The organism is Bifidobacterium primatium (genome assembly GCF_002802875.1).
Lineage (GTDB): Bacteria > Actinomycetota > Actinomycetes > Actinomycetales > Bifidobacteriaceae > Galliscardovia > Galliscardovia primatium.
Genome location: NZ_PEBI01000001.1, coordinates 203173 through 260843 on the forward strand (window position 1 = coordinate 203173; position 57671 = coordinate 260843).

Here is a 57671-nt window from a genome sequence, read left to right on the forward strand (position 1 = left end):
CCTTCCACGTCGACATGGACCGCTGAACCGGCAGCAGCAAGCAATAGATAACCAACAAAGACTTTTCAATCAAGGAGAAACAACAATGAACATCAAGAGCGCTCTTCGCGGACTCGCCGCCTACGCCGCCGACAACATGACCATCGTCCCGGCCTCCCCCAAGGAAATCGCTTCCTTCCACGTCGACATGGACCGCTGAACCGCGGACCGAATCCCGACACCGAAACACTGAGACAAACCTTCCGTCCCGCACTTCGGGTACGGTACATCCCCGGCCGACAATCGCCGGCCGGTTGATTAATACGAATAGATAACTCAAGGAGTACACCATGAACATCAAGAAGAACCTGCTGCGCGGCCTCGCTCTCTACGGCGCCTCCACCATGACCACCACCCCGTCGATGAGCAAGCAGATGCTCGACACCATCCGCACCATCGAGAACGACGCCCGCTGAATCGCGGACTGAGCTTCCGACAGTTAGTCATTAATCGCAAACCATAAGCCACAAGGAGTAATCATGGGCTTCAAGAACAGCATGAAGAAGACCTTCGCCCTCATGGGTGCCGCTTCGCTCACCGCATACAACGGCCGCACCTACCAGCAGATCGCCGATTCCGTTCTGGAAGAAGACGCCCGCTGAGCTGAGGTCGAGACAGACAGGGTCTGCCGCAAGGCATGACCACGGGAACCCTTCGGGAATCCCAACAGAGAAGAAGATAAGAGGATATGCGGCCAACGGCGTCCGCGTATCGCATGTATTCGTTACATAATTTCATATGATTCAGGCGGCGTGAAGCCGCTTTTTTGTTATGTGCCCGGCAATCCCCCGGCATGGAAACTCCCAAGGAGTTGATTTTGCTTTGAGGTCAGAGGGGCGCGGCCGGCAGGGAACGGACTCTCACCCACGATTGCGAATTCCGTGGCAAAACCCGTGGCACGGAATGCTTTCTCGCAGCAATTACACGTTCCATATCGGAAAATCATGGCAGGGAACGACGGCGAAGCATGATTTACGCGTTCCGTGACGGACATTCCGCTTAATGGCCAACCAGAAACCTTGCAATCATGCGGTTTCTCATTCGCCAGTCACACCAATTATTGTCACGGAACGCCGAAATCGCAGATTCGACACTTCCGTGGCGGAATATCGTGTCACGGACTGCCGAATATCCGACGAATCGCATTTCGTGACGATATCGCAGTCCGTCACAATCCATGCCACGGAATCAGTCGCGGACCACGCTGCACGTCCATACGCGACCGACCAGCGATTCCCGTCAATCCGCGCGCAGACCACGCAGCAGGGCGATCTCCTCGCGGTGCGTGGTTTCGGTGAGCTCCTTCGTCTCGAGGATCATCGGCAGCTTCGCCATGCGAGGGTCATTGACCATCGTACGGAAGAACCCGAGGCCGAGCCTGCCTTCGCCGATGTTGGCGTGACGGTCCTTGTGCGACTCGAAACCGAACTGCGAATCATTGGCGTGGATGGCCTTGAGCCGTTCCAGACCGATGACGTCGTCGAATCGCCTCAGCACGCCGTCGAGGTCGTTCACGATGTCGTAGCCGGCGTCGTACACATGGCATGTGTCGAACGTGACGCCGATCATCGCCTTGTTCTCCACACCGTCGATGATGGAGGCGAGCTCCTCGAAGCTGCGGCCGCATTCGGTGCCCTTGCCGGCCATGGTCTCGAGCAGGATCATGATGCCGGAATCCGGGTCGGTGCCGGCAGCGCCGTCGGCGGCATCGCCATCGTCGGCGGCGAGCGCATCGAACACACGGTTGAGACCATCGGCGATGAGACGGCAGCCGGCCTCGCTCCCCTGCCCCACATGCGAACCGGGATGGATGTTGATGTATGTGCGTTGGCCGGCCGCGGCGATGGGCGCGAGCAGTTGGATGTCCTGGGCGAGCGCGTCGACGGCGAAGGCGCGTTTGGAGGCGTCCTTGCCGGCGAAGTTGTAGACGTAGGGAGCGTGCACGACCAGCGGGCCGTAGTGTTCGGCCGCCAGCTGCTCGCCGAACGCGGCGGCGCCTTCGGGCGTCAGCGCCTTCGACCGCTTGCCGTACGGCGAACGCGGGAAGAAGGCGAATGCGGTGCCGTTCTCGTCGTGAGAGCGTTCCAGCAGCTTCTTCCAGCCGCCCGAGGTCGACAGATGCGATCCGATGAAGAGCTTATCCATGTGCGGCTTCCTTCCCTGCGATATGGCAATCGTGTTCGAGACTACACCTCGTCCGAGCCCGAATCGTACACGCACCTCTGCAATCAGCGAATGGGTCTCTCGTCGTTTCCAGCCCAGCCCATCATGACCATGCGAGTTTTGTGGTTTTTCCGACGTCATATCACACCAAACAGTCTGATTTTTTAGCGAATGCCAAGCGATACCGGCCTATAAAACCACAAAACACACGAGATCAATTCAATAGGTCCTACTTCACCCGCCCGCTCATTTTCCTACCACACGATTCCAAGGCACCCATATCGCGTTAGCCACGACAACCATCATCGTAGGTAAACCCCGCGTGACAAATCGTGGCACGACTTGCTGAAACCGGTTTCAAGAGCTATATTGAGAATCGTTGGGAAGGAAAACAACGAAAGCAATACACGAGATCGTTGATTTCCGAAGGATTATTTTGAATTCATCGATAGCGTGCATCACGATTCGGGTTTTCGTTCTTAACGAAGTCAATTGATGAAGAAACACTATGAAAGGTAGCAATCATGTCTCTCAAGGATTCGATGCTTCGCGGTATGGCTCTTTACGGCAGCGCCAAGATGGCCGGAACGATGGGCTACTCCAACCACGAGATGAACGACACGATCATCAAGATCGCCCAGAATCGCTAATTCACAATCGGTGATTCATCGCGGTTCTTCCGGCGCGAGGGTTGATTCGGCGCCTTTTACGCGGTTGCAGCAGCAGTCACGCCGAATATGCGAGGGAAAGCGGACAACGGGGTCCGTCTTTTTCTTTATGGGGTTTTCCTTGACGCGTCCAACCATGGAATCCGCACTTCCAACCAATAGGATCCGTACCGATTCAGTGCACGCCCACACACCTCGCCGTAAGGCAAATGCAAGTTGTGAGGCCGTATATGCCAAAAGCATGGTTTTAGTCAGAAAACCATGACGTAATCGCAACGATTTGCGACGGTAAGCCATTTCGACCTTAACAGTAAAGCCTCACAACTCGCGTTTTCGGGATACGCGGCGATGAAAGGCAACGAAACCATTGGTATTTTAGGTCGTTCTTCGGCAGGATTCCAGTGTTTCCCCTCTGCGGCGCATAGAACGATTGACGGGTGGAAATCCACGCGAGGCCTTCTACCATAGGAGCCATGAGCATTCCAAATGAGTATCCAATGAAGCAATATCTCGGCGGCATTGTTGAAGCACTGAAGGCTGCTCCCACCAACGGCGCCAATCCGAACGACGTGGAGACGATTCGTTTCTACGGTGAGCTGGGCAACGACGCTCCCGATTCGCAGCTGCCGAACGTGCTGGTCGCCATCGCCCGCGTGACGCGCGCCGTCACCGAGGACGAGGCCGCCAAGAAGGAGTTCACGAAGGCCGGTGGATTCGGCTACGTGAAGGACGCGCAGCACGCCATCATGGCCACGCTGGACAAGGATTCCGAGGACCTCGTCAAGAAGCGCGGCTGAGCATCCGTCCGCTTCTCCGCGATTTCGCGATTCTTATTAGCAAAACCGTCGTACTGACTTCGTTGCCGGTGCGGCGGTTTTTGCGTACGCATGCGTTATAACCGACGCTGAGAGACGCTATGTGGAGGGTTTTGCGCACCAATGCGTTATAACCGACGCTACGGAACCGTATGCGGTGGTTATAACGCACACATCCGTTATAACCACCACCAAGAAGCGACAAGAGGCAGGTCTTGCGTACGCATGCGTTATAACCGACGTTGAATAACGGTGGAATGAGAATACAAGGCCGTTCCTGTTCATTGGCCCATGAACGACGAACGGGAACCAAAACGATGCCACCGCTTCCGGCTCATTCGGCACCATCCAACCGGCAGGAATCGGAACCGCACCACGAGTTGGGCGGCAGGCAACGGACGGGAACGGAAGTCGCACCACGGTTCCGGTTTGTCTGACATCGTGCGGCAAACAGGACGCAATGCAAAGCCCCGGTTCCCGTAGGTCGCACGATGGCGACGAACGGGAACCGGGGCGAAACGGCGAATCGGACACGACTCCGGGAATTCCCGTGGGAGCCCCGACCAGCTTCATCGGCTCGACGTTCCCGGAGAATCCCTCCCATGGGAGAACCCAGTCATGGCAGCCTGGCGCTCCTGCGGAGAATCTGAACTACTCCCAACGGCTCCCAGGACTACTTCAGATCGTCCCAGACGCCGGTGGCCTCAAGCTCGGCCACGGTCTTCGCGGTGTCGTCGGTGAGCACGGTGATGTGGCCCATCTTGCGGTTGTGACGCACCTGCGCCTTGCCGTAGTCGTGCACGTTCCATTCGGGATGCTCGCCGATGAGCGCGCGGCTGGGCGCCACATGCTGGCCGAGCACGTTCACCATGACGGCGGGGCTGAGCAGCTTCGGCTCGGGCAGCGGCCATCCGGCGATGCCTCGGATGTGCGCGTCGAACTGGTCGATGGAGCACGCCTCGATGGTGTAGTGGCCGGAGTTGTGCGGACGCGGCGCCAGCTCGTTGACGACCACGCGGCCGTCCTTGGTGATGAACAGCTCGATGGCGAGCGTGCCCGCCAGCTCGAAGCCTTTCGCCAGTCGCAGCGCAAGGTCGTGGGCCTGCTGATGCAGTTCGTCGCTCACCTCGGCCGGGGCTACGGTGATGTGCAGGATGTTGTTGCGATGGTCGTTGCGCACCATCGGGAACGTCACGTAGTCCTCGCCGTTGCCGGAGACCAGGATCGACGCCTCGAACGCGAAGTCGACGAAGCCCTCGAGGATGCTCGGCGGGAAGCCGCCGCCGCGGTCACCGCGGGCGCGGATCTTCTCGAGGTCGGCGTCGTTCTTCAGCACATGCTGGCCGTGGCCGTCGTAGCCGCCGGAGCGGGTCTTCAGGACGCACGGGTAATGCAGGTCGTCGATGGCGGCCTCGAGCTCGTCGAAGTCGTTGACCTCGCGCCACGGGGCGGTCTCGATGCCGTGCTTATTGATGAACGTCTTCTCGTTGATGCGGTCCTGCGTCACGCGCAGCAGGTCGGTGCCCTGCGGGGCGGCGACCAGGTGGCGCACCTCGTCGATGGAGTCGGCGTCGACGTTCTCGAACTCGTAGGTGAGCACATCGGACTTCTCGGCCAGGTCGTGGATGGCGGTCTTGTCGTCGTATTCGCCGACGACCTGGAAGTCGGCCACCTGCGCGGTCGGGCAGTCGGGGGTCGGATCGAGCACGCCGATGCGGAAGCCACGGTACTTGGCCACGATGGCCATCATACGGCCGAGCTGACCGCCGCCGACGATGCCGATGGTGGCGCCGGGCTGCAGCATCTTGACGGCGCCGTTGGTTTCCTCAGACAAGCTGGGCATTGGATTCCTCCACCTTCTTCTTCAGTTCGTCGCGGTACTCCTGCAGCTCCTTGGCCAGACGCTCGTCGGTGGTCGAGAGGATCTGCACGGCCAGCAGGCCGGCGTTCGTGGCGCCGGAGTTGCCGACGGCGGTGGTGGCGACGGGGATGCCGCCGGGCATCTGCACGATGGAGAGCAGCGAATCCCAGCCGGAGAGGGCATGGGAGCGCACCGGCACGCCAATCACGGGCAGCGTGGTCTGTGCGGCGATCATGCCGGGAAGGTGGGCGGCGCCGCCGGCACCGGCGATGATTACGTGGATGCCCTTGCTGCGCGCGGAATGGGCGAAGTCGGCCATGAGTTCCGGCGTGCGGTGGGCGGAGACCACCTGCTTGGAATACGGTACTGCGAACTTGTCGAGCATCTCGCATGCGTGCTTCATCGTCTCCCAGTCGCTGGAAGAGCCCATTACCACGGCTACGAGCGGTGCGTTTTCAGCCATCATTAACCTCCGTTGATCCGAACAGATACAACTGTACGCAACAGCGGGGAAAACGCCGGCCGCGACGAGCGGACGGCCATCAGTTCTCGGCGAGCACCTCGACCCGCACCTTCTTGGAGCGCAGGAACGCGACGGCGTCGCGGATGTTGCGCTCGGGCCCCTCAAACACACCGACGATGCCGCCGATCGGGTACTTGCCCACAATCTGCACGTCGGCGAGCATGATGTTCACGTCGATGCCGAACTTGCGGGTGATCAGCGACACCAGGGGCTCGGAGACGTCCTCGTGCACATAACGCAGACGGATGAGCTTCTGTCCGGGCCGCAGGTCGACCACGGGATCGTGGCCGGCGAGCAGCGCGTCGACCTTGCCGAGACTGGAGACCGCCTCCATGAACACGCGGGTCTGGTCGGTCTGCGGGTCGGCGAGCACGGAGAACGTGCTACCCTCCTCCACCACGAGGCCTCGGTCGAGCACGATGATATGGTCGCAGATCTCCTTCACCGTGGCGATCTCGTGGGTGGCGAGCACCACCGTGGCCCCGGATTCACGGGCGAACTGCTGGATGAGGCGAAGAATCTCACGCCCTTCGATATGGTCCTGGGCGGCGGTGACCTCGTCGAACAGCAGGATCTTCGGGCTTGATGCGAACGCGCGAGCCACGGCGGCACGCTGCAGTTCACCGCCAGAAAGCTGGGAGGGATGCGCGTCCTTCTGCGAGCGCAGGCTCACCTCGCGCAGCAGGCGCAGGGCCTTGGCGCGCGCGGCCTCGTCGGGCCGGTCGGCGTCCTCTGCCTCGCCGGCGGCGATGGCCACGGATTCGAGCACGGTGCGTTCCTCGTCGAAGGCGGGGAACACGCCGGCCCGCGAGATCTGCGTGCGGAATCGGGCGAGTGCCGGCTTGTCGAGTTTCGCGAGGTTCTCGCCGAGCACGGTGACGGTGCCGGATGTTGGCGTCAGACGGCCGTCGATGAGTTTGAGCAGGGTGCTTTTGCCGGCGCCGCCGAGTCCGATGACGCCGTAGATGCCGCCCTGTTCGAAATGCAGGGTGACGTCCTTGAGCAGGGATTTCGGCCCGTCGGCCGTCAGCACCGTTTTGGTGACGTTGGAAAGGGTTATCGCGTCGTTCTCGACTGCATCGTGTTCTTCGGCCATCGGTCGTTACCTCCCCGCCGGGCCCGTCGTCGTGCTTCGCACCGGCCGACGGGCATACGCTGTTCCATACTGAATCCCAAGGGTATTGCACTTTTCCGACCGTTTCCAGCGTGGCGGCCGGAATATCGGCGGGAAGCGTCGTGGGCGATGACCGGCCGAAAGCCGTCGACGCCTACAACCGCAACGTTTTATCGACATGATATCGATGCCGATATAAACGCGGGTTGTAGACGCCGATCAGATAATGCGAATCACACGTGGAGGACGACCTTGCCGAAGACGTCGCCGTCGAGCATCTTGCGGAATGCGACGGGCGCGTCGGCGAGCGCGTACGTGGAGTCGATGACGGGATGGATGTCGGCGTGCTCCACGAATCGCAGCAGTCGGGCGAAGTCGTCGCGCGAACCCATGGTGACGCCCTGCACACGGATGTCCTGGAAGAACACGCGCGTCAGTTCGGCGCCGGGTTGGTCGCCGGTGGTGGCGCCGCAAATGGCGATGGTGCCGCCGGGCCGCACGGACTTGACGGAATGCGACCATGTGGCCGCGCCTACGGATTCGATGACGGCGTCGACCTTGCGCGGCAGGCGCTCGCCCGGCCCGAACACGGCGTCGGCGCCGATCTCGAGGGCCTTGGCGCGCTTCTCCTCGCTGCGGGAGGTGGCGAATACTTCGAGTCCGGCCGCGTGGGCGAGCATGATGGCCGCGGTGGAGACGCCGCCGCCCGCGCCCTGCACGAGGATGGTGTCGCCGGGCTTGACGCCGGCGGCGGAGAACACAAGCGAGTAGGCGGTCAGCCAGCTGGTGCCGAGCGCCGCGGCCTCGTCCATGGTGAGGTTGGCGGGCTTGGCGAACACGTTGGCGCTGGGGACGGCGGTCTTCTCGGCCATGGTGCCGGCGTATTTTTCGGAGAGGATGGTGCGGCGCTCGCCGGGGGCCACGCCGTTGCCGTCGGTGCCGACGAACGTGTAGAGCACGACCTCCGTGCCGGCCTTGAGGCCCTTGCGCACGGGGATGTCGTCGTCGAGGATGCCGGCGGCGTCGGTGCCGAGAATCATCGGCGTCTGCTTGTCGGAGAGGCCGACGCCCTGCAGCGACCACAGGTCGTGGTGGTTCACGGTGGCTGACCTCACGGATATCGTGGACCAGTATTCACGCGGCTGCGGTTCGGGCCGCTCCCCCACGGCCAGTACGGACATCGGATCGTCATGGTTCACGTTGCTTGCGTATACGGCCCTCATCGGCTCTCCTTTCGATTACGGCGGCACGGACACGGCCGGCCGCCGGTCCTATTGTGCGGCGAAGTCGTGCGACGACACGAACGGACACGCGCGTCGTACGAATCTATACGAAGATGTTGGGGGTATTCACGGCAACCTGAATCATTCCGACGTGTTATCCGCTATGATTTCGCGGTTGGAACCTTCCCGCAGCGAGGATGACTATCGCAAAGGAGCACGATGAGCGATCTTCTGGCACATATCGACGGACCTGACGATCTGAAACGTCTGTACGTGGTGCAGTTGCCTGCTCTCGCCGACGAGATCCGCGCCGCATTGCTGAGGTATTGCGCGGCGAAGGGCGGTCATATCGGTTCCAATCTCGGCATGGTCGAGGCGACCATCGCCCTGCATTACGTGTTCGATTCGCCGCGCGACCGCATCATCTTCGACGTCTCGCACCAAAGTTACGTGCATAAGATGCTGACCGGCCGTCGCCGCGCCTTCACCGACGAGACGCGGTTCGGCTCGGCGACGGGCTTCACGAATCCCGACGAAAGCGACCATGATTCGTTCGTGCTGGGGCACACGGGCACGTCGGTCTCGCTGGCGTGCGGCATGGCGAAGGCGCGCGATCTTACGGGCGGCACGAACAACGTCGTCGCGGTGATCGGCGACGGTTCGCTGTCGAGCGCGGTGGCGTTCGAGGGGCTGAACGAGGCCGCGGAGCTGAACGGCAATCTCATCATCGTGTTCAACGACAACGAGATGTCGATCGCCGAGAACCATGGCGGCATGTATGCGGGACTGGCGGAATTGCGGAAGACGAACGGGACGTCGCCGCATAATCTGTTCCGCGATATGGGACTGGATTACCGTTATGTGGCGGACGGCAACGATACGTCCGCGCTGGTCGAGGCGTTCGAGGATGTGAAGGACTGCGACCATGCGACGGTCGTGCATATCCATACGGTGAAGGGACTGGGTCTTGACGCCGCCGAGGAGGGGCGCGTGGAGAGCAACCACTGGCATAATCCCATGCCTGCGCCCGATGCCGCGCCGGCGAAGCCGAACGCGAGGAAGACATACGGCGGCATGGCGATGGACGCGCTGGCCGCACGGTTCGATGCGGAACCCGGTCTGGTGGTCATCTCGCCGGCGACGCCCGGTTCGAACGGCATCACGCGTCAGTGGCGGGCAGCGGCCGGACGACACTACATCGACACCGGCATCACCGAGGAGCATGCGGTGACGTTCGCGGCGGGCATCGCCCGTGCGGGCGGTACGCCGGTGCTGGCGACGAGCGCCACGTTCTTCCAGCGCGCCTACGACGAGATTCATCAGGAGTTCGCGCTGAACAACGTGCCGGGCACGCTGCTGGTGTTCTCGGGTGGCATCTCCGGTGCCGACAACACGCATTCGGGCGCCGGCGACGTGATGATGTTCGGCAATGTGCCGGGGCTGACGTGTCTGGCGCCGACGAGCGGCGAGGAGATGCTGCGGATGCTGGCGTGGGCGACCGGCGACGCGCGGAGGCCGGTGGCGATTCGCATGCCTGGCGAGGCGGTGCTCGCCGGCGAGCGCGGAGGGTCGTATCCGCGGTTCGTTGCGGCCACTGCGGAATCTACCGACGTGCAGGCCGATGACGGCGTTGCGGCGAAGGCCGATAATGGGAAGGCCGGTGAGGCTGCTGCCGCGGCCGTCGAAATGACCGGCAGGTCGCGTGGGGTCGGCGAGGTGTCGGTCGACGATATCGCGGCGACGTCGGTCGACGGCGACCCGTGGGCGCGGTATACGATTACGCGATCCGGCTCGCAGGTGGCGATTCTTGGTCTCGGCAATGCGTATCCGTTGGCTGAGGAGGCCGCAGCGGCGTTGGATGACGCGGGCGTGCGGGCCACGGTCATCGACCCGCATCAGTATTCGACGATTGACGCCGCCACGTTGGACTCCCTGCGCGAACGGCATACGGTGGTCGTCACCGTCGAGGACGGCCAGCTGGAAGGCGGCTGGGGCGGCAAGATCGCCTCGTATTACGGTGATTCCCCGATGCGCGTACTCAATTTCGGCGCGCGCAAGGAGGTCACGGACCGTATTCCGTTGGACGTGCTGCGGAAGCGCTACCGACTCACCGCCGGCGACATCGCCGACGCGGTACTGTCGGCGTTACGCGGCTGACATCCAGTTCCGGCAATCCCGAAATTCTCGATTTATGGTGCCAAATGGCCGTTTTTCGGCGGAAAAACGACCATTTGGCACCGTAAATTATCGAAACGGGTTTTGTGCCGGATTACGGCTCGCCAGCGGCGAGCATGTGAACAAACGGTCAGCGGCCGAGCAGGCCGGAGATCTGGCCGACGATGTCGACGGGCAGGCCCACCTGTTCGGCGATGGCGCCCAGGTCGACCCCGCCCGCAGCATCGCTCACGGCCTGGCCGACGCCTTCGGCGAGGCCGGCGCCCTGCTCCTGAATCATGCCGGCGACGTCGGCGATCTGGTCGGCGGGGATGTTCTCCGTGGCCAGTGTCTGCAGTTCGCCCAGCTGGTCGGCGTTCAGCGTGTCGCCGACGACGTTCTGGATTTCGCCGAGCTGGTCGGCGTTGAAATGCTCGCCGATCACGGCCGGCAGGTCGGCAATCGAACCGAGGTCGAATGTCTGGCCGCCGAGCGCGTCGCCGATGGCGCCCTGCACTCCGTTGGCGGCGTCGCCGAGCACGTTGCCGGCCGCATCGCCGAGCACTCCGGAGGCAAGGTCGCGAATGCTATCGAACAATCCCATGATGTTTCCCTTCTATGAACGGCGAACCGGCCGCCCATCCGTTCCTCCACTGTAACGGATGGGCGGCCGGTTCGCCGAGAGATGATGCGGATGGCCCGCGACGGGAATCACGCGCCGATACGCATCCTGCGCCGTCGGACAATCACAATCCCCTCGGGCGATCACTCGCCGGCGTCGATGGCGCGCAGCACGTTGATCATCTCGATGGCGCCGAGCGCGCAGTCGAAGCCCTTGTTGCCGGCCTTGGTGCCGGCGCGTTCGATGGCCTGCTCGATGTTCTCGGTGGTGATGACGCCGAACAGCACCGGGGTGTCGGTGCCGAGCGACACCTGCGCGATGCCCTTGGCGGTCTCGTTGCACACGAGGTCGTAGTGGGAGGTGCTGCCGCGGATGATGGCGCCGAGGCAGATCACGGCGTCGTAGCGGCCGGTGGCGGTCATGCGCTTGGCGGCGATGGGGATCTCGAACGAGCCGGGCACCCACGCCACGTCGATGTTCGCGTCGTCGACGCCGTGGCGGCGCAGGCCGTCCTGCGCGCCGGAGAGCAGCTTCGAGGTGATGAACTCGTTGAATCGGGCGACGACGATGCCCACACGAATCGGCTTGGCGGCGTCGGTTCCGGCCGGCGTGGCGCCGGCGACGAGCTGTCCTTCGAATACGGTCATGTCAGTTCTCCTTTGCGGTGTTGGCGAGGGCGCCGAGCAGGTGCCCCATGCGGTGTTGTTTGGTGGAAAGATAGTTCGCGTCGTATTCGTTCGGCGCGATGATCAGCGGCACGCGGGCGTCGATGGTGATGCCGGCGGCTTCAAGCTGACTGATCTTGTCGGGGTTGTTGGTCATGAGGTCGATGGAGCCGATGCCGAGGTCGTCGAGGATCGCGGCGGCGGTCTCGTATTCGCGGGCGTCGGCGGGGAATCCGAGCTCGAGGTTGGCGTCGAGCGTGTCGAATCCCTGTTCCTGCAGCTCATACGTACGCAGCTTGTTGAGCAGCCCGATGCCACGCCCCTCCTGGCTGAGGTAGAGCAGCGCGCCTCGGCCGCGTTCGGCGATGCGGTGCATGGCCTCGTGCAGCTGGGGACCGCAGTCGCAGCGTTCGGAGCCGAACACGTCGCCGGTCAGGCACTGCGAATGGATGCGGCAGAGCACCGGTTCCGCGACCGTGCCGGCACCGCCCGATGCGGCGGCGAGGATGTCGTCGCCCATGACCAGTGCCACGTGTTCGCCGCCGTCCTCGGATTCGTAGCCGAACATGGTGAAGCGGCCGTGCTCGGTGGGCAGCGTCACCTGCGCCACGCGACGGACCGTGTGCGGGAACTCGTGTTCGCGGCGGTACTGCTGCAGCTGGGCGATGGTGATGTATGTCAGTCCGTGCTCGTCGGCGAACGCCTTGAGGTCGCCGCGTCGCATCATGGTGCCGTCGGCCTTCATCATCTCGCAGCACAGGCCGCACGGCTCGAGTCCGGCGAGGCGGGCCAGGTCCACGGTGGCTTCGGTGTGGCCGTTGCGTTCGAGCACGCCGCCCGGCCGGGCGACCAGCGGGAACATGTGGCCGGGCCTGCGGAAGTCGGCGGGCTTGGCGTCCGGGTCGATGCAGGCCATGGCGGTCACGGAACGGTCGCGGGCGCTGATGCCGGTGGACGTGGTCACATGGTCGATGGAGACGGTGAACGCGGTGTGGTGGTTGTCGGTGTTGTCGGCGCACATGGGCGGCAGGTCGAGACGCCGCGCCAGTTCGGCGGTCATCGGCGTGCAGATGAGGCCGCGGCCGTGCGTGGCCATGAACGCGATGTTCTTCGGCGTGGCGAAGCGTGCCGCGCAGATGAGGTCGCCCTCGTTCTCGCGGCCCTCGTCGTCGGCCACGACGACGATGCGGCCGGCGGCGATGTCGCGCACCGCCTGAGCGACGGGGTCGAGCGCGGTGGATTCGGTGCCCTTGTTGATGTCGGTCATGATGGTTTTCCTTTGCTCTAGAACCCGTGTTGGGCGAGGAATGATTCGGTGATGGTCGCGGGATGGGAGCCGCCGCCGGAAGCGGCCGATCCGGCATCGCCGGCCGCCGTGCCGCCGCCCATGCCGAGCAGCCGGGCCACGTATTTGGCGATGGGGTCGGTTTCGAGGTTCACCACGTCTCCGACCTTGCGTTCGGGCAGCACGGTGTTCGCGGCCGTATGCGGGATGATGGCCACGCCGAACGTGCGCTCGTCGGCGAAGGTGACCGTCAGGCTGATGCCCTCGATGGCGATGGATCCCTTTTCGGCGATGAACCGCATGAGCTCGCGCGGCGCGCGAATCGTGTATACGGTGGCGATGCCGTCGGGGCGTATCGATTCGATGACGCCGGTGCCGTCGATGTGGCCGGAGACGATGTGGCCGTCGAACCGTCCGTCGGCCGGCATGGCGCGTTCCACGTCCACACGGCTGCCGCGGCGCAGGCCGCCGAGACTCGAACGGCGCAGCGTCTCGTGCATCACGTCGGCGGTGAACGACGTGCCGTGCAACGCCGTGACGGTGAGGCATACGCCGTTGACGGCGATGCTGTCGCCGATGCGCGTGTGGTCGTCGACCACGACATCCGACGATACGGTGAGCTTGGCGAAATCCGCGCCCTGGACCACCGACTCCACGACGCCGAGGTCCTCAACGATTCCCGTGAACATGGTCTTCCCCCTCTTCGGCACTGTCATCGGCGTCGGACGGCTCGCTGCCGTCGTTGTCGTCGTTGTCGTATCGGACGAGGCCTTCGATGAGCAGGTCGTCGCCCAACGTTTCGACCGTCGTGTTCGTCAGGCGGAAGCAGTCGGCGGGCGTTTCGACGCCGTCGCCGCCGACCGGCGTCGGCGCGCTTGCCCCGCCGAAGATCTTCGGCGCCACATAGGCGTCGATTTTCGTGACGATGCGCGCGCGCAGTGCAGCCCATGCCAGCGACGCGCCGCCTTCGACGATCACGCTGTCGATGCCGCGCGAGCCGAGCACGGTGGCCAACGCGTTCACGTCGACGTGCCCGGCGGCGTCGGCGTCAATGGTGAGCACCTCGCAGCCGGCGTCGGCGTAGGGTTTCGCGGCCGGCTCGTTCCACGGCACGCAGGTGGCGATGATGGTCGGCACGTCGTGCGCGGTGCGCACGAGGGCCGAGTCGAGCGGCGTGCGCAGGCGGCTGTCGCAGACGATGCGGAGGGGATTGTGGCCGGTGGTCTCGCGGCCGTCGCCGGCATCGCCGTCGCCAAGTCGGCAGGTGAGCTGTGGGTCGTCGGCGATCACGGTGCCGACGCCGACCATGATGGCGGCGAACCTGCCGCGGTCCTCGTGCACGCGATGGCGGGCCGCCTCGCCGGTGATCCACCGCGAGGCGCCGGTCCGCGTGGCGATCTTGCCGTCGGCGGTCATGGCGTACTTGAGCAGCACGAACGGTTTGTGGGAAACGATGTAGTGCATGAAGATCTCGTTGAGCGCGTCGCATTCGTCACGCAGCACGTCTTCGGTGACCTCGATGCCGGCCTCGCGCAGCTGGCGGATGCCCTTGCCGGCGACGAGCGGATTCGGGTCGGCCGAGCCGACGACCACGCGCGCGATCCCGGCGTCGATGAGTGCCTGCGAGCACGGCGGCTGCTTGCCCTGATGGCAGCAGGGCTCCAACGTGACGTAGATGGTGGCGCCGCGCACGTCGACACCGTCGCGCTTCGCCGCCTCGAGTGCGGCGCGTTCGGCATGCCATCCGCCGAAGTGATCGTGATGGCCGACGGCGATGATGCGGCCGTCACGTACGATGACCGCACCGACCATGGGGTTGGGATTGACCTTTCCCGCGCCCTTTTTCGCGTGGCTCAGCGCCACGGACATGTAATCCCTATCGTCCACGTCTCCCCTTTCACCGCGATAGAGCATGTCCAGGGTTTCACGTGGCGACGGCGCATTCGTCGGGTCTCGTCGCACATCCGTTGCGATGTTCTCGCCGCCGATAACAAAAATCCCCGAATTCCGTTGGAATTCAGGGCTGCGTTATGACGATGGCGATGGACAGTGCGGATATGCACGAACATATACCGGCCTCGCATCGGCCCAACGGCCGTTCGGCCGCGCCGATGCGTCGACCGTGCCGACGCCGTCGCATTCTTCTTCCATCCAGACTATGACTGTCGGTACCGGAGTCCCACCGGTTCACGAGCGCTTTCGCTCCCACATGTTCAACGCGAACGCCGACGGCCGTTGCCGGCCGGATGGCGGTTCGCACCTGCATGCTCGCGGACTATACCGCCGATCGGGAATTTCACCCTGCCCTGAAGATGCGTGTTCAATTGTCGGTTCCGATTGAAGCGCCCGTCGCCGACAAACGCGACCGCATCACGCCCCAATCTCGAATAGTGGATATCACCATTGTTGATAACACCTTCAATATCGCCGGAATCTCAACGAAAATCCACGTTCGTCAACATTCCTCTAAAACCATATTGTGGCGAATCTCCAAGCGGATATCCGTCGGGCCGCAAACGACGACAAACAGGAACCGAATACCCTGTAATGGTTCCCATTCGTTGGGGAATTTACGACGGATGGGAGCCGGGCTTTCCCTGCGGTTCCCGTTTGTTCGCGGAAACACAACCAACAGGAACCGGACACGTTCCACGGTTCCTCTTCGTTCGTAAAACCACAACGGACAGGAACCGAACGCCCTCCATGGTTCCCGTTCGTTTACGACCCGACAACGAATGGGAACCGAACGCGTTCCACGGTTCCTTTTCGTCGTATGAGGACGGAGCTACGACGATGTTGGTAGTATGTCGGTCGGAGATTTGAATTCTTGCAGGGGCTACGACCGCGCGGATGAACGCGGCCGTCCGTAATCGGCTTGGTTCGGCATCCCGTCCGGCGCACGGCGACCGGCTTCGGCCGCATCCGCCCGCCGGCGCACCACGATGAATGGCTGACAACAACAAGAACACCGAGGGGACACTGTGTCGGAAGAATCACAGCACGCCGCGTCCATGACGGCGGACACGGCATCGACCAAGAACACCACGAACGAAACGCACGGCATGAGCTACATACCCATCGTCATCATGATGGTCGGCAGCTTCACCGCCATCCTCAACCAGACGCTGATGACGTCGGCGCTGCCGCATCTCATGCGCGAATTCGACATCACCAGCAACACGGCGCAATGGCTGAGCACCGGATTCATGCTCACCAACGGCATCATGATCCCGATCACCGCGTTCCTGATCCAGAGGTTCACCACACGGCAGCTGTTCTTCTATGCGATCGGCATGTTCCTGTTCGGCACGGTCGTATGCACGGCGGCGCCCGGATTCGCCGTGTTGCTGCTGGGCCGCATTCTGCAGGCCACTGGCGCGGGCATCCTTATGCCGCTGCTGCAGACGGTGCTGTTCCTTACGTTCCCGCCGGAGAAGCGCGGCACGGCGATGGGCTGGTTCGGCCTGGTGATCGCGTTCGCGCCGGCGCTCGGGCCGACGCTTTCCGGCCTGATCATCGACTTCCTGCCGTGGCGGTTCCTGTTCGTGCCGCTTATCGTCATCGCAGTCGCCGTGCTGGCGGCCGCCGTTCCGACGGTGCGCAACGTCACCAGGCAGACCGACCCGAGCATCGACATCGCGTCGGTCGTTCTGTCGACGATGGGATTCGGCGGTGTGCTGCTGGGATTCAGCCTCGCCGGCCAGGACGGCTGGACGGCGCCGGAGACGCTGGGCTCGATCGCCGTGGGCGCGGTGTCGTTGGCGGCGTTCATTCTTCGGCAGTTGCGCCTGAAGCAGCCGATGCTGAACTTCCGCGTGTTCGCCCGTCCGATGTTCAGCCTGTCGATGGCCGTGGTCGTTCTGGTGTTCGTCACGTTCATCACGTCGATGAACATCCTGCCGATGTTCATCCAGAATTCGCTGGGTATGACGGCCCTGCAGTCCGGCCTGCTGCTCATGGGCGGCGGCGTGGCCGAGGGCGTGTTCAACCCCATCGCCGGACGTCTGTTCGACAAGGTGGGCATCCGGCGTCTTGCCCCGCCGGCCATCGCCGTCGTGGCCGTGGCGGCGTTCGCGCTGTCGCGCATGCACGCGGACACGCCGGCGTGGTATCCGGCCGTGTTCTTCACGTTGATGATGGCCGGTGTGGCGTTCTGCCTCATGCCGCTGACCACCACGGCGCTGAACCAGCTGACCGGCCCGCTCATCCCCCATGGCACGGCGATGAACAACACGCTGCGGCAGACCATGGCCGCCATCGTCATCGCCTTGTATTTCACGGTGATGACGACGAACACGCTGCCCGCATCGGTGGCCGGCTCGGGGGAGGCCGGCCTGGCGCATGGCGTGGATGCGGTGTTCGTCGTCTCGACCGTGGTGTCCTGCGTGGCGTTCGTGCTGTCGCTGTTCGTGCGGGATGGAAGGCGGAAGTAGACGATTACCGCTTCTTGCCGCCGGCCATGCGGAAGGGGGGCGGCCTTCTTGCGATGACGGTGGAATCCACCCGACTTGGCGTTGCCGCCGCGCTGCTGCGAACCGCCGCGCGCGGAGGAGCCGCCGTTCTTGCCGCGTCGGCGTTCCTCGCCGTTGCGCGCCACGGCGCCGCGTTTGCCGCCGCCACGGTTGTCGATGCCGCGCCTTGCGGAATCACGCTTGCCGGAGTCACGACGGGATTCCGATTCATCACGGGATTCGGCGGCAGCCGCTCCCCTGTTCCGAGAGCGTGAACGGCGTCCGGTTCCCGCAGGCTTCTGCGGCGCCGGCTTGGGCAGCTCCCAGCCATTGACGAGCGGGGCATGCTCGCCGACCAGCTCCTCCACCTCGGGCGAGGTGGGCGTGACCTCCACGGAGGCGATGCGCAGGCCGGCGCGGCGCATCATCTGCCGCACCTCCTTCTCCTGACCGGGCAGCACGAGCGTGACCACGTCGCCGGAATGGCCGGCGCGAGCGGTGCGGCCGGAACGATGCAGGAACGACTTGGGGTCGGCCGGCGGCTCGACCTGCACCACGAGCTCCACGCCGCTGATGTCCACGCCGCGCGCGGCCACGTCGGTGGCCACGAGCACGCGTACGTCGCCGTTGCTGAACGCGGCGAGATGGCGGTCGCGCTGGTTCTGCGAAAGATTGCCCTGCAGGTCGACGGCGGGAATGCCGGCCTTCACCAGTTTGGCGGCCATCTTCTTCGCCTGGTACTTGGTGCGGGTGAACAGGATGCGCTTGCCCATGCCCGAGGCCAGCTGGCGCACCAGCTCATGCTTGTTGCCCTGCGTGACGACGAACACGTGATGCGTCATCTCGTCCACATGCGATTCGGCGGAATCCACGGCGTGCACGCGCGCGTTCTTCAGGAAGCGCTTCACCAGCCCGTCTACACCGTGGTCGAGCGTGGCGGAGAACAGCATGTGCTGGCTGTGCGGATCGATCTTGCCCAGCAGTCGGGTCACTGCGGGGAGGAAGCCCATGTCGGCCATCTCGTCGGCCTCGTCGAGCACGGCGATGCGCACGGATTCCAACGACAGCAGGCCCTGGCCAAGCAGGTCCTCGAGACGTCCGGGGCAGGCCACGACGATATCGGCTCCGTTGCGCAACGCCGTCACCTGTCGGCTCTGCTTCACGCCGCCGTAGATGGTGACGGTCGTCAACCCGTAGGCATCGGCCAGCGGACGAATCACCTCGTCGATCTGGTTGACGAGTTCGCGCGTGGGGGCGAGCACCAGGCCGCGCGGATGCGGCAGCCGCGCATCCGACGCGGCTCCCCCGCGGTTACGGATGCGCCTGAAGTCACGCATGGCGGCGGCGCCGGACGAGCGTTCGCCGCCAAGACGGGCGACCAGGGGGATGGAGAACGCAAGCGTCTTGCCCGACCCGGTCTTGCCGCGGCCGAGCAGGTCACGGCCGGCGAGGGAATCGGCCAGGGTATCGGCCTGGATGGGGAACGCCGTGGTCTTGCCGTCGGCGGCGAGCACACGCACCAGCGGCTTCGGCACGCCCAATTCGGCGAACGAGACGGCGGCGGGCGCGTCGTCGTCCGTCTTGCCTCCCATATCATCCATATCGTCCGGATGGTCCATATCATCCGAGCGGTCATCAAAATCGGTCGTCACATCGTCAACGTCGTCAATATCAATATGCTTCGGCACAGCAGCCTTTCAACGGGAATTCAAGCCGGAATCCGCCGGCTTGCAGTGAAAACAAACGTCCATAAGCGTACCGGAGCGTGTGGAGAAGCGGCTACACCATCAGGTCGTCGATGGAGGGCTGGAAGAGCACGGCGTGAGGCTTGCTCACCTTGAGAATCGACCGCTCGCCCAACGTGAGCGTGCCGCCGATCGACGAGCGCTCGGTGTGGACGACCGCGTTGAGCCGGTCGCCGTTCTTGAACGAGATCTCGCCGCGGTCCCATTGCGCGAGGAACCGCCGGTCGGCGATGCGCGCATAGAACTTCTGGTCGCCGTCCTTGAACCGCCATTTGTCGGAGCTGAACTGGATGGTGTCGATCTGCAGCTGACGGGTCTCGATAAGCGGCTTGTGCACCTCGACCAGGTCGTCCACGTCGCGCAGGGCACGGGCCACGCCGGACGGGATGTCCAGCGATCCGCCGGAATCGGGCGCGCAGACCGTCACCATGTCCACGTCGATGCTGGCGAACGAGCCGAACGCGCGGCCGAGGTACTTCGCGAGGCGAATGGATTTCGACGCCACATAGGCCTCATGGTCCACGACGACGGGCGTGGCCTGCTCCGCGAACGTCACCTCCACGCCGTCCTCCGTCATGACCGCACGCTCCGACGAGTTCGGCATCGGGTCCCCGGTGGTGAGCACGCGCGCCTTGAAGATGCCGATGGTCTCGATGAATCCGACGGCGATGTCCGTCACGTCGGTCACATCGGCCATGCCGCGCCCGGACCCGCCACCGGCGTCGGGCGCGGCGGCCCGCGCGATGGCGACCGGCTCGCCGAGCAGCACCAGCGACGCGACGAACGCCCCTCTCCTCGGCCGCATGGAGTCGGCGACGGCGTCGAGGTTCATCAGCGGCAGCACGATGTTGCGGTATTCGCCCACGGCGTCGGTGAATCCGCTGAGCGACGCCGCCAGCGACCTGATGTTCAACGACCGCGAGCGCGCCGCGTTGCCGGAGTATCGCAGTTCGATCGCCGTTCTGGTCTGATGCTCCATGAGTCCGCTCCTTTGTGCCGTATGTTCCATACGATATCTCACGAACACGCGTCGTTCCGGTAATGCATCGCCCGCTGTGCACGCGTTATAGTGGCAGGGATACATCGGCGTAGTTTCACGAAGGGGACGGCATGGCGATCAATGCGAGCGAGAAGCCGCTCGGCAAGGTGTTTTCCACGGATTATCAGTTCGTCATCCCGGCCTTCCAGCGCGCGTATTCGTGGCGGGTCGAGCATATGCTGCAGCTAGTCGACGACCTGCGCGACGCCTCTGAACATCCCGACCATCCGTATTTCCTCGGTTCGCTGATTCTGGTGGGCGACGGCGACCCGAACAACCGGCTGTTCCAGGTGATCGACGGCCAGCAGCGCCTTACGTCGCTGACCATCATCATCGCCATCCTGCGGGCCATGGAGAAGGACCATGATCTGTCCGACAATCTCAATGCGCTGATTCTCGAGGAGGGCAACCGTCTGTTCGGCCGTGCGGCCGAACCGAGGCTGACCCTGCGCGAGCGTGACGCGGAGTTCTTCCGCGACTATGTGCAGGAGGGCAATCTGGAGGGCCTGTTCGATCTTCGCGACACCGACCTGGAGTCGAACGCGCAGCGCAACATCATGCAGAACACGAAGGCGGCGTATGATGCGCTGTCGTCGCTGACCGACGACGAGCGCCGGTATTTCGCCTCGTATCTGGTGAGCAACGTGCTCATGATCATCGTGACGACGAACGACCTGGCCGGCGCGCACCGCATCTTCGATGTGATGAACATGCGAGGCATGCCGCTGACGCCGTCGGATGTGCTTAAGGCGAAGGCGATCTCGGCGATCGACATCGCGGACCGCGACTACTACGGCAGGCGTTGGGACAATGCTGTCGATCCGTTGGGAGACAACGTCGAGACGTTCTTCAACGACCTGCTGCTGGGCATTTCGCCGAAGAAGTCGCACCGCATGATCCTCGACGGCTTCCAGTCGAAGGCATTCGACGCGTATCTGGAGAAGAACACGGCCGTGGAGTTCATCAACAACATCCTCGTGCCGTATGCGACGGCGTGGAACATCCTCGGCCAGCCGCACGCGTATGACCTGCCGCAGGAGGTGTCGGAATGGCTGGTGCGGCTTGACGACTTCCCGACGACGGAATGGAAGTCGGTGGCGATCTGGGCGTTGGTCAACATCGGGCGGGTCGGCGTGCTCGGAGCGAACGGCTCGGCGAGCGCGACGAACGACGCGGATACGGCGGCGACGTCCGCGAGGAACGACGCGGGCGCGAACGCAGGCCCGCAAGGCGGACGGCATTCCGCGCGGCATTCGCGCGTTCCGCAGACCATCACGTTCGAGGAGAAGGACCAGGAGCAGCTGGTGAAGGTGCTGCGCGCGCTGGAACGCGTGACCGGCGTCGACAATCTCGGCAAGGCGTCGTCGTCGCAGCGTCGCCAGCGTGTGGTGCAGATCCTCAAGGACCTCGACCATGGCCGCAAGCTGAAGAAGTCGACCGGGTTCAGCGTGAGCGACGAGGACCGCAAGACCGCTCTGGCCCGTCTGCGCGGCGAGATGCAGATGAACGACACGATGAAGAAGGTGCTGCTGCTGCGCGCCAACGACGTGAGGAACGGCTCGCCCGTGGTCCGTCCTCGCAGCGTCAACGTGGTGCGAATCCTGCCGGAGAGGATCGGCCCGAACTCGTCGTTCGTCACCTGGCCGGAGGCGACGCGCGACCATTGGACGGACCGCATCGGCAACATGGTGCTGTCGGCGGCAAACGAACAGCAGCTGGCCGACGTCGACAGCTTCACGCCGCGTATGGAGCGCATCACCGAGGCTCCCCGTTCCCGTCGGTTCCCGCTGACCGCCGAACTCACATCGGTGACGGGCATGACGCCCGATGTGCTGGAGCGCCGTCAGAACGAGATCGTGCAGCTGCTTGCCGAATACTGGCGGATTCGTTTCGACGCCGACGACGTGGATCTGACGTCGGTGAGCGAGGAGACGCTGTCCCGAGGGGCCCGACGGGTTTCGCAGGGCTCGCGGCGCATCACCATCATGCAGGTGATCGACGCAGGACTGCTCGTCCCCGGCGAGAAGCTGGTGTGGAAACGTCCGCGCCTGGGGCAGGAATGGTATGCCACGGTGACGAACGACGGCAGGCTCGAACTTGAGGACGGTTCCGTGCATGCCACGCCCACGGCGGCGGCGCGTGCGGCCAGCGGCAAGGCGGCGGGGGCCGCGCTCAACGTGTGGAAGCGGGTCTCCAACGGGCAGAAGCTCAGCGACGTATGGCAGACGTATCGTCTGAGCACGCTGAAGTAAATAACGTAAGGAACATAGAAAAGAAGAAACGAAAAAAGAGGAAGATATACGGACGCCGTTGGCCGTATCTCCGATCGATAAGGTCTGGTCCTCGAATCAGAGAAGACCGAATGACTCATGCCAGCCGATGCCTGCGGGCATCATGACCGGCGACGGATCACTTGTCCTCTTCGATCTGACGGGCGACGTAGCGCATGGTCTCGAGCATGTCCTTGTTGACGTAATCCATGCTGGAGAAGCTGGCCATCGCGAGACCCTCCTGGAATGCCTTTGCGAACTTCATGATGAACCTCCTTGATTGGTTTTCCTTGTTGCGATTGTCAATCTAGGAGGCGGGCATTACGGATGCAACGGTTTTCCATTCGTTGCACAATTCCTTCGCGATTATTGTGCGTCAGCGCACATTAGGTCGTTCCAATGGCGGTTTTCCGAAGTGGATTGCGGCTTTTGCCGCTTTTGCAGGCCTTCTGCAAAAGCGGCGCAGAAGGCCGGCAGCCGAAGGAAGGCGATGCGACGGCCTATTTTCTTCCCAGTTCGAGGCGGCTGCGATGCTGCCGCACGAGGTCGACGGAGTATACGGCCAGGGCCAGCCAGATCACGCCGAACGATATGAACCGGTGGGCGGGCACCTGCTCGCCGAGCACGACGATGCCGAGCAGCAGCTGGATGGTGGGCGTGATGTACTGGGTGAAGCTCAGCATGAGGAACGTCGCGTGCTTGACGCCGTACGAGGTGAGCACCAACGGCACGGCGGTGAGCACGCCGCATCCGGCGAGCAGCGCCCACACATGCCATGGGGCGTCGGCGGGCACGCCGAACCTCGGCTGCACGGCCAGGGCGATGAACGCCACCGGCGTGAGCACGCCGGTCTCGAACGTCAGCGATTCGAAGGCGTCGAGCGGCACGAAGCGTTTGATGAGACAGTATCCGCTGTAGCTGAACACCATGGCGAGGGCGAGACCGGGGAACCTGCCGGTGTCGATGACGTAGAGGATGCCGCCGATGAGCGCGATGAGCATGGACGCGATGCCGAGCGCGCTGGTCCTCTCGCGCAGGAGAAGCAGTGCGAGCATCATGTTGACGAGCGGGATGAGGAAGCCGGCGGCGCTGGCCTCGGACGTGTGGCCGATGGAGACGAGATAGATGTAGACGACCCAGTCGATGGTGACGAGCACGGCGGCGAGCACGGACATCCAGAACACGCGACGCGTGCGCCACATGGCCTTCACATGGGCCACGAGCCCGCCCCAGCGGCCGGTGACCAGCATGAACAGCACCATGACCACGGCCGCGGTGACGATGCGGTAGAGCATCACGTTCATGGAGGACACGCTGTCGAGCGCCGCCCAATACAGGGGGAACATGCCGTATACGAGCGCCGACGCGATGGTGGCCGCCACGCCGTGCGGGGTCTGCTTCACTTCTTCAACCGCTTTCTTCACCCCACGATGATACCGCGAGGCCGCGCTCCGGCGGCCGCGGACGGCCTGCCGACGGCAACGCGCGGCGGAGCCGTCCGCACGGCACGGCGACATGCCCCACCGGTGAACAACGGCATAACTCTCGTCGATGCGATGACCCCTCCCCGAGCTTCGGGGGCATAATGCAAGGAGGGAATCATCGTCAACGAAGAGGAAGCCTGCCGTATGAGGACGCTACGGAACCGAACCATCATGTTGATCGTGGCGATGCTGTCGCTGCTCGCCTACACCGTCATCCGCTTCACATGGCTGGTCTCCTCCGGAATCGGCGGACAGATGACCCTCGCCGATATCGTATGGATGCTCGGCCTCATCGTGGTGGTCGCGATCTGCATCTACTACACCGTCAGGAACATCAGACTCCTCAGGCGGGGAGTCACCACGGCACGGGGCATCATATGGATGTTCAACGAGATCCATTCGACGGATTCGGACGGTGACCCGACGACCCGTTTCGAATACACGATCCGGCTCGAACGCGGCGACACCCTCAAATTCGCCGAACTGCCGGTCTACGGCCGCATCGAACGCCTCATGAAGACGCCGGGCACGCATATCATCCTGCGATGGATCGAAGACACCGACATCATCGACCTCATCGAGCCGGACCCCGGGTATCCGCAGCCCAATCCCTATGACGTGGTCGAAGAGCGACGGGGAGACAACGCCAACAGGAGCGCCGGCAGCGGCAACGCCAGCAACAATAGGAACGACGATGCCGACAAGCACTACACCGTCGTACGACGCATGGCGACGTCCCAGGAACACGAATGGCGGACCTCGCATATGTCGTCCATGCCATACGGTGCGACGACCATGCCGTATATGGCGCCGGCGGCGCAGGGGACGGACGGCGGCAACGGCAACGCCGACGACGATGCCGCATGGTACGACGCGAAGCGCCGGTATGCGGTGCTGCTCAATCCGCCGACGATGCTGTTCTTCTTCGGTCTGGTGGCCCTTACCGGATATCAGTTGGGAACGATGTCGCCGTTCGGCGTAGAGCGTGTGATGCAGGATGCGGTGGTGTTCGTCAGCGCGCTGGTCTTCGCGGTCTGGATGATCATCCACATGCTGGTGCAGGGGCCCAGCCTGGCCCACGACGACATATACCGGCACGAACCGCGGCAGGTGCGCTCGCGCCTGCTGCGCCGCAACATCGTACGGCACTGCATCGGCATCGTGGTCTTTCTGGCCATCGGCCTTTCGGGATTGTCCGGCGTGTTCGGCACGTTGCAGCAGGGACCCGTCACGAAGCCGGTGACGTTCAGCAGCTTCGCGCATCATACGGAGACCGATGACGACGACGATGAGACCGAATACGCCGATTTCACGTTCACCGACGCCCTAGGCGAGGAGATCGGCATCAGCGTGGAATCATCCCACGAGGAATACATTCTTCGCCAGACCGGGGAGAGGACCGGACGCGGATTGGTGCTGACCTACTGGGATCTCGGCCACGGCAACTACGCCTACGACCACGCCAGGCCCAACGCCACGACGGAATGAGACCAGCCCAGACAGAACCCGTCCGGCACCCGACTAGTGCAGCAGGGCGAGCAGATCGTCGCGGGTGAGGGCGGATATGGCGTTGCCCGACGACGACGCGGCGTCCACGAACCGTGAGGCGAGGTCGGTCTTGCCATGCTGCAGGTTCAGGATGCGTTCCTCAATGGTGTCCTTGGCCACGATCTGATACACGTTCACGTCCTGCGTCTGTCCGATGCGATGGGCACGGTCGGTGGCCTGGTCCTGTGCGGCGGCGTTCCACCATGGGTCGGCGTGCACGACCACACAGGCGCCGGTGAGGTTGAGCCCCGTGTTGCCTGCCTTGAGCGAGATAAGGAACACGGGGGTGGCGTCGGCGTTGAAGGCGTCCACGAGTTCGAGCCGTCGCTTCTTCGGCGTGGCGCCGGTGATGATGTCGTAGGCGACGTCGTCGCGGCGCAATCGTTCGGCTATCAGATCCAGATAGCTCGTGAACTGGGAGAAGATGAGCATCTTGCGTCCGGCGTCGCGGCACGAGAGCACAAGCTCCTCGATGGCATCGAGCTTGGCGGATTTCGGCGGCCTCGCGGATTTCGCGGCCTTCACGGCGCCGCCCGCCGCCACGGCCGTCGCATCCTTCGACGCCACGTCCGCCGAGCCGTCGTCCTGTGGCAGGTCGGAGCCGTAGTTCGCGTACAGCAGCCGTGGATCGCAGCAGGCCTGGCGCAGCCTGGTCAGCTGGGCAAGCACCTGAATCCGGCCCGCATTGAAGTCCACGTCCTTCTGCTTGTTCAATGTGGCGCGCAGACGTTGCTCGAGCGCCGCATACAGTCGCCGCTGCTCGCCCTCCAGCCGCACGGTGATGACGTTCTCTATCTTCTCCGGCAGGTCCTTCAGCACGTCGGCCTTGCGGCGGCGCAGGATGAACGGGCCGACGAACGCCTGAAGCCTGGCCTGCGCCTTCTCGTCACCGCTCAATACGGGCATTTCGAAGCGCTCGCGGAAGTGCGCGTACGAGCCGAACATGCCGGGCATGAGGAAGTCGAAGATGCTCCACAGTTCGGCGAGCCGGTTCTCTATCGGCGTGCCGGTGAGCGCGAACCGGTGACGGGCTGCGATCGCGCGCACGGCCTTCGACGATTTGGTCGCGTGGTTCTTCACATACTGGGCCTCGTCCAACACCATGCAGCAGCATTCGATGCCGTCGTAGTCGGCGATGTCGCGGCGCAGCAGGTCGTATGACGTGATGAGCACGTCGGGGACGGAGGAATCGCCGGACTTCCCACCGCCGCGCGCCGTTTCGAGCATCCGCCGCCGTTCGGCCTTCGTTCCGGCCACGACCTCGACCGACAGCTCCGGCGCGAACTTCGCGCATTCGGCGGCCCAGTTGTAGACCAGCGACGCCGGACAGACGATGAGGTTCGGCCCGACGGTGCGGAATTCGTCGCGTCGGGCGACGAGCAGCGACAGCAGCTGCACGGTCTTGCCCAGGCCCATCTCGTCGGCGAGGATGCCGCCGAAGCCCTTGTCGCATACGGCGCTGAGCCAACGGAATCCCTCGACCTGATACGGGCGAAGCGTCGCGGCCAACGATTGCGGCACGGCGTACGAGGCCGGGTCGATGACCTTCAGATCGTTCACGTAGTCGCGGAATCGTTCGTCCTTGTCGTCGTCGGCGACCTGATGGTCGAGATAATAGGCCTCGTATGACGGCACCGCGACGCCTGCCGCCAGTTCCTCGGGCTTGAGTCCCAGGTCGGCGGCGATGTCGTCGATGGCCGCCGTGTTCACATCATGCAGGTTCACGAACGCACCGTTCGACAGGCGATGATATTTGCGGCGGCGTCGGTATCCGGCGAGCAGCGCGGGCACATCCTTGGGATCGATTTCGTCGGCGATCGGCGATATCTCCACCAGATCGGATTTCAGCGACAGACCGACCCTGATGACCGGATGGCTTACGGCGGTCAGGCCGTCGAACGCGGGTGTGGAGAACACGTCGCCGAGGTCGCGCAGCACGGGCAGCCCTTCGGTGAGCAGCCGCCATATGGCGTCGTCGTCGGATTCGGGAATGCGGGCGATGAGACCTTCCGGCCGGGGGAAGTAGTGCAATGCCGCCTCGACGGCAAGGCGTTCGGCGTCGCGGTCGCGCATCGCGTCATGCGGGCCGATGCCGGCGAACACGTCGAACCGGTCGTCGCCGTAGCGGGCCTTCATCTCGCAGCTGACGCCATGCAGGTCGCGGTCAAGATAGATTTCGATGCGGCATGGCAGGCGTCTGCGCCGCGCCAGCTCGTCCGGCAGACGCATGGGGATGCCATTGCCGTGGCCTTCATCTCGCGACGAATCCTGCGGCGCGACGGCGTTCGCGGCGCCGTCGGTGTCGGCCGGATCCGCCGCGTCGCCTCGTACGGGCGTGACGTAGGGCAGCACCGTCGCGGCGAATATATCCACGTCGTCGGGACCGAGATAGAGTCCATCGGCGTCGTTGTCGTCGCATAGCACGTCGATGACGCGACGATTCTCCACGAACCGACGGCTGCACCGGTGGATCACCGGAATCCCGCCGTCGATGTCGTCCGCCGACGCGCGGACGATGACGAAACTGCTCTGCTGGCCGATTATCAACGCCTCCGCGTTCATGCGATGCCGTATAACATAGCCGCCACCGTGGCCGACGACGGCACCGGACGCGGCGGAGCCGCCGTCATCGGTGCCGACACCGTCGGAGCCGTCGATGCGTTCGACCGACAATCCCATATCGGGGTCGCCGTCCACGACGGATGCATCCATGGCCGCCGCATAATACCCTGCGGGCGCGTAATCGATGGTCTGCCCCGAATCCACGTACAGATCGAGCAGATCCGCGATTTCGGCGTCGGTGAGCAGCATCTCGGAGGACTGCGGCTTACGGCTTCGGTAGCCGCCGCGATATCCGCCGCGGCGGCCGACGGACGCGCCGCCGACGGATTCGATGCCGGCGCGGATATCCGCCGCCCTGCGCAATATGCCGATGACGGCGCGTGAACGTTCGTCGAAGGCGTCCAGCGTATGCGTGAACGCGAGTTTCTTGCCGTAGACCACGTACTGCCGCCATTGGATGGCGCGCAGCAGGGCGTCAATGTCCTTGACGACGTATGCGATGCCACGGCTCGGCACGATGATATGCAGCCGCATCAGCCATCCATTGCCACGCTCCGATTTGCCGATGCCGGGCCGGAGCGCAACACTGCCCACCGGCATATGCTGTTCGAGCGTGGCGATTCCGACGGCGCCTTTTCGGCCGGCGGCACCGACGGCGTCGTCCGAATCGGCGAGCGCGCTGACCTGCTTGAGAAGGTCGACCTGCCGTTCCTGTGCCTCCTGACGCCGACGCATCTCCTCCTGCTGCATGAACGACTGCAGCATTCGGGACGTTCTGCGGCGGCGCAACGTCATGCCGCCCGCCTCCGTGCCGCCCGGTGCGTCCTGATCGAAGGATTCGGGCGAATCGTTGTATTGCATGATGAGCGCGATGATGTGCTTGCATGCGGAACCGTAGCGACCATAGGCGGGACATGAGCACGAGGAGTCGAGCACGCGGCCGTGGGATTCGTCCAGTGTCGCTCGCACACGATAGGACGCGCTTCCCGAGGAGCTGGAGACCAAGGCGGTCAGCGTGGTGGTGGAGTCTCGGCCGACGGTGCAGGCCAGCGCATGCATCCGTCCGCCGGAGATGACGTCGTAGGCGCGGTAGAAGGCCGATCCGCCGAGTACACGCAGCACATGCTCGGGAATGGCCTCGTCCTGATGGCCGTATGCGGCGCCTTCGCCTTCGGCGGCATCGTCGTAGCCGTAGCCTCCGTCGTAGCCGAAATCGTCGTCGGCGTCGTAGCCGGAGATATCACCGTAACCGGCGCCGAACGACGAGCCGCCTCCAAATGACGAGCCGCCGCCTCGGCCGCCATACACGCGCGTCCGCCAGTCGTCCGCCATCACCGCCGCCTTTCGTTCTCCCGCTCATAGTAAGTCGGGAGGATTCGTTTCACCGCGAGAGGAAGGCCCGGATGTCGGCGAACTCGCGTTCGCATACGTCGTGACGCATGCCGTCGTAGGAATGCTCCTCGCCGTGCGTGAACCGTGCGAGTGCCTCGCGCATGGCGGCCTTCTGCCCGTCGGGAATCTGCCGGTCGAGGGTGCCGTAGCCAAGGAAGACATCGGGGCGGGCGTCGTCGGCGAGATCGGGCACGGTGACGACGTCATCATGGAACGACGGCGCGAGCAGTACGGCGGCATCGAACACATCCGGATGGTCGGCGAGCAGACGGTATGAGAGATACCCGCCCTGCGAGAATCCGACGAGCACGATGCGACGGCCGAGCAATCCGCTGGCGTCAAGCAGGGTGACGAGTCGGTCGCCGATGGCCGAGCATTGCGCCTGGATGCGCGCGTTGTCCCAGCCGGCGCTGTCGTACCATGCGTGGCCGCCGAGATACGTGCGGTGAATCGGCGCTTGCACGGAGATGTAGTCGGCGTCCGGTTCGATGGCGTCGATGATGCGCACCATCTCCTGCTCGTCGTTGCCATACCCGTGGAACATGACGAACAGATCGTCATCGTCGTCGTGGTCGAAATCGATGTTCGATATCATCGCCAGTCGCATGGTTTACTCCGTTTCGTTCGGGTCGACCGTCTCGCCGCACATCCGATTTCCAGACTACCGTGCGGCTTGGCCCGTCCCAGCGATGCCGCGTTCGACCCGACCGGTGTTCGACTCCGGCAATCCTCAATCCTCCATTGGCGGCGATCCGCTTCGGCGTCGGAGCCCCGTCAACGTCGGCGGTTCGACGTGGCGGAACGGCGGGCGAGTTGCTACAATGTCGTTTCGTTGTCTTTGGCCCCGTAGCTCAGCTGGATAGAGCATGTGACTTCTAATCTCAAGGTCGCCGGTTCGAGCCCGGCCGGGGTCACGCCTCAGCCCTTGGAATCATTACGGTTCCAAGGGCTTTTCGTTTTCCGCCCAACCGTTTCGGGTACTGCTCAGGTACTAAGAGTGAATTGGGATTATGCTGAAGACCATGGAATCGCGGGAATTGCAGCATGTGGAGCATGGGTTCGGACCGGTGTGGGACGCGGATTCGCGCATGCTTGTCCTCGGGTCGATGCCAAGTCCGAAATCGCGTGAGGCGGCGTTCTACTACATGCATCCGCAGAACCGGTTCTGGCCGGTGATGGCCGCATTGTTCGACGAGCCGGTGCCGGAACCGACCGCCGAGGCCCGACGCGACTTCGCCCTGCGGCATCGTTTCGCCCTGTGGGACGTCATCGCCTCCTGCGACATCGCGGGAGCGAGCGATTCGTCGATCCGCAATGCGGTGCCGAACGACCTGGCGCCCATCATCCGCGCCTCGCGCATCACCCATGTGTTCACGACCGGAGGCAAGGCGGCGCAGCTCTATCGTCGCCTGTGCGCGCCGCAGCTGGCCGCCGCCGGCATCGACATACCGATGACTCCCCTGCCGTCGACCAGCCCGGCGAACGCCCGTATGCGTCTGCCGCAGCTGGTGGAGGCATATCGCCGCATACTGGCATGACCGCGCCGAACCGGCGACGGCGTACGGCCGATCATGACGAAACCGGCCCGGCGCCGGATCATGCGGGTCATGCATGGTCCGGCGCCGGGCCGACATCTACGATTCGCCCGTTTCACGGGCCCTATCGCCTAGTAGAATTCCACCGTGTTCACGACGGCGCGCAGGGGCTTGCCGTCCAGGAAGGCGGTGGCATCCTGCGCGAAGCGACGGGCGATACGCTCCTCCTCCTTGCTGCTCAACGCAGCGGTGTGCGGGCTGACCACGACCTGCGGATGGGTCCAGAACGGAGAGTCGGCGGGGAGCGGCTCATGCTCGAACACGTCCATGGCCGCGAAGGCCACGCGCCCGTCATCGAGGGCCTTGAGCAGTTCGGATTCGTCGATCACCGTGCCGCGGCCCACGCTGGAGATGATGGTGCCCGGCTTCATGTTGGCGAACACGTCCTTGCCCAGCATATGGAACGTCTGGTCGGTGCCCGGCAGCGTGTTGATGATGGCGTCGGCCTCGCCCACGACCTGCGGCAGTTCGGCGGCGGTCACCACCTTGTCGACGCCGTCAATCCGAGGGCTGCCCTCGGCGACGCCGATCACCCGTGCACCCAGCGCGTTGAGACGCCGCACGCACTCGGAGCCGATGCCGCCCAGTCCCATCACCAGCACGGTCATTTCATCGACCTGTCGCATCTCCCAGCGCCCCGGCCAGTTCTTGGCCTGCTTGTCGGCGAGCAGTTTCGGCAGGTTCTTGGCGCCCGCCAGCAGACCGAACACCGCGAACTCGGCGAGAGGTCCACCGTGGACTCCGGCACTGGTGGTGAAGATGATGCGGTCGAACTCCTCGCGGGCGAGACCCGCGTCCTTGACCTGGCTGCCGCCGCCGGCGGCCGTCGTCATCACCCATTTCAGGTCCGGGTTGGCACGGACCGTGCGGGCGAGCGCGGCGGGTTCGACGTCGGGGATGCCGAACAGCACTTCGGCGGAGTCCACCAGTTCGTCGAATGCCTTCTGCTGCTCCTCGGTGCGATGGTATTCGGGATCGCCCGACCAGTCGGCGGCGCAACGCATGGGCTTGAGCAGGGACTGGTCGCGCACCATCTCGACGCGGGGTTCGAGGGTCTCGACCAGTTTGCAGAGCTCCTCCTTCAGCGGGACGGCCACGACCACGCGCAGCTTGTGTCCGGTTTCGTTCGTTGCGGTTGCGGTTGTCATATCGTGTTTCCTTTGGGTGTATGTCGGGATTCGACGGATATATAGGGTGGATGCGCAGAGGAACCGGCCGGAGAGGTCAGTTCGACGCCGCCACGGACTGGTAGCCGAGCGTGTCGGCGACCCCCGGAACGCGGGTCGTGACATCGCCGCGCTCGTTTTCCGGAAGCCTGACGGCGTCCTCGAGACGGGTGAGGTCCCGACCGGCGGTCTCGGGCACCATGAAGGTCGACAGTGTGGTGACGGCCGCGAGCACGGTCATGTACACGCCCATCAGCATCCAGTTCGCGTTGCTCACCGCGATGATGTAGGAGCCGAGCACACCGGCCAGGCCGCCGGCGACCACTGCGGAGAGCTCGCGGGCCATGGCCACGCCGAGATAGCGGTGGCGGGCGCCGAACAGTTCGGGGAACATGGCGCACTGCGGGCCGAGCATGAAGTTGACGCCGAAGCCGACACCCAGCGTCACCACCGCGACGGCGATGTAGTGGTTGCCGAGGGAGAGCAGCCACCATGCGGGGAAGGCGAACAGCAGCAAGAACACCGAACCGGCGCGGTAGATCACGCGACGGCCGAACCTGTCGGACAGGGCGCCGGAGAACGGCACCGTGAACAGGCCCACCAGCGCACCCAACGCGACGCCCCAGGACAGCACGCCCCTGTCGGCGTTGCTGCCGGCAACGGCCACGACGTAGGACATCGACAGCGTCTGCAGCATGTAGCTTCCGCCGTTTTCGGCCATGCGCATGCCGAACGCGGCGACAAGGCCGGGCATGCCGGTGGAGAATAGCTCCTTGAGCGGATGCTCGGCCACCTGGTCGTTGGCCTTGAGCTCCACGAAGGTCGGCGATTCACGAAGATGCATTCGAATGAACAGGGCCAGCAGGATCAGCAGGAACGAGGCGAGGAACGGGATGCGCCAGCCCCACGCCAGCAGCTGCTTCTCGGGCATGAGGGTCAGCAGGAAGAAGGCGACGGACGCCATAAGGCTGCCGGCCTGGATGCCGATGTACGGCAGTGCGGCGAAGAATCCACGCTGCTTGACCGGCGCATACTCGGCCATCAGCACCGAGGAGCCGGTCTGTTCGGCGCCGGCGCCGAAGCCCTGCACCAGTCGCGCGATGACCAGCAGAATCGGGGCCAGCATGCCGACCGAATCGTAGGTGGGCAGGAAGCCGATGGCGGTGGAGGCGCCGCCCATGAGGATGATGGTGACGACCAGCACCCACTTGCGGCCGATGATGTCGCCGAGACGGCCGAAGATGAGTCCGCCGAACGGTCTTGCGATGAAGCCCACGCCGAAGGTGGCGAAGGAGGCCACGGTCGCCATGGCGGGATTGTCCTGCGGGAAGAACAACGTGTTGAAGATCAGCGCGGTGCACAGGCCGTACAGCGCGAAGTCGAAGTATTCGAGGGCGCTGCCGAGGCTCGAGGCCAGGGTGGCGCGCTTGAGCTGGTCGGCGTATTCCGCCTCGCTCATGGGCGCGGTTTCCGGAACATCGGATTTTGCCATCATAATCTCCTTTGATTACGGGGAAATCTGAAATGATTGGTCGGCCGGACGTCAGCGCAGCAGGTAGCCGCCGTCGACGGGGATCATGGCTCCGGTGATGTAGTTCGACGCCGACGAGCACAGGAACACCATCGCCCCCATGAGCTCGCGCGGCTCGCCCCAGTGTCCGGCGGGGATGTGCTCGCGGATCTCCACGCTGCGCACGGGGTCCTCCTGCAGCGCCTTGGTCATCGGGGTGTTGATGTAGCCGGGGGCCAGACCGTTGACCTGGATGTTGTACGGAGCAAGGGCGTCGGCGTAGGCGCGGGTCAGACCCATCACGCCGTGCTTGCTCGCCGTGTAGGGGAAGATGAACTTGCCGGCGCGGTAGGACTGCATGGAGCCGATGTTCACGATCTTGCCGCCCTTCCGGTCGATCATGACCTTGGCGACCTCGTGAGAGAGGTAGTACAACGCGTTGAGGTTGAGTTCGATGACCGCACGCCAGTCGTCGTCGGGGAAGTCCACGATATCGTGGCGGCGCTGCATGCCCGCGTTGTTGATGAGCACGTCGATGCGGCCGTATTCCGCGATCGCGGCGTCGACGATCTTCTTCGCGGCGCCGGGCTCGGTGATGTCCTGCTGCAGGAACGCGACCCTACGGCCGTTGGCCTCCACCTCGGCGCGTACGTCCTCCCAGCCGGTGCGGTCATACGAGACGATGAACACGTCGGCGCCGACCTTGCTCACGGCCTGCGTGTAGAAGCGTCCGAGGCCGCTGGCCCCGCCCGTGATCAGCACGACCTTGTCGGTAAGCGCAAAGCTGTCGATGGAGAACTCTTCCATGCGTCACTCCTTAACGATTCGATTCCGGCCGGTTCGCCGGAGAGACCGGTGTGGATCGGCATCTCATGGCCGCATCCATGCCGGTTTCACTGTTTCCTATGATGTCTTCCCTTAGGTTATCGATATCCCATCGAAATATAACTTCGTTGTGTTTACTTGGGTGTATCGATATCCCTAAGATATACCCAACCGTGAAAACACGCCACCATCGGCGTGTTGCGCGACAATCCGCGCACAATCGCGGGAACGGCGCGCGCCGTCCGTGAAATCGGATTTACACTGGTGGGGCGCAAGTCAACGGGGCAATGCAGGAAAGGACGTCGACATGGCCAAGGTAACCATCGCGGACATCGCACGCGAGGCCCAGGTATCCGTGACCACGGTCTCCCGGTTCATCAACGGCAACTACGGCAAGATGAGCCAGGCGACCAGGAACCGCGTCCAAGACACCATCACCCGTCTCGACTACCGTCCCAGCGCCTCGGCGCGCAGGATGCGACAGCAGTCCACCCATGTGGTCGGCGTCATCGTCTCCGATATCTCCAACGTCTTCTCATCGCTGCTGTTCAGCGGCATCTACACCGAACTGCAGCCCGCCGGGTACGACGTCATGCTGATGAACTCGAACAACTCCGTACGCGAGGAGCACGACGAGATCGAACGACTGCTCGCCCAGGAGGCCGACGGACTGATCATCCAGCCCAACTCCACCGACTTCCGCTCCTATGAGGACGTGACCAGCGCCCGCGTGCCGCTCGTCATGGTCGACCGCAGGCCACCGAACCAGCCGGATTCCGTCACCAGCATCGTCTCGAACAACCGGGAGGCCTGCCACGACCTCGTCGGCAGGCTCGCCGACATGGGGTACGACAACCTCGTGGTGGTCCGTCGGCTGCGCAGCGACCTTTCCGCGCAGACCCCTCGCGTCGAAGGATTGAAGCAGGCGGCCGAGGAACGGCACGTGCTCATGGTCACCATCGGCGCGGAAGGCCAGGACGCCGCATGGCTGCAGCGGGAGATAGACACCACGCTGCGTCATCTCAACGGCAGGACGGCGCTGGTCTCGCTCATGGGGCCCACGTTGTTCGACATCCTCACGGCATTGCGCAACCTCGGCATCACCTTTCCCGACGACATCGGCCTCGTCAGCTTCGACGACTGGCGATGGTCGCAGCATGTGAGGGACGGCGTATACCTGCTGGAACAGGACCCGCGGATCCTCGGCCAGGAATCCGCGAAGAACCTGCTGGAGCAGATCCGCGCCAAGGAATCCGGCAGTGGCGGCAACGACCCATACACGGCGAGCCGGCAGCTCGTTCTGCCCGTCTCCATCGTGAAGGCGCCGTCGATCTGACCACGGCGGGCGCCGCCCGTCATCCCACGGTGTTGCCGAAGATCTCGGCCTGAAGGTTCTTGCGACTGGCCTCGAGCCTGGTTATCTCCCCGAGCAGGCGGAACTTCTCCTCGCCTTCGGGCAGCTGGTTCATCCGCCGCTTGTTACGCGCGATGAGCCGCATGTAGCCCATGTCGAGCAGCCGCACCAGCAGTTCGGAGGCATACTGCTTCTCCGCATCGGTGGCCGGACGCAGCGGCGCCGAGACAGCCGACGACGACTGTGCCATCTCGTCCGTCACCTGCTGCGAGTCCTTCTCCGCGCTCGGCAGCGGCAGCGGCATCACGGCCAGCTCGTTCACCACGCCCTCGAGCAGCGGCCCAGCGGCCTTGGACAGATTGTGCATCCACAATCCCTGCGGCGTATCGTTCGACGGCAGTCCGCCGGCCGCCTCCAGCGCCTGATACATCGAGCGGAACACCGGCGTCGTGAAGCTCTCCTCCGTCAGCTGAGCGAACATCGACGGGTTGACCGAACGCGGCACCTGAATGAGAATGCCCATGAACTGCTGCTCGCAGATGAACACCGCATCATCGATGCGATAGTACCCCTGGGTCAGCGCATCCTGCCGTTCAAGCGCACGTCGACGGGCCGGATTCGCATACGGGTTCTCCCCACGTTCCCCGCGCGCTCCCCTATCGGCGTTGTTGAAACCGCCGTATTGGCGCTGGCCGCGCGGCGCATAGGCGTCTTCGTCGCGGACCCGCAGCTGACGCCGAGCGTTCTGCACCTCACGCGCCATCACATCGAGCTCGATGCCGATGCGGCGCGCGGCCTTGCGCGCATACAGGTCGACCAGCGAACGATCGCGGATCTGCGCGATGACCGGCGCCACGGCCTTCACCGCGCCCATCTGCCCGGTCGCATACTGCGTGTCGAACTGGTCGATCGCCGTGTTGATGACGAAATCATACAGCGGATACGCGTTGTCGATCAGCGTGCGCACGGCGGTGTCGCCCCGCTGGATGCGCAGGTCGCACGGGTCGAGATTGTCGTCGGCCACGGCCACGAACGTCTGCGAAAGGAACGCGCCGTCCAGGCCGAACGCGTGCAGCGCGGCCTTCTGGCCGGCGGCGTCGCCGTCGAACGTGAACACGACGCGCGACGTCCGGTTCTTTCCCGGACCGATGAGCTGCAGGCCGCCGAGCTTGTCGTCGGAGATCAGACGACGCACGATCTTCGCATGCTCGTTGCCGAACGCCGTGCCGCAGGTCGCCACGGCCGTGTCGACGCCGGCGAGATGACAGGCCATCACATCGGTATAGCCTTCGACGATGACGACCTGACGCTTCTTCACGATGTTCGCTTTGGCGATGTCGAGGCCGTACAGCACCTGGTTCTTGTGATACAGCGTGGTGTCGGGCGTGTTGATGTACTTCGCCTGAATCGTGTCGTCGTCATACAACTTGCGGGCGCCGAAGCCGAGCGTGCGGCCGGTCGCGTCGCGAATCGGCCACGTCACGCGGCCGCGGAAATAGTCGTAGACGCCGCGCTGGCCCTGACGCGCCAGGCCGGCGTCCATCATCTCCTGCTGCGTATAGCCCTTCGACGCCAGGTGACGGACGAGATTGTCCCAGCCCTGCGGCGCGTATCCGCAGCCGAAGCGCTCGCAGTCGGCCTGGGAGAAGTTTCGGCCGGCGAGGAGCTTGCGCGCGGCCAACGCCTCGCGGCTCATGATCTGCGAGACGAAGAAGCGCTGCGCCTCGTCGTTGATCTCCAGCAGGCGGGAGCGCTTGGAACCCTGACGCTGCTGAGGCTGCTTGGAGTCGTAATGCAGCTCGATGTGGTATTTGTCGGCGAGGATCTCGACGGCGTCGGCGAATCCGACGTTTTCGGACTGTTCGACGTATTTGAAGATGTCACCGCCCAGACCACAGCCGAAGCAGTGCCATGAGCCGAGTGCGGGACGCACGGAGAAGCTTGGAGTCTTTTCGTCGTGGAACGGGCACAGGCCCATGAACGTGCCGGAGCCGGACGCCTTCAGAGTGACGTCGGCGGAAACGATGTCGTACAGATCGGCGGCTGCACGCACCTTCTCAATGTCTTCCTTCAGAATCAAACCCGGCATAACGCTTTAGTCTACCCAACCGGGGTGATTGCCGGCGTCGTGTGGCGGTCGGCGAACGCCGCACGGGCCGCGTCGGCACACAGGAGCCCGACCCATGTGACGAACCTGAGGAAACGTTGCGATTCCAACGATTGATCAGCACCGTCTAATCAGCCCCGCCACACAGGCCGTACCGCCCATGTGACGGGGCGTCCGGCTACAGCAGCGTTGCGGGGTCGAGTTTGGCGAGGTCCTCGGGCGGCAGCACATCGGCGGCGTGGAGGTACAGCCTCGGGATGCGGTTGCGCAGGCAGGTGAAGATCTCGTAGCTGATGGTGCCGGCGGCGCGGGCCCAGTCGTCGGCGGTGGGCTCGGCGAACTGTTCGCCGCGGCCGGGGCCGAACAGCACCACGGTGTCGCCCTCGTGCACGTCGAGCTCGTCGGCGGAGCAGGAGCCGTGCAGGTCGACCATGAACTGGTCCATGCACACGCGGCCGGAGACGCGGTAGAGCTTCGGGCCCTCGCTGGTCATCACGCGCACGGGTCCGCCGTCCTTCTGCACATGCTTGGCGCCTTCCATGTCGAATCCGGAGGCGGAGCGGTGGATGCCGTCCGCGTAGCCGATCGGCACGATGGCGGTGGAGGTGTCATCGGGCGTCAGGTACGTGCGGCCGTAGGAGATGCCGTGGCCGGCCTCGATGTGCTTGACGGTGCCGAGCTGCGCCTGCAGCGTCATGGCGGGCTTGAGCCGCCATGTGGAGGGCGTGCCCATGGCCGGGTCGGGCTCGTAGCCGTACAGGCCGATGCCCGGACGGGTGAGCTCGAAGTGGATCTCCGGGCGGTTCAGTGTGGCGGCGGTGTTGGCCAGATGGCGGATCTCCGGCGCGATGCCGGCCTTCTCCATGCGCGCGGTGAACGCGTTGAAGTGCTCGATCTGCCGGTCGGTGGACGCCACGAACTCGGGGACGTCGGGAGAGTCGGCCACGGCGAGGTGGCTCCACTGGCCCACGATGTGGAACACGCCTTCATGCGCGTAGGCCACGAACTTCTTCAGCGCCTCGTCGAAGGATTCCTCGGTGAAGCCGTTGCGACCGAAGCCGGAGTCCACCTTCACGTGCACGCGGGCGGTCTTGCCCACGGCGCGGGCGGCGGCCGCAGCCAGGTCGATGCCGGCCATGGAACCGATGGAGATGTCGATGTCGTTCTTGATGAGCTCGCCGAACGGCACGTTCACGCCGTTGTACACCCATGTGAGAATGTGGCAGCGGTCCGGTCCGATGCCGGCCTTGCGCAGCAGCAGCGCCTCGTGCGACTGCGCGGTGCCGAGCCATGTGGCCCCGCCGGCGAGCGCGGCCAGCGCGGCCGGGATGAGTCCGTGGCCGTAGGCATCGGCCTTGACCACGCCCATGACGGCGGTGCCGGATTCGGGGCCGCCGCATACGGAGACCAGATGGCGCATGTTGTCGCGCAGGACCGCCAGGTCCACGATGCACTGCGCCGGGTACTGCTCGCACGCGTTGCGATAGTTGGTTTCGCCGTCTGCTGAAGAGAAAGCCCATTCGGGCGCTGCACTCAAAGTCATGTGCCCTATTGTGCCGCCGCTATGCGACGGAATCGTGACGAGGCTCACTTTTTCGTCATTTCCGCATATTTCCTCGCGATGAGGTCGTTGTAGAAGTCGACGGCCTCCTTGGCCGGGCCGTCGAACGCCACGCGGTGCTCGTCGAGCACGATCACGCGGTCGATGGCGTAGTCGGGGTTGGTCACGAGGCTCAGGTCGTGGGTGGCGAAGACCACCTGCTTGTCGTAGCCGAACAGGGCGCGGGCCACGGTGCGCGTGGCGTTTTCGTCGAGGCCCTTGGTGGGCTCGTCGGCCACGATGGCGGCGGGGTTGATGGCGAGCGCGCCGACGATGGCGAGCAGGTGGCGTTTCTCGCTGTCGAGGCTGGCGGCCTTGTTGCGCGCGTACGGCGTCAGTCCGAAGTGCGCGAAGAGCGCTCCGACGGTCTCGTGCCGCATGCCTTCGGGCAAGCTGCTTTTCTTCAACGGCTCGGCGACGGCTTCGGCGATGTTCTCGGCCATGTAGTAGCGCTGGGGAATCTCCTCGCGCCGTACGATGCCGATGACGTCCTTCAACGCCTTGGCGTCGGACTTGCGTGCGGGGTCGAACGCGGTGTCCTCCCCCGTCACGGGTTCGCCGTCGTCGTCGAGGATGCTCCGGACCACGCTCACCGTGCCGGTGGTGGCCTTGCGCGAGCCGTCGATGAGTTCGAGCAGCGTGGATTTGCCGGCGCCGTTGAGTCCGATGACGGCAACGCGTTTCTCGTCGATGGTGATGGTCGTCGGTTCGAGGCCGGTCTTGCCGTCCTCGTAGGTCAGGCCGGCGTCGTCGAGAATGAACGACAGCCGGCGCTTTCGGGTGTCTATGGTCTTCTTGCGGGCGAACAGATCCATCAGTCCCATGATTGGCTCCCATCGTTGTGGCTCTTCCTGTATTCTAGGGAGGCCCGGGAACGCCGATGACGGAGCATCCACGGCCGTCGGCATTCACCGTCGGCCCGGGACATCGCCCGGGGCCGACGTCCGGCCGCTTCGCAGTCCCGTGGTTCGCACATGGTTCATTCACGATTATCGTCGCGTTCATATACCGTTGGGACTGACAAAATCAAACAGATGTCTTACCATGCGGACATTGCACGTTCAAAACAATTCGTTCGTAACGATTGCTCCCGTAAGATGTTGACGGTTGCAGGAGAGTTTCCATCCCAAGAAGGAATTCATGAATAGCCTATTACGCAAAAAAGACGTGTCGAAGATAGTGGCCGAGGCCACGCCGTTGAAGCGCACGATGAAGACGTTCGATCTGACGATGCTCGGCATCGGCGCGATCATCGGCACCGGCATCTTCGTGCTGACCGGCAAGGGAGCGCTCACCGCGGGCCCGGCGCTGGCGGTCTCGTTCCTGCTCGCCGCCATCTGCTGCGGTTTCGCCGGACTGTGCTACGCGGAGTTCGCGTCGATGGCCCCGGTCTCCGGTTCCGCCTACTCGTACGCGTATCTGGCGTTCGGCGAGCTCATCGCGTTCGTCATCGGATGGAACCTCATTCTCGAATACGCATTGCAGGCGGCGACCGTCTCCGCGGGATGGGCGGGCTATTTCAACAAGCTGCTTGAAGGGTTCGGATTCCATCTGCCCGTGGAGCTCACGGCCGCATACGGCACCACGCCGGGCGTGACCACGTACTTCAACCTTCCGGGATTCGTCGTGGTGCTGCTCATCACGTGGGTGCTGTCCGTCGGCATCAACCAGACCAAGCGCGTCAACGACATCATGGTCATCATCAAGCTGGCCATCATCGTGCTGTTCATCATCTGCACCATCCGCTACATCAACCCGGCCAACTGGAAGCCGTTCTCCCCGTACGGCATCTACACGTTCCAGCCCGGTTCCACCCAGCCGTACGGCATCATCCCGGCCGCGTCCATCGTGTTCTTCAGCTTCATCGGCTTCGACGCCGTCTCGTCGTCGGCCGAGGAGACCGTCAACCCGAACAAGACGCTGCCGCGGGGCATCCTCATCTCGCTGGCCATCTCGACCGTCATCTACATCATCATGACGCTGGTGATGACCGGCGTGGTGCCCTACATGGACTTCGCGAAGTTCATCGACGCGCCCGTCGCCGGCGTGATCCTGGCCACGGGACTCAACTGGCTGGCGGTGATCGTGAACATCGGCGCGCTCGTGGGCATGACCACGGTGATGCTCGTGCAGCTGTACGGCCAGTCCCGCATCTGCTACGCGATGGCGCGCGACGGCCTGTTCCCGAAGCTGTTCGGCGAGGTGCACAAGAAGTACCTCACGCCGTTCAAGGGCACGTGGTTCTTCGGCATCCTCACCGCCATCGCAGGCGGCTTCATCAACATCAACATCCTGTTCGAGCTGGTGAACATCGGCACGCTTTCCGCGTTCATGATCGTCTCCGCCGGCGTGCTGTGGATGCGCAAGACCCAGCCGAACGCCCACCGCGGCTTCAAGGCGCCGGGCGTGCCGTTCACGCCGATCCTCTCCATCATCTTCTGCCTGGTGTTCATCGCCGGCCTGAACTGGGAGACGTGGGTGCGTTTCGCCATCTGGCTGGCCATCGGCCTTGCCGTGTACTTCGGCTTCAGCCGCCGCAACTCCGTGCTTGGCAAGCAGGCGCAGAAGAAGGCCCGCAAGGCGATCGACGAGGCCATGGCCGCCGCCGAGACCAAGACCGAGACCAAGGAGTAGTTTTCCTGCCGATACTTGGTAAAACCGATTGCAAAGGGGTCGGAAAAGGGTCGTAAACGACCGGTCTGACCAAATTGACAATGGGCGGTTCCGCCGGAATTCCGCGGAACCGCCCATTGTCATATCGGGAACCGACAAGGCCCGCTACTGGAGTTCGGAGAGCTCCTTCATGTCGCCCTTGAGGTGCTCGTAGACGGACTTGTACACGGCGAAGTACCTGCTGTAACGCCTGTGGCCTTCGACCGAGGGTTTGACGGGCTTGTCGAGCACCTGCCACCGCTTGGTCTGCTCGTAGGTGAGCAGACCGGTGCCGATGCCGGCGAGCATCACGTCGCCCATGTTCGCCTCGACGTCCTCCTTCGGGCAGACGACCGGGTAGCCGGTCACGTCGGCGAAGATCTGGCGCCACAGCTTCGACTTGGTCACGCCGCCGGCCAGCAGGATGTAGTCGCCCAGATCGTCGGATGTGGCCTCCATGGCGTCACGCAGCGAGTAGGCCACGGCCTCGAGGAACGCGCGGTAGAGATGCGCCTTGGTGTGCGCCAGCGACAGGCCCACGATGGTGCCCTTGGCGTCGGAATCCCAGATGGGGCTGCGCTCGCCCATGAAGTACGGCAGCACGACGAGCCCCTCGCTGCCGGCCGGCACCTTTTCGGCGGCCTCGTTGAGCTGGTCGTACACGCTCACGCCGGTGCGGTCCTGCTCCTCCTTCTCCCACTGGCACAGGGTGTCGCGGAACCATTTGACGATGGCGCCTGCCGTGGCGCCGCCGGCGAAGTTGTAGGAGAGCCTCCTGGCGTCGTACAGGTACGGCCACACGATCAGGCCCTTGCCCTTGACCGGCTTGTCGGAGATCAGCGCCGCGCACATCGAGGTGCCGATGGCCGCCGCGTACACGCCGGGCTCGAACACGCCGAGGCCGATGTTGGCGGCGCCGCAGTCGATGCCGGAGGCGATGACCGGCATGCCGGGTTCGAGCCCGAGTTCGGCGGCGATGTCCTCCTTGAGGCCGCCGACGATGTCGGTCGATTCGACGATGCGCTGCGGCATCATCGAGGCCGGAATGCCCATGTCGTCGAGCAGCTCCTTCGACCAGGTGCGCGTGTTCATGTCGAAGATGCCGCCGATGTTGCCGGCCGAGGAGTAGTCGATGGCCACTTCGCCGGTCATTTTGTAGATCACGTAGTCGTTCGGAGGCAGGAACAGCCTGGTCTTCGCCCAGTTCTCCGGCTCGTGGTTCTTCATCCACAGGATCTTCGTGTAGCCGTAGTACGGGTCGGCGCCGTTCTGGGTGATGCGCAGCAGCTTCTCCTCGCCGATGTTGTCGAGCACCCACTGCGTCTCCTCGTTGGCGCGACGGTCCATCCAGATCATGCAGGGGCGGACGGGCTCCATGTTCTCGTCGAGCGGGATGCCGGAGCCTCCGTAAAGGCCGGAGATGGCGATGCCCTTGATGTCGGAGGCGGCGACGCCGGACTTGGCCACGGTGTTCCTGATGGAGTCGACGGCGCCGCGGTACCACACGTCGGGCCACTGTTCGGCCCACAGGGGCTTGGGGGTGAGCACGTCGTATTCCTGCAGGTCCTGGGCGATGAGCTCGCCTTCGGTGTTCATAAGGACGGTCTTGGTGCCGGAGGTGCCGATGTCGGTGCCGAGAAGATACTTCATTGTGTCCTCGATTGTCTCGTAGGGTTGGAAATCGAAATTGTCGCGATGTCTTTATGCCGTTGGCGACGCATCGCGTACCTTGTAGGGGCGCGCCTGCGCCGTTGCAAAAAGAAATCATCCTGAACGGGGTCATGACGGCCGGTGCCGGGAATCGGATGTGGTGTGGGAATGATCCCCGGCCTTGGCCCATGTCCTTCGTTCAGGATGACGGGATGGGACTGCGCAGGCCGCCCGCCCCGTCATATCGAACACGCTGAGAGACAGGATCCATTCGATATGACGGGCGCTGCGGCAGAGCGTCAGGCCACGGATCAGAAGGCGGTGAAGGCGCCGTCGACCACGAAGTCGGAGCCGGTGGTGAACGTGGAGGTGTCGCCGGCGAGGTAGACGCAGATGGACTGCAGCTCCTCGGGCTTGCCGAGGCGTCCCATCGGGGCCATGGCGTTCCACTGGGCGATGAGCGGCTTGAGGGATTCGGAGCTCAGGGTCAGGTCGGTGCCGATGTAGCCCGGGGAGATGCAGTTGACGCGAACGCCGCGCTTGGCCCATTCGATGGCCAGCGACTTGGTCAGCTGGATGACGCCGGCCTTGGAGGCGTTGTAGGAGCACTGCGGCTGCGGCACGTTGACGATGTGCGCGCTCATCGACGCGGTGTTGATGATGGAGCCGTGGCCCTGCCTGAGCATGACCTTGCCGGCGGCCTGGGCGGTGAGGAAGATGCCGGTGAGGTTGATGTTGATGACCTTGGCCCACTGCGCGGGGGTCATCTCCTCGGCGGGGATGTTCATGCAGATGCCGGCGTTGTTGAAGGCGACGTCGAGGCCTCCGAACTCGTCGACCACCTTGGCGACCATGGCGTCGACCTGTTCGGGCTCGGTCACGTCGCACTTGATGGCGAACGACCTGCCCTCGTGCGCGGCGTCGAGCTCGGCCGCGGTCTTCGTGGCCTCGTCGATGTCCACATCGACGATCGCCACGTTGGCGCCCGCCTCCATGAAGGCCGTGGCCACGGACTTGCCGATGCCTCGCGCACCGCCGGTGACGTAGATGTTCTTGCCGTCCAGCCGCATCTTCTCGATGATACCCATGGTTACTCCTTTGTATTTGTGGTTGTTGGTTGGGTTGGTTGATTGGGTTGATTGGTTACATTTGCCGTTCGGGGTCTCCCCCGTCATGACCGACTCGCATCGGTCAGGCTTGTTTGGTCAGGCTTGCCTCGGCCTCGCGCACCTCGGCGATGTCGCCGGTGATGGATTCGACCTCGGCGATGCGCTCCTCCTCGCTCAGGCGACGTCCCTTGATGTCGAAGCCGGGCTGCTTGGGGCGGATGAAGAACGTCAGGACGAACGCGAAGGCGTACAGGATCGCGTAGGCCCAGCACACTCCGCCGAAGCCGGCGATCGGCATGACGATTGTGGCGATCAGCGGGCCGGCGAACGTGGTGAGTCCGGCGGCGAGGTTGTAGGCGGAGAGCGCCGCACCCTGCTCGCCGGGGGCGAGCGTGGTCACCACCGCCGTCAGCGGCACGAATGCGCAGGTGCCGACGCCGACGAGGAAGAAGCCGATCCACATGAGCGGTGCGTTGGCGCCGAAGAACTGCGGCACGTAGTAGACGAACAGGGTGGAGACGGTGAGCAGCAGGCAGCCGAACCAGCGCACGGGCATCATCCAGCCGAAGCGGTCGCCGAACCAGCCCCAGAACACGTTGGCGAACAGGGTGACGACGAACACGAAGCCCCAGAAGCGCATCCACGTCTCGGTGGGGAACCAGCCGCCACCGCCGTTGTTCTTCGTGGAGAGGTACAGCGGCATGATGACCGGGAAGCCGTAGAGCACGAGGTTGTTGATGACGCGCACGATGGCGGCGAAGGCGACCTGGCGGTTCTTCACCAGGATGGTCGCGCCCTTGGTGAGTTCCCGGATCTGCTCGGCGCGGTCGAGCCCTTCGGAGGCCCTGCCCTTGGTGTTCGGCACCAGCAGGATGCACATGATCGTGCCGACGATGGCGAACGGCATGGCGCACCAGAAGGTCTTGTACTCGCCGAGCACGGGGATGATGTAGCTGGGCAGGTAGGCGCCGAACACGCCGATGCCCATGGAGAAGGAGGTCCAGAACCATCCCATGGCGCTGGAGAGCTTCGCCGGATCGACCGTCTCGGCCATGAGCACGACGAACGAGTAGATGAACAGCGGGTATCCGACGCCTCGCACCGCGTAGACCGCCAGGATGAACGGGTAGCTTCCCGAGGGAAGCGCCACGCCGAGGAAGACGATCTGTATGACGATCCACCATGTGGCGCCGATCAGCATGAGCCGTTTGGCGCCGAACATCTCGGCGAGCACGCCGCTGGTCCATGCGGCGGCCGCGGCGAACAGGCCGTACAGGGTGATCAGCAGAGACGCCTGCGTGGCCGCGAATCCGTGGTCGACCATGTACTTCGAGAGGAACGTCAGCTCGAAGCCGTCGCCCGTCATGAACACCGCGATGGCGAGGAACCCGCCGATCAGTCTGCGCGTGCTGTTTGATAGCTTGCTCATCCCCGCTCCTTGTCCAATGTCGAGGACGCCGCAGTCATTGGGAACGTCATCGTCCACCTCCTTGAAAACCATGCCGTGCACCGATGCACCGCGTTTGTCGTACGCCGGGCAGGACGTTTGCGTCCGAATCGGCGAAATCACTGCGCTTCACTTTAGTTGACCACTTTTCATTAAGTGGTTGATTAAAGAATACGCACGACACCCCGCTTTGTCAATCCACTTTTATTAAAGTGGTCCTTATAATTGTGGAAGGCTTGGAAAACCTACGTTCCAACCAAGCCCAACGGCCGTCGACGCCGCGTGTCGCACATTACACTGAGGAACATCACGCTAGGAGGTTCAACGGCATGGAAATCGCAACGACCACGGCAATCAAGGAACAGAAGCGCCGGCTCGTGCTCGGATACATCTATCGCCATCGCCACGCCTCACGGCAGGACCTCGCCCAGGCCCTGCCGATCAGCCCACCCACCATCACGCAGAACCTCAACGACCTGGAGGATTCCGGACTCATCAAACGGTCGGGCTTTCTCGACTCCAACGGCGGCCGCCGCGCGCAGATCTACTCGTTCGACCAGACCGCCCGCATCGCCATCGGCGTGGAGATCCTCGGCTCATCCGTCGCCCTGCAGGCATACGACCTCTATGGCGAGCGCCTTGCAGGCCGAACCCATATGATCGACTACGACAACGGCGACGAATACTACGAGGCCGTCGCCGGTCACGTCAACGATTTCATCGAGGCAATCGCCGCGAAACTCAGCGTGGACGAATCATCCATTCTCGGCGTCGCGTTCGCCGTGCAGGGCATCGTCTCGCCGGACGGCAGCCACCTGACCTTCGGCATGATCCTCGGCAACACGGGTCTGACGCTCAGCCGCCTGAGCGAACGCATCCCCCACCCCTGCCGGCTCATCCACGACTCGCATGCCTCGGCCATCGCCGAGCTCTGGCTCGATGACGCCATAGCCAACGCCACCTGCATCTACCTCGATGAGCATGTGGGCTGCGCGGTGATCTCCGACGGACAGATCAACGAGGGCGAGAACCTGCGCAACGGCACCTGCGAACACATGACCCTCGCCATCGACGGGCCGGAATGCTATTGCGGGCAGCGCGGCTGCATGGATGTCTACACGTCGCGGGCGGCATTGCTCGACGATTCGGGATGCGACAGCCTCGCCGAATTCTTCAGCCGCGCGCACGACGGCGACGACGACTGCGCACGGCGGCTCGACAGGTACCTGACGTACCTGGCCCACGCCATCAAGAACGCGCGAACGGTGCTCAGCAACGACGTCATCATCGGCGGTCGCATCGCCTACCTGATGTCGGACGACGATTTCGCCGCGCTGCGAAAGAAGACCGACGCCATCGCCTCGTTCCCCGACGACCGGTTCGCCATCATCCGCAGCGTATGCTCCCAAGGCCAGAACATCCTTGGCGCGGCATTGTCATATATCAAGCCGTTCCTCGACGAGGAGATCGACACCCGCGCACGACGCTAGGACCCATAAACGATAAAAACCGAAATATGGTAAATCCGGTCATGGAGGCCCGACAAACGACCTCTGCATGACCGGATTTACCAAATAACCGAAGAATGAGTCGGATCAGTGGGTGGCGATCTCGTCGACCTTGGTGACGTGGCCGCCGAACTGGGCGCGCATGGCGGTGACGACACGCAGCACGTCGTCCGCACCGCCGCGCGACGCCTGGCGGGCGTAGAGCGCGGCGCCGGTGGCGGGCGTCGGCACGCCAAGCTCGAGCGCCGCCTCGACCATCCACTTGGCCTCGCCGGATTCGTTGGCGACGGCCGGCACGTCACGCAGTTCGGGATCGTCCTTGGTGGCGTTCTCGAACAGATCGAGCAGCCAGGATGCGACGACCGAACCCTCGCGCCACGAGACCATGGTCTTGGCGGCGTCGTCGATGTATTCGCTGCGCATCATGGTGGCGAAGCCTTCGCCGAACGCCTGCATCATGCCGTATTCGATGCCGTTGTGCACCATTTTGGCGAAGTGGCCGCCGCCGACTGGGCCGGCCAGCACCAGACCGTATTCGCCTTCCGGCTTGAGGGTCTCCAGCAGGGGCCTGACGTGGTCGAAGGTCTCCTGCTCGCCGCCGAGCATGAGCGCGTAGCCGCGTTCGGCGCCCCACACGCCGCCGGAGACGCCGCAGTCGAGGAATTTGATATCCTTTTCAGCCAGTGATGCGGCGTGGGCACGGTCCTCGGTGTACTTGGAGTTGCCGCCGTCGATGACGATGTCGCCCGGCTCGAGCAGTTCCCTGAGCCCGTCGATGGTCGATTCGGTGGGCTTGCCGGCCGGCACCATTACCCATACGACGCGAGGGGCGTCAAGCGCGGCGACGAGCGATTCGAGGCTGTCGACGTCGCGGGCGGAGTCGGGGTCCATGTCGAAGCCGACGACCTCGTGACCGCCGTCGCGAAGGCGCTTGACCATGTTGCCGCCCATGCGGCCGAGTCCGATCATTCCGATCTGCATGATGTGCTCTTTTCTTGTGTGGTGCGGATGGTGAGGAAATGAAGATATGAGGCGCGAAAGGCTCCGGACATCCGAAGGATCCGCAGAGAAACGATTATGGGCGAGGAACGATGCGAGAGCATGGATGAAAACGACGCAGGCAAGAAGGACACCCACGCAACATCTGGACGGCACCCGGACGCCCGAACGACGTCCGCGCCGCATATGAATGACGCCGGCTCCCCTCCCCCGTGAGGGGAGCCATGCGCGACGATTATGCGGCCAGGGCGCGCTCCTCGGCGGCGGCGTGCGCCTTGACGGCCTCGATGGCGCGGGCGACCATCTCGTCGACGCTGCCTTCGATGGAGACCTTGATGCCCGGCTCGTCATCCTCGAGCGGTTCGAGATCGGCGAACTGGCTGGGCAGCAGCGACGGCGGCATGTAGTGCCCTTTGCGGGCGGCCATGCGCTTGCCGATGACCTCCTCGCTGCCGACCATGTGCACGAAGAACACGGGGATGTCGCGGCGCAGCACGTCGCGGTAGGCGCGCTTGAGCGCCGAACAGGAGACGACGGTGGAGTTGCCTTCGGCGGACTGGTCGCGCATCCACTTGTTGATGGTGTCGAGCCAGGGCCAGCGGTCCTCGTCGGTCAGCGGGATGCCGGCGCGCATCTTGTCGACGCTGGCCTTGGGATGGAACTCGTCGCCTTCGGCGTAGACATAGCCCAACTGGTCCCGAACGGCCTCCGCGATGGTGGTCTTGCCGCATCCGGCGACGCCCATAACCACGACGTGCACTGTCATCGTCTGCTCCTTTGCTCGGCGGCCGCGTTGCGGCCACGATATGACTGCGATTTGATGGGATTATTATAATCAGATTTCGTAATCTTTGTCAATTTAAAAAGAGTACTTTTAAAAATTATCGTGATGCCCATTAGTTGGATTGGCATTCTTTTCGTTGATTGGTAATCTTTTTATTATGACTGATACGCCGAAATCCAACGATGGGAAAACCAACGATGCCAAGCTGATGCATCTGCCCATCGCGGACCAGCTGGCCACCGACATCATCGACGGACCATGGCCCGTGGGTACAAGCACGACGCTCGAGGACATCCAGCGTCGGTTCGGCGTCTCAAGGACGGTGGCGCGCGAGGCCGCGCGATACCTGGAGGCCACCGGCGCCGTGACCATCCGGCGCCGTGTGGGGCTGGTCGCGCAGAGCCCCGAGACGTGGGCCGCGTTGAACCCGCAGGTGATTCACTGGAAGCTGCATTCGAACCAGCGCAAGCAGGAGCTGCTGTCGCTCACCGAGCTGCGTCTCGCCGTGGAGCCGGCCGCCGCCGCATGCGCCACGCACCGCGCATCGTTGGAGACGCGGGCGAAGATGCCGGTGCTGGCGTTGGAGATGCGCAGGCACGGCGAGGCCGGCGACCTCGACCCGTTCCACGAGCTCGACATCGAGTTCCATTCGACGCTGCTGCGCAACAGCGGCAACGAGCTGTTCGCCTCGCTTGCCCCGATCGTGGAGACCATCCTGCGCGGGCGCGTGGAGATCAACATGTATCCGAGCCGGCCGTCCGCCAGCGCACTCGACGCGCACGACGAGGTGGCCGACGCCGTGTGGAAGGGCGACGCCGAACGCGCCCGCAAGGCCATGCACGACATCGTCGACGAGGTCAGCACGGTCATCGCCGCCAGATAGCCCCTCCCCCACGCGCCTCATCGCGCACCCCGCACGGCCATGTCCGAAGGCACGGCAAAAAACGCCGAAATCCGCGATCCATGGTGCCTTCGGGACGTTTCTGACGAGTAAAACGTCCCTTTCGCACCGCGAATCGCGGATTTCGGCTGTTGCGGCCCGTATGTCACGGGCCGATGGGGGATGTTCCCGGTCTTACTTCACCAGGTAGCCGCCGTCGACGGGGATGACGGTGCCGTTGACGTAGTCGCTGGCGGAGGAGGCGAGGAACAGGACCGGTCCCTTGAGGTCCTCGGGCAGGCCCCAGCGGTTGGCCGGGATGCGGACCGTGCACTCGTCCTTGCGCTCCTGGGTCATGTTGGCGCACATCTCGGTGTCCATGTAGCCGGGGGCGATGGCGTTCACGCAGATGTTGTAGCGGGCGCAGTCCACGGCGAGGCTCTTGGTGAGCTGGCTGACGGCGCCCTTGGAGGCGGTGTAGGCCGGGACGGTGGTGCCGCCGAACCAGGTGACCATGGAGCCGATGTTGATGATCTTGCCGCCGGTGGGCTGGTCCTTCATGATGGCGACGGCCTTCTGGCACATGAACCACACGTGGTTGAGGTTGATGTCGATGACGAGCTTCCACTCGTCCTCCGGGAACTCCCACGGCTGGTGGCGGCGCTGGATGCCGGCGGCCGGGATGAGCACGTCGAGACGGCCGTCGAGGATCTCCATGGCCTCGTCGAACATGCGGTCGATGTCGGCCTTCTTGGAGAGGTCGCCGACGACGGCGTAGGCGTCGTAGCCCTGGGCGCGGTACTCCTCGACGACCTTCTCCAGCTTGTCCTTCTGGACGTCCATGACGACGACCTTGGCGCCGTTCTCCAGCAGGCCCTCGGCCATGCCGCGGGAGAGGCCCTGGGCGCCGCCCGTCACGATGCAGTTCTTGCCGGCGACGTTGAACTTGTCCTGGTAGTTGAAAGCCATCATTGGCTCCTTTCAATTGTTCCTATTGGATAGGTGTTGTTTGGTTTCGGTTGGTTTGCTTGGTGGATATTAAGTTATGGGTCTGTGTTTTATGGATCCGTGATGGACGGTCCGGCGGGCGCCGGCCGGTCACGGGGTGACGAGGGCGCCGTCGCGGCGGCGGGTCTGCGTCCACGTGGTCACCGTGTTCTCGCACGGGTACTTGGCGGCCTCGGCCTCGTCGAGGTCGACGCCCAGGCCCGGCTTGTCGTTGGCGTAGACGTAGCCGTCCTTGTACTCGGGCAGTCCGGGGAACACGTCGAGCAGTGCGCCGTGCGGTCCCTTGAGCTCCTGGATCACGAAGTTCGGCGGCTCGATGCCCGACCATTCCTGCACGCCGAAGTTCTGCGCGGCCAGGTCGATGTGGATGTTCGCCGCGTGGGCCAGCGGCGACATGTCGCCCGGGCCGTGCCATGCGGTGCGCACACCGAACTGCTCGGCGAAGATCTGCAGCTTGCGGGCGGCGGTGATGCCGCCGATCTGGCTGATGTGCACGCGGATGAAGTCGATGAGGTGCTCGGTGATGAGCGTCTTCCATTCGGCCGAGTTGTTGAACAGCTCGCCCTGTGCGATCGGGATGCTGGTCTGCTGGCGCAGGCGGCGCAGCCAGTCGGTCTGCTCGATCGGCACCGGGTCCTCGAGGAAGAACAGCTCGTAGGGTTCGAGAGCCTTGGCGAGCTGCAGGGCCTCGACCGGGGCGATGCGCTCATGCACGTCGTGCACGAGGTTCATGTCGTAGCCGATGCGGTCACGGATGCCGGCGAACAGCTCGACCGTGTCGTGGATGTACTTCTTGGAGTCGAGGTAGACGCCTGGGTGGGCTCCTTCGGGGGCGGTGGCCGGGGTGTTGCCGTAGTCCTCGCCGCCGTAGCCGCCGCACTGGCAGCGGATGGTGGTGATGCCCATCTCCTGGAACTGCTGGATGTTGTCGCACAGCTCCTCGAGGTCACGGCCGTCGGCGTGGCGATAGACGGGGATGCCTTCGCGGACCTTGCCGCCGAAGAGCTGGTAGACCGGCATGCCGGCCATCTTGCCCTTGATGTCCCACAGCGCCATGTCGACGCCGGAGATCGCGTTGTTGGAGATCGGTCCGTTGCGCCAGTAGGCGTTCTGGTGCATGAGCTGCCAGATCTCCTCGATGTTCTCCACATCGCGGCCGCGCAGCAGCGGGTCGAGGTACTCCTCCACCACGGTCTTCACCGCGAGGTGGCGGTAGGCGTAGGTGGCGCAGCCCAGACCGTAGAGGCCCGGCTGGTTGGTCTCCACGCGGACGACGACGAGGTTGATGCCTTCGGGCGCCGTGCAGATGACGCGCACCTTGTCGATGGTGACTGTCATGTCGTTCTCCTTGGATTTGGATGGTCGTACGGTTCGGATGATTGTTGCGGTTGTGTTTGATTGTTGCGGTCGGGGTCGCGGCCTGGCCCCGCGACCCCGGATTGCACGTCGGTTACATCGCGTCTTCTCGGGTGGTGAGGTCACGGCCGGCGACTTCCGGCATGACCACCGCTGCGAGGAAGGTGAGCACGAGGCAGACCGCCATGATGGCCGCGATCGCGATCCACGATCCGCCGAACGCCGTGACCAGCGCGGCTGCGGTCAGCGGGCCGAAGCCGCCGGCGATGAGGTTCGGGATCTCCTTGGAGAGGGCGAGCTGCTCGTAGCGGTGTGCGGAGCCGAAGCACTCGGCCATGGTCAGGTTCTCCAGCGAGGCGAGCGAGAGCACGGCGAGGTTGTGCAGCACGATGTAGCCGATGAAGAACAGCAGGTCGGGGTTCGAGAAGTGCGGGACGAGTCCGGAGGAGGTCTGCTCCATGGTGGTCTGCGTGCCGAGGTTGTTGACCATGAGCAGGAAGCAGGGCACCAGCAGGAACACATCGATGATGGTGACGACCATGTACATGCGCTTGCGTCCGAAGACATCGCCGAGCCAGCCGATCAGCGGCACGGTGGCGAATCCGACGAGCGAGGAATACACGACGACGCTGGAGGCGACGGACTTGGAGACGAGCAGGTTGGCGGTCATGAAGGTGATGAGGTAGGTCTGCACCATGGCGGAGGTGCCGCACTGGCCGAAGCGCAGGATGCAGGCGACGATGAACGCCTTGAGGGAGCGCGGGGTCTTGGCGATCTCGGCGGCGGCCTTCTTCTCGGCCTCCTTGCGGGCCTTCTCGGCCTCGGCGTCGGCGGTCTTGTTCAGCGGCTTGTCGTACTCGGCGATGGTCTCCTCCACCGAGGCCTCATAGACCGGGGTCTCCTTGAGGTGCATTCGGATGAAGACGGCGGCGCCCATCACGATGACGGAACCGAGGAACGGGATGCGCCAGCCCCAATCGACCACGGCGTCGTTGCCGAGCCATGCCAGCAGCACGGCCCAGATGGCGCCGGCCAGCAGGGTGCCGGAGTTGGTGCCAAGCGCGGTGAAGGCGGAGACGATGCCGCGATGCTTCTTCGGGGCGTATTCGGCGAGGAGCACGGAGGAGCCGGCGATCTCGGCGCCGGCGCCGAAGCCCTGGGCCAGTCGGAGAACCACCAGCAGCGCCGGGGCGAGGAGTCCCACCTGGTCGAATGTCGGCAGCGCGCCGATCAGCGTGGTGGCGCAGCCCATGATGGCGATGGTGATGAACAGCACCTTGGTGCGGCCGATGCGGTCGCCGAGGCGACCGAAGTACCAGGCGCCGATCGGGCGGGCCACATAGCCCACGCCGTACACGGCCATGGCCGACATGATGGCCACGGCGGCGGAGCCGTGTCCGAAGAAGATGTCCTTGAAGACGAGTGCGGCGGCCAGCGAGTACAGCTGGAAGTCCATGAACTCGAGCGCGGTGCCGAGCCAGCCGGAGACGGCGGCCTTGATGAGATCGGCGGTGGTGCGTTCGGCCAGGGTGGGATCGGATTTCTCGGCCGCGGGTTCGACGTTGACCGCGGTCATTTCGGCGGCGACCTCGGTCGTTCCGTCGATGGTCATAGCAGACGACATGGTTTGCTTCACCTCATATATATATACGTAATCGGTTATCGGCACGGGCGGCATTGTCCGCGCCGCAGTATCGGAATCGTTTTGTCCGTATCGTTCGTATTTCGGGGAATCGTGTGATGTCGGGGCCTTTCGGCGTCGAGAGGCCCCGACATGATGTATGGCCTCTATGCGGCTCAGAATTCGACGAGCACCTTGGAGGACTGCGAGGAGTCCCTGGCGACGGCGAATGCGTCGGCGACCTTGTCGACCGGGTAGACCTGCGTGATGACCTCCTTGAGCGCCGGGGTGTCGGCGAGGATCTGCAGCGCCTGGTCGATCTCGTCGTAGAAGCGGAAGCTGCCGATGTAGGTGATCTCCTTGCCGTTGATGGCGGAGAGGTTCAGCGGCACGTCGCGGTCGAGCAGCATGCCGACCTGGACGATGGTGGCGCCGGGGGCGGCGGCCTTGAACGCGGCGCTGATGGCGGGGGCGGCGCCGGCGCATTCGAACACCAGATCGTAGGTGTTGGCGGGCAGCGACTCCTGCGCAACGTTGAAGACGCCCTGCGCACCGACCTTCTTGGCGACCGCAAGCGGGGCGTCGAGCACGTCGGAGACGTCCACGCGGGCGGCGCCGAGCGAGACGAGCGCGCCGGCGGCGAGCAGGCCGATGGGGCCAGCGCCGGAGACGAGCACCTTCTTGCCGCGCACATCGCCGGCGAGGCGGATGGCGTGCAGGCCGACGCTGAGCGGTTCGGCGAGTGCGGCCATGTCGAGGGAGAGACCCTCGGGGAGCACGCGGAGCTGGTCGGGACGGACGACCATCTTCTCGGTCATGCCGCCGTGGGTGTGGGGGAAGTACTGTGCGGAGCCGAAGTAGGAGCCGTTCGGCCAGATCTCGGGCTTGTCCTCGATGCCGGGGAGCTTGTCGCCGAAGGTGGCGGGATGGACGGCGACCGGGGTGCCGGCCGGGACGTTCTTGCCGTCGATGACGGCGTCCTCGTCGAGCACGGCGCTGATCTCGTGGCCCGGGGTGAGCGGCTCGCGGATAACGGACAGGCCACAGGAGCCATCGGCCAGGTAATGCAGATCGGAACCGCAGATGCCGATGAACTTCGGACGAATGACCACGTGCGTATCGTCGGCGACGGGTTCGGGGGCTTCGATGACCTCGAGCTGGCCCTTGCCGGGAATCTTGACTACCTTCACAGCATCCTCCTTGATTGCATGTGTTGTGCTGTTAGATGTAACGATACACTAAGTTTTTATAACCAAAGTATTTTTCGCATGTTTTCAACGTTTTATCGGCGTGTTGCGATTAGTTTATCGTTTCAGTAAAATGAAATCGCAACGATGTGAGCGGACACATGCCGCAGCCCGGAAAAACCATCTTGGTCGAAGGCGGCGGTAGAATTCCCTTCATTCCCCCTATCACCCACAGGATCGAAGAAACCATGGCCAGACGCAAAACCATCACCATCAAGGAGGTCGCACGCATGGCGGGGGTCTCCGTCACCACCGTGTCCAATTACCTCAACGGACAGATGGCCCGCATGAGCGCCGACACCCGCGAGAAGGTGGGCAAGGTCATCGAGGACCTGCACTACCAGCCGTCGTCGGCCGCGCAGAGCATGCGATCGAACTCCACGAAGATCATCGGCGTCATCGTCGGCGACATCTCCAACATCTTCTCCTCGATGCTGTTCGGCGGCATCCAGAAGGTCATCAAGCCGAGGAACTACAGCCTGATGCTGCTCAGCACCGGCAACGACCCGGCCGACGAGAACCTGTGCATCAACAAGCTCATACGCCAGAACGTCGACGGCCTGATCATCCAGCCCACGCAGGACGACCCGGAGGCCTTCTACCCCATCGTCAACGCGCATACGCCGCTGGTCATCGTCGACGGCATCGTCAAGGCGACGCCGAAGAACGCCGCGCACGTCATATCCGACAACACACCGTCGAGCAAGGCCATGTGCCGGGAGCTGCACGAACGCGGATACCGCCGCATCGTCACCGTGAGCGAAACCACGGCGCCGACGTCGTCGCAGCTGCCCAGGCTCGAGGCGGTCCGGCACTGCACGGCGAAGCTGGGCATGGAGCATGTCATGCTGGACGTCCGCGGCCATGATGACGCATGGCTCGCGGAACGGCTGCGCGAGAACGCCGGTCCGGACGCCCCGCGCACGGCCGTGTTCCCGCTGATGGGACCGCTGCTGTTCCGCACACTCACCGCATTGCAGGCGGCCGGCCTCGAATTCCCCGGGGACCTCGGCCTCGTCAGCTTCGACGACTGGAACTGGGGACGGTTCATCGGCGGCGGCGTCGACCTGCTTCAGCGAGACATCGACGAGATCGGCCGCCTCGCCGGCGAAAGCATCCTGCAGATCATCGAGCAGGGCCACCCGGAGCAGACGGAGATCAGTGTGCCGACCCGTCGCATCGCCGGGCACTCGCTGTAAGCCGGACACTCGCCGTAAGCTCCGCGGGGTCGCATGGCAATCGTCATGCGACCCCGCGAACGTCTTCAAACAACGATCCCGCATATACGCCGATGCCGGTTCGCGCCCTCCGGGGAGGGAACGAACCGGCATCGTGCAATCAAGGGATTTCAGGGGTAGGTCTTATATCACATCGCATCCTCTCGGACGGTGAGGTCGCGGCCGGCGACCTCGGTCATCACGACGCTGGCGCCGAAGGTGACCGCGGTGTAGAAGAACATCAGCACGGCGAGGGCGACCCAGGAGCCGAACACGGTGACCAGCGCGGCGGCGATCAGCGGGCCGAAGCCGGCGGTGATCAGGTTCGGGATCTCCTTGGAGAGGGCCAGCTGCTCGTAGCGGTGGGCCGAGCCGAAGCACTCCGCCATGGTCAGGTTCTCCAGGGAGGCCAG

The 57671-nt window shown here is 64.0% G+C and carries 45 protein-coding genes, 1 tRNA gene, 1 pseudogene and 1 riboswitch (1 of these 48 running past the window's edge); of the genes and pseudogenes, 15 read left to right on the top strand and 32 right to left on the bottom strand.

The genetic code is table 11. The features are described 5' to 3' along the window. Positions 1–329 precede the first annotated feature (329 nt). Together CS006_RS11005 and CS006_RS11010 are read left to right on the top strand one after the other, a co-directional pair. Positions 330–455, top strand: coding sequence for a hypothetical protein (locus CS006_RS11005; RefSeq protein WP_279324810.1), 126 nt, complete (start codon positions 330–332; stop codon positions 453–455). A 63-nt stretch (positions 456–518) separates the two neighbouring features. After that, entirely contained in the window at positions 519–641 is a 123-nt protein-coding gene (locus CS006_RS11010) for a hypothetical protein (RefSeq protein WP_263863965.1), read from the top strand. 637 nt (positions 642–1278) lie between these two features. On the opposite strand, the gene CS006_RS00780 is transcribed toward CS006_RS11010, so the two are convergent. Next, positions 1279–2184 carry a deoxyribonuclease IV gene (locus CS006_RS00780; RefSeq protein WP_100509902.1) on the bottom strand — a complete coding sequence of 302 codons (906 nt, stop codon included), beginning with the start codon at positions 2182–2184 and terminating at the stop codon, positions 1279–1281. Positions 2185–2726: 542 nt separating this feature from the next. On the opposite strand from CS006_RS00780, the gene CS006_RS11015 reads away from it, so the two are divergent. Both CS006_RS11015 and CS006_RS00785 read left to right on the top strand, forming a co-directional pair. Then, complete coding sequence (locus tag CS006_RS11015; RefSeq protein ID WP_279324811.1) at positions 2727–2852, top strand: hypothetical protein; 126 nt, start codon at positions 2727–2729, stop codon at positions 2850–2852. 515 nt (positions 2853–3367) lie between these two features. Continuing rightward, positions 3368–3667, top strand: a complete 300-nt coding sequence (locus CS006_RS00785; RefSeq protein ID WP_100509903.1) for a hypothetical protein — start codon at positions 3368–3370, stop codon at positions 3665–3667. Between the two features lie 691 nt (positions 3668–4358). Here CS006_RS00785 and purK read toward each other — a convergent pair. The 4 genes from purK to CS006_RS00805 form a co-directional block, all read right to left on the bottom strand. Continuing rightward, positions 4359–5528 carry a 5-(carboxyamino)imidazole ribonucleotide synthase gene (purK, locus tag CS006_RS00790; protein ID WP_100509904.1) on the bottom strand — a complete coding sequence of 390 codons (1170 nt, stop codon included), beginning with the start codon at positions 5526–5528 and terminating at the stop codon, positions 4359–4361. Continuing rightward, a complete protein-coding gene (purE, locus tag CS006_RS00795; RefSeq protein WP_100510424.1) occupies positions 5512–6009 on the bottom strand; it encodes a 5-(carboxyamino)imidazole ribonucleotide mutase in 498 nt (165 codons plus the stop codon). Before purE ends, purK begins: the two co-directional genes overlap by 17 nt. A 79-nt stretch (positions 6010–6088) precedes the next feature. After that, the gene (locus CS006_RS00800; RefSeq protein WP_100509905.1) at positions 6089–7165 is read right to left on the bottom strand and encodes a methionine ABC transporter ATP-binding protein; all 1077 of its coding nucleotides are present in this window, start codon (positions 7163–7165) and stop codon (positions 6089–6091) included. Positions 7166–7416: 251 nt separating this feature from the next. Beyond that, positions 7417–8406: a zinc-binding dehydrogenase gene (locus CS006_RS00805; protein WP_100509906.1), complete on the bottom strand. Its 990-nt coding sequence runs from the start codon at positions 8404–8406 to the stop codon at positions 7417–7419. Positions 8407–8625: 219 nt separating this feature from the next. Here CS006_RS00805 and CS006_RS00810 point away from each other — a divergent pair, with 219 nt between their 5' ends. Continuing rightward, a complete protein-coding gene (locus tag CS006_RS00810) occupies positions 8626–10563 on the top strand; it encodes a 1-deoxy-D-xylulose-5-phosphate synthase (protein WP_100509907.1) in 1938 nt (645 codons plus the stop codon). Positions 10564–10711: 148 nt separating this feature from the next. Here the strand turns inward: CS006_RS00810 and CS006_RS10875 are convergent, their stop codons facing one another. From CS006_RS10875 to ribD, 5 genes are all read right to left on the bottom strand, one after another. Further along, complete coding sequence (locus CS006_RS10875; RefSeq protein WP_243386562.1) at positions 10712–11164, bottom strand: hypothetical protein; 453 nt, start codon at positions 11162–11164, stop codon at positions 10712–10714. A 161-nt stretch (positions 11165–11325) separates the two neighbouring features. Then, on the bottom strand, positions 11326–11829 hold the full coding sequence (gene ribH, locus CS006_RS00825; RefSeq protein ID WP_100509908.1) for a 6,7-dimethyl-8-ribityllumazine synthase: 504 nt from the start codon (positions 11827–11829) through the stop codon (positions 11326–11328). 1 nt (position 11830) lies between these two features. Beyond that, positions 11831–13114 carry a bifunctional 3,4-dihydroxy-2-butanone-4-phosphate synthase/GTP cyclohydrolase II gene (locus CS006_RS00830; protein ID WP_100509909.1) on the bottom strand — a complete coding sequence of 428 codons (1284 nt, stop codon included), beginning with the start codon at positions 13112–13114 and terminating at the stop codon, positions 11831–11833. Between the two features lie 17 nt (positions 13115–13131). Next, on the bottom strand, positions 13132–13821 hold the full coding sequence (locus tag CS006_RS00835) for a riboflavin synthase (RefSeq protein WP_100509910.1): 690 nt from the start codon (positions 13819–13821) through the stop codon (positions 13132–13134). Next, positions 13802–15019, bottom strand: a complete 1218-nt coding sequence (gene ribD, locus CS006_RS00840) for a bifunctional diaminohydroxyphosphoribosylaminopyrimidine deaminase/5-amino-6-(5-phosphoribosylamino)uracil reductase RibD (protein ID WP_100509911.1) — start codon at positions 15017–15019, stop codon at positions 13802–13804. Before ribD ends, CS006_RS00835 begins: the two co-directional genes overlap by 20 nt. A gap of 247 nt (positions 15020–15266) precedes the next feature. Next, positions 15267–15450: riboswitch (FMN riboswitch) on the bottom strand. 810 nt (positions 15451–16260) lie between these two features. On the opposite strand from ribD, the gene CS006_RS11070 reads away from it, so the two are divergent. Further along, the gene (locus tag CS006_RS11070) at positions 16261–17565 is read left to right on the top strand and encodes a DHA2 family efflux MFS transporter permease subunit (RefSeq protein WP_239512291.1); all 1305 of its coding nucleotides are present in this window, start codon (positions 16261–16263) and stop codon (positions 17563–17565) included. Between the two features lie 83 nt (positions 17566–17648). Here CS006_RS11070 and CS006_RS00850 read toward each other — a convergent pair. After that, positions 17649–19202, bottom strand: a pseudogene (locus CS006_RS00850) (DEAD/DEAH box helicase); the annotation flags it as partial. A 160-nt stretch (positions 19203–19362) separates the two neighbouring features. Beyond that, the gene (locus tag CS006_RS00855) at positions 19363–20307 is read right to left on the bottom strand and encodes an LAPAL motif-containing putative phage structural protein (protein WP_100509912.1); all 945 of its coding nucleotides are present in this window, start codon (positions 20305–20307) and stop codon (positions 19363–19365) included. A 131-nt stretch (positions 20308–20438) separates the two neighbouring features. On the opposite strand from CS006_RS00855, the gene CS006_RS00860 reads away from it, so the two are divergent. Next, positions 20439–22619, top strand: a complete 2181-nt coding sequence (locus tag CS006_RS00860) for a GmrSD restriction endonuclease domain-containing protein (protein ID WP_100509913.1) — start codon at positions 20439–20441, stop codon at positions 22617–22619. A gap of 157 nt (positions 22620–22776) precedes the next feature. Here CS006_RS00860 and CS006_RS11020 read toward each other — a convergent pair whose 3' ends face one another. Together CS006_RS11020 and CS006_RS00865 are read right to left on the bottom strand one after the other, a co-directional pair. Then, complete coding sequence (locus CS006_RS11020) at positions 22777–22902, bottom strand: hypothetical protein (RefSeq protein ID WP_263863963.1); 126 nt, start codon at positions 22900–22902, stop codon at positions 22777–22779. 235 nt (positions 22903–23137) lie between these two features. After that, positions 23138–24040, bottom strand: coding sequence for an EamA family transporter (locus tag CS006_RS00865; protein ID WP_163200097.1), 903 nt, complete (start codon positions 24038–24040; stop codon positions 23138–23140). Between the two features lie 225 nt (positions 24041–24265). Between CS006_RS00865 and CS006_RS00870 the strand changes: the two genes are divergently transcribed. After that, positions 24266–25609 (top strand): hypothetical protein, encoded by a 1344-nt coding sequence (locus tag CS006_RS00870; protein ID WP_100509915.1) that lies wholly within the window; start codon positions 24266–24268, stop codon positions 25607–25609. Positions 25610–25642: 33 nt separating this feature from the next. Here CS006_RS00870 and CS006_RS00875 read toward each other — a convergent pair whose 3' ends face one another. Next, positions 25643–29563: a DEAD/DEAH box helicase gene (locus tag CS006_RS00875; protein ID WP_225432819.1), complete on the bottom strand. Its 3921-nt coding sequence runs from the start codon at positions 29561–29563 to the stop codon at positions 25643–25645. Positions 29564–29612: 49 nt separating this feature from the next. Then, positions 29613–30230 carry an alpha/beta hydrolase gene (locus CS006_RS00880; RefSeq protein ID WP_225432817.1) on the bottom strand — a complete coding sequence of 206 codons (618 nt, stop codon included), beginning with the start codon at positions 30228–30230 and terminating at the stop codon, positions 29613–29615. 233 nt (positions 30231–30463) lie between these two features. Between CS006_RS00880 and CS006_RS00885 the strand changes: the two genes are divergently transcribed. Further along, a tRNA-Arg gene (locus CS006_RS00885) sits at positions 30464–30537 on the top strand. 108 nt (positions 30538–30645) lie between these two features. Further along, a complete protein-coding gene (locus CS006_RS00890) occupies positions 30646–31161 on the top strand; it encodes a DNA-deoxyinosine glycosylase (protein WP_100510429.1) in 516 nt (171 codons plus the stop codon). A gap of 128 nt (positions 31162–31289) precedes the next feature. Here the strand turns inward: CS006_RS00890 and CS006_RS00895 are convergent, their stop codons facing one another. The 3 genes from CS006_RS00895 to CS006_RS00905 all read right to left on the bottom strand — a co-directional run bounded on the left by CS006_RS00895 (position 31290) and on the right by CS006_RS00905 (position 34701). Further along, a complete protein-coding gene (locus CS006_RS00895) occupies positions 31290–32366 on the bottom strand; it encodes a D-2-hydroxyacid dehydrogenase (RefSeq protein WP_100509916.1) in 1077 nt (358 codons plus the stop codon). A 76-nt stretch (positions 32367–32442) separates the two neighbouring features. Further along, positions 32443–33879: an MFS transporter gene (locus tag CS006_RS00900; RefSeq protein WP_207759976.1), complete on the bottom strand. Its 1437-nt coding sequence runs from the start codon at positions 33877–33879 to the stop codon at positions 32443–32445. A gap of 48 nt (positions 33880–33927) precedes the next feature. Continuing rightward, entirely contained in the window at positions 33928–34701 is a 774-nt protein-coding gene (locus CS006_RS00905; protein WP_100509918.1) for an SDR family NAD(P)-dependent oxidoreductase, read from the bottom strand. Positions 34702–35026: 325 nt separating this feature from the next. Here CS006_RS00905 and CS006_RS00910 point away from each other — a divergent pair, with 325 nt between their 5' ends. Continuing rightward, the gene (locus CS006_RS00910) at positions 35027–36055 is read left to right on the top strand and encodes a LacI family DNA-binding transcriptional regulator (RefSeq protein WP_100509919.1); all 1029 of its coding nucleotides are present in this window, start codon (positions 35027–35029) and stop codon (positions 36053–36055) included. Positions 36056–36074: 19 nt separating this feature from the next. Here CS006_RS00910 and dnaG read toward each other — a convergent pair whose 3' ends face one another. From dnaG to CS006_RS00925, 3 genes are all read right to left on the bottom strand, one after another. Then, a complete protein-coding gene (gene dnaG / locus CS006_RS00915) occupies positions 36075–38162 on the bottom strand; it encodes a DNA primase (protein WP_100509920.1) in 2088 nt (695 codons plus the stop codon). A gap of 196 nt (positions 38163–38358) precedes the next feature. Further along, on the bottom strand, positions 38359–39723 hold the full coding sequence (gene alr / locus CS006_RS00920; protein WP_100509921.1) for an alanine racemase: 1365 nt from the start codon (positions 39721–39723) through the stop codon (positions 38359–38361). Positions 39724–39767: 44 nt separating this feature from the next. Continuing rightward, positions 39768–40604, bottom strand: coding sequence for an ATP-binding cassette domain-containing protein (locus tag CS006_RS00925; protein ID WP_100509922.1), 837 nt, complete (start codon positions 40602–40604; stop codon positions 39768–39770). Between the two features lie 316 nt (positions 40605–40920). Between CS006_RS00925 and CS006_RS00930 the strand changes: the two genes are divergently transcribed. Next, complete coding sequence (locus tag CS006_RS00930; RefSeq protein WP_100510430.1) at positions 40921–42414, top strand: APC family permease; 1494 nt, start codon at positions 40921–40923, stop codon at positions 42412–42414. Positions 42415–42558: 144 nt separating this feature from the next. Here CS006_RS00930 and CS006_RS00935 read toward each other — a convergent pair whose 3' ends face one another. The 3 genes from CS006_RS00935 to CS006_RS00945 all read right to left on the bottom strand — a co-directional run bounded on the left by CS006_RS00935 (position 42559) and on the right by CS006_RS00945 (position 46620). Further along, positions 42559–44082, bottom strand: coding sequence for an FGGY-family carbohydrate kinase (locus tag CS006_RS00935; RefSeq protein WP_100509923.1), 1524 nt, complete (start codon positions 44080–44082; stop codon positions 42559–42561). Between the two features lie 311 nt (positions 44083–44393). Further along, the gene (locus CS006_RS00940) at positions 44394–45170 is read right to left on the bottom strand and encodes an SDR family oxidoreductase (protein WP_100509924.1); all 777 of its coding nucleotides are present in this window, start codon (positions 45168–45170) and stop codon (positions 44394–44396) included. A 103-nt stretch (positions 45171–45273) separates the two neighbouring features. Next, positions 45274–46620: an MFS transporter gene (locus CS006_RS00945; RefSeq protein WP_100509925.1), complete on the bottom strand. Its 1347-nt coding sequence runs from the start codon at positions 46618–46620 to the stop codon at positions 45274–45276. Between the two features lie 347 nt (positions 46621–46967). Between CS006_RS00945 and CS006_RS00950 the strand changes: the two genes are divergently transcribed. Then, complete coding sequence (locus CS006_RS00950) at positions 46968–48128, top strand: ROK family transcriptional regulator (protein ID WP_100509926.1); 1161 nt, start codon at positions 46968–46970, stop codon at positions 48126–48128. Positions 48129–48233: 105 nt separating this feature from the next. Here the strand turns inward: CS006_RS00950 and gnd are convergent, their stop codons facing one another. After that, positions 48234–49127 (bottom strand): phosphogluconate dehydrogenase (NAD(+)-dependent, decarboxylating), encoded by an 894-nt coding sequence (gene gnd / locus CS006_RS00955; protein WP_100509927.1) that lies wholly within the window; start codon positions 49125–49127, stop codon positions 48234–48236. A gap of 253 nt (positions 49128–49380) precedes the next feature. Then, positions 49381–49911: a gluconokinase gene (locus CS006_RS00960; RefSeq protein ID WP_100509928.1), complete on the bottom strand. Its 531-nt coding sequence runs from the start codon at positions 49909–49911 to the stop codon at positions 49381–49383. A gap of 175 nt (positions 49912–50086) precedes the next feature. Here CS006_RS00960 and CS006_RS00965 point away from each other — a divergent pair, with 175 nt between their 5' ends. Further along, the gene (locus CS006_RS00965) at positions 50087–50812 is read left to right on the top strand and encodes a FadR/GntR family transcriptional regulator (RefSeq protein ID WP_100509929.1); all 726 of its coding nucleotides are present in this window, start codon (positions 50087–50089) and stop codon (positions 50810–50812) included. 192 nt (positions 50813–51004) lie between these two features. Here CS006_RS00965 and CS006_RS00970 read toward each other — a convergent pair whose 3' ends face one another. The 4 genes from CS006_RS00970 to CS006_RS00985 all read right to left on the bottom strand — a co-directional run bounded on the left by CS006_RS00970 (position 51005) and on the right by CS006_RS00985 (position 55984). Further along, on the bottom strand, positions 51005–51781 hold the full coding sequence (locus tag CS006_RS00970; RefSeq protein WP_207759977.1) for an SDR family NAD(P)-dependent oxidoreductase: 777 nt from the start codon (positions 51779–51781) through the stop codon (positions 51005–51007). Between the two features lie 126 nt (positions 51782–51907). Then, positions 51908–53155: an enolase C-terminal domain-like protein gene (locus CS006_RS00975; protein ID WP_100509931.1), complete on the bottom strand. Its 1248-nt coding sequence runs from the start codon at positions 53153–53155 to the stop codon at positions 51908–51910. A gap of 112 nt (positions 53156–53267) precedes the next feature. Next, positions 53268–54797: an MFS transporter gene (locus CS006_RS00980; RefSeq protein ID WP_225432816.1), complete on the bottom strand. Its 1530-nt coding sequence runs from the start codon at positions 54795–54797 to the stop codon at positions 53268–53270. A 173-nt stretch (positions 54798–54970) separates the two neighbouring features. Beyond that, a complete protein-coding gene (locus CS006_RS00985) occupies positions 54971–55984 on the bottom strand; it encodes a zinc-binding dehydrogenase (protein ID WP_100509932.1) in 1014 nt (337 codons plus the stop codon). Between the two features lie 245 nt (positions 55985–56229). Between CS006_RS00985 and CS006_RS00990 the strand changes: the two genes are divergently transcribed. After that, entirely contained in the window at positions 56230–57240 is a 1011-nt protein-coding gene (locus tag CS006_RS00990) for a LacI family DNA-binding transcriptional regulator (RefSeq protein WP_163200098.1), read from the top strand. 167 nt (positions 57241–57407) lie between these two features. Here CS006_RS00990 and CS006_RS00995 read toward each other — a convergent pair whose 3' ends face one another. Beyond that, positions 57408–57671, bottom strand: partial view of an MFS transporter gene (locus CS006_RS00995; RefSeq protein ID WP_100509934.1) — the final stretch only. It continues 1218 nt past the right edge of the window; only the last 264 of its 1482 coding nucleotides appear in the window; the start codon falls outside the window, past its right edge; its stop codon occupies positions 57408–57410.

What these genes read in the sequence shown, in the direction of transcription:
- CS006_RS11005 (WP_279324810.1), top strand. Translation starts at nt 330, where the DNA reads ATGAACATCAAGAAGAACCTGCTGCGCGGCCTCGCTCTCTACGGCGCC.
- CS006_RS11010 (WP_263863965.1), top strand. Translation starts at nt 519, where the DNA reads ATGGGCTTCAAGAACAGCATGAAGAAGACCTTCGCCCTCATGGGTGCC.
- CS006_RS00780 (WP_100509902.1), bottom strand. Translation starts at nt 2,184, where the DNA reads ATGGATAAGCTCTTCATCGGATCGCATCTGTCGACCTCGGGCGGCTGG.
- CS006_RS11015 (WP_279324811.1), top strand. Translation starts at nt 2,727, where the DNA reads ATGTCTCTCAAGGATTCGATGCTTCGCGGTATGGCTCTTTACGGCAGC.
- CS006_RS00785 (WP_100509903.1), top strand. Translation starts at nt 3,368, where the DNA reads ATGAAGCAATATCTCGGCGGCATTGTTGAAGCACTGAAGGCTGCTCCC.
- purK (WP_100509904.1), bottom strand. Translation starts at nt 5,528, where the DNA reads ATGCCCAGCTTGTCTGAGGAAACCAACGGCGCCGTCAAGATGCTGCAG.
- purE (WP_100510424.1), bottom strand. Translation starts at nt 6,009, where the DNA reads ATGGCTGAAAACGCACCGCTCGTAGCCGTGGTAATGGGCTCTTCCAGC.
- CS006_RS00800 (WP_100509905.1), bottom strand. Translation starts at nt 7,165, where the DNA reads ATGGCCGAAGAACACGATGCAGTCGAGAACGACGCGATAACCCTTTCC.
- CS006_RS00805 (WP_100509906.1), bottom strand. Translation starts at nt 8,406, where the DNA reads ATGAGGGCCGTATACGCAAGCAACGTGAACCATGACGATCCGATGTCC.
- CS006_RS00810 (WP_100509907.1), top strand. Translation starts at nt 8,626, where the DNA reads ATGAGCGATCTTCTGGCACATATCGACGGACCTGACGATCTGAAACGT.
- CS006_RS10875 (WP_243386562.1), bottom strand. Translation starts at nt 11,164, where the DNA reads ATGGGATTGTTCGATAGCATTCGCGACCTTGCCTCCGGAGTGCTCGGC.
- ribH (WP_100509908.1), bottom strand. Translation starts at nt 11,829, where the DNA reads ATGACCGTATTCGAAGGACAGCTCGTCGCCGGCGCCACGCCGGCCGGA.
- CS006_RS00830 (WP_100509909.1), bottom strand. Translation starts at nt 13,114, where the DNA reads ATGACCGACATCAACAAGGGCACCGAATCCACCGCGCTCGACCCCGTC.
- CS006_RS00835 (WP_100509910.1), bottom strand. Translation starts at nt 13,821, where the DNA reads ATGTTCACGGGAATCGTTGAGGACCTCGGCGTCGTGGAGTCGGTGGTC.
- CS006_RS11070 (WP_239512291.1), top strand. Translation starts at nt 16,261, where the DNA reads ATGACGTCGGCGCTGCCGCATCTCATGCGCGAATTCGACATCACCAGC.
- CS006_RS00855 (WP_100509912.1), bottom strand. Translation starts at nt 20,307, where the DNA reads ATGGAGCATCAGACCAGAACGGCGATCGAACTGCGATACTCCGGCAAC.
- CS006_RS00860 (WP_100509913.1), top strand. Translation starts at nt 20,439, where the DNA reads ATGGCGATCAATGCGAGCGAGAAGCCGCTCGGCAAGGTGTTTTCCACG.
- CS006_RS11020 (WP_263863963.1), bottom strand. Translation starts at nt 22,902, where the DNA reads ATGAAGTTCGCAAAGGCATTCCAGGAGGGTCTCGCGATGGCCAGCTTC.
- CS006_RS00870 (WP_100509915.1), top strand. Translation starts at nt 24,266, where the DNA reads ATGAGGACGCTACGGAACCGAACCATCATGTTGATCGTGGCGATGCTG.
- CS006_RS00875 (WP_225432819.1), bottom strand. Translation starts at nt 29,563, where the DNA reads ATGGCGGACGACTGGCGGACGCGCGTGTATGGCGGCCGAGGCGGCGGC.
- CS006_RS00880 (WP_225432817.1), bottom strand. Translation starts at nt 30,230, where the DNA reads ATGCGACTGGCGATGATATCGAACATCGATTTCGACCACGACGACGAT.
- CS006_RS00890 (WP_100510429.1), top strand. Translation starts at nt 30,646, where the DNA reads ATGGAATCGCGGGAATTGCAGCATGTGGAGCATGGGTTCGGACCGGTG.
- CS006_RS00895 (WP_100509916.1), bottom strand. Translation starts at nt 32,366, where the DNA reads ATGACAACCGCAACCGCAACGAACGAAACCGGACACAAGCTGCGCGTG.
- CS006_RS00900 (WP_207759976.1), bottom strand. Translation starts at nt 33,879, where the DNA reads ATGATGGCAAAATCCGATGTTCCGGAAACCGCGCCCATGAGCGAGGCG.
- CS006_RS00905 (WP_100509918.1), bottom strand. Translation starts at nt 34,701, where the DNA reads ATGGAAGAGTTCTCCATCGACAGCTTTGCGCTTACCGACAAGGTCGTG.
- CS006_RS00910 (WP_100509919.1), top strand. Translation starts at nt 35,027, where the DNA reads ATGGCCAAGGTAACCATCGCGGACATCGCACGCGAGGCCCAGGTATCC.
- dnaG (WP_100509920.1), bottom strand. Translation starts at nt 38,162, where the DNA reads ATGCCGGGTTTGATTCTGAAGGAAGACATTGAGAAGGTGCGTGCAGCC.
- alr (WP_100509921.1), bottom strand. Translation starts at nt 39,723, where the DNA reads ATGACTTTGAGTGCAGCGCCCGAATGGGCTTTCTCTTCAGCAGACGGC.
- CS006_RS00925 (WP_100509922.1), bottom strand. Translation starts at nt 40,604, where the DNA reads ATGGGACTGATGGATCTGTTCGCCCGCAAGAAGACCATAGACACCCGA.
- CS006_RS00930 (WP_100510430.1), top strand. Translation starts at nt 40,921, where the DNA reads ATGAATAGCCTATTACGCAAAAAAGACGTGTCGAAGATAGTGGCCGAG.
- CS006_RS00935 (WP_100509923.1), bottom strand. Translation starts at nt 44,082, where the DNA reads ATGAAGTATCTTCTCGGCACCGACATCGGCACCTCCGGCACCAAGACC.
- CS006_RS00940 (WP_100509924.1), bottom strand. Translation starts at nt 45,170, where the DNA reads ATGGGTATCATCGAGAAGATGCGGCTGGACGGCAAGAACATCTACGTC.
- CS006_RS00945 (WP_100509925.1), bottom strand. Translation starts at nt 46,620, where the DNA reads ATGAGCAAGCTATCAAACAGCACGCGCAGACTGATCGGCGGGTTCCTC.
- CS006_RS00950 (WP_100509926.1), top strand. Translation starts at nt 46,968, where the DNA reads ATGGAAATCGCAACGACCACGGCAATCAAGGAACAGAAGCGCCGGCTC.
- gnd (WP_100509927.1), bottom strand. Translation starts at nt 49,127, where the DNA reads ATGCAGATCGGAATGATCGGACTCGGCCGCATGGGCGGCAACATGGTC.
- CS006_RS00960 (WP_100509928.1), bottom strand. Translation starts at nt 49,911, where the DNA reads ATGACAGTGCACGTCGTGGTTATGGGCGTCGCCGGATGCGGCAAGACC.
- CS006_RS00965 (WP_100509929.1), top strand. Translation starts at nt 50,087, where the DNA reads ATGACTGATACGCCGAAATCCAACGATGGGAAAACCAACGATGCCAAG.
- CS006_RS00970 (WP_207759977.1), bottom strand. Translation starts at nt 51,781, where the DNA reads ATGATGGCTTTCAACTACCAGGACAAGTTCAACGTCGCCGGCAAGAAC.
- CS006_RS00975 (WP_100509931.1), bottom strand. Translation starts at nt 53,155, where the DNA reads ATGACAGTCACCATCGACAAGGTGCGCGTCATCTGCACGGCGCCCGAA.
- CS006_RS00980 (WP_225432816.1), bottom strand. Translation starts at nt 54,797, where the DNA reads ATGTCGTCTGCTATGACCATCGACGGAACGACCGAGGTCGCCGCCGAA.
- CS006_RS00990 (WP_163200098.1), top strand. Translation starts at nt 56,230, where the DNA reads ATGGCCAGACGCAAAACCATCACCATCAAGGAGGTCGCACGCATGGCG.